Genomic DNA, 55,547 nt, shown 5'->3' with positions numbered 1-55,547 from the left:
GTGGTGATCGGCTGTTTGATGCCGAGGTTGACCACCTCGTAGCCGTTGTTGGACAGGATGATGTCGACGAGGTTCTTGCCGATGTCGTGGACGTCGCCGCGCACGGTGGCCAGCACGATCCGGCCCTTGCCGGCGTCGTCGCCGGTCTCCATGTGCGGTTCGAGGTGGGCGACGGCCGCCTTCATCACCTCGGCGGACTGGAGCACGAACGGCAGCTGCATCTGCCCGGACCCGAACAGCTCGCCGACGGTCTTCATGCCGGACAGCAGCGTGTCGTTGATGATCTGCAGGGCCGGCCGCTGCGCCAGGGCCGCGTCGAGGTCGTCGGTGAGGCCGGTGCGCTCGCCGTCGACGATCCGGCGTTCGAGGCGTTCGAACAGCGGCAAGGCGGCCAGCTCCTCGGCGCGGGATGCCTTGGACGACGCCGCGCTGACCCCTTCGAACCGGGCCATCAGCTCCTGCAGCGGGTCGTACCCGGGTCGGCGGCGGTCGTAGACCAGGTCGAGAGCGACCGCGCGCTGGTCGTCGGGAATGCGCGCCATCGGGACGATCTTCGACGCGTGCACGATCGCGGTGTCGAGCCCGGCCTGGACGCACTCGTGGAGGAACACCGAGTTGAGCACCTGCCGCGCGGCCGGGTTGAGTCCGAAGGAGATGTTCGACAAGCCGAGCGTCGTCTGGACATCGGGGTGGCGGCGCTTGATCTCGCGGATGGCCTCGATCGTCTCGATGCCGTCGCGGCGCGACTCCTCCTGGCCGGTGGCGATGGTGAAGGTCAGCGCGTCGACGATGACGTCGGACGTGCGCAGGCCCCAGTTCCCGGTGATGTCCTCGATCAGCCGGGTCGCGATGTCGGCCTTCTTCTGCGCCGTGCGCGCCTGGCCTTCTTCGTCGATGGTCAGCGCGACGACGGCGGCGCCGTACTCGCTGACCAGGGCCATGACCTGGGCGAACCGGGATTCCGGACCGTCGCCGTCCTCGTAGTTGACGGAGTTGACCGCGCACCGGCCGCCGAGCCGCTGCAGGCCCGCTTCCAGCACGGCGACCTCGGTCGAGTCGAGCATGATCGGCAGCGTCGAGGCGGTGGCGAGGCGCCCGGCCAGCTCCGCCATGTCGGCGGTGCCGTCGCGGCCGACGTAGTCGACGCACAGGTCCAGCAGGTGGGCGCCGTCACGGGTCTGCTCGCGGGCGATCTCGACGCAGTCGTCCCAGCGGCCCTCGAGCATGGCCGTGCGGAACGCCTTCGAGCCGTTGGCGTTGGTCCGCTCGCCGATCATCAGCACGCTGGCGTCCTGCTTGAACGGCACCGCCTGGTAGAGCGACGCCACGCCGGGCTCGGGCCGGGGCCGCCGCGGGACCGGCGGGGTGTCCGCGACGGCGGCGGCGAGCTGCCGGATGTGCTCGTCGGTCGTGCCGCAGCAGCCGCCGACCAGGCCCACGCCGAACTCGCGGACGAACCCGGTCAGCGCCTCGACCAGGGCGTCCGGGCCGAGCGGGTACACCGCGCCGCCGGGGCCGAGCTCCGGCAGGCCGGCGTTGGGCAGCACCGACAGCGGCACCCGGGCGTGCTTGGCCAGCTGCCGCAGGTGCTCGCTCATCTCGGCCGGGCCGGTGGCGCAGTTGAGCCCGATGACGTCGATGCCGAGCGGCTCCAGTGCGGCGAGGGCCGCGCCGACCTCGGTGCCGAGCAGCATGGTGCCCGTCGTTTCGATGGTGAGCGAAACGAGGATCGGGACCCGCCGTCCCTCGACCGCCATCGCGCGCTTCGCCCCGATGACCGAGGCCTTCGTCTGGAGGATGTCCTGGGTGGTCTCGACGATCACCGCGTCCACGCCGCCGGCCAGCAGGCCGCGGACCTCTTCGCGGTAGGCGTCACGCAGCGTGGTGAACGGCGCGTGCCCGAGCGTCGGGAGCTTCGTGCCGGGCCCCACCGAGCCGAGGACGAACCGGGGCCGGTCCGGCGTCGCGAACTCGTCGGCGGTCTCGCGGGCCAGCCGCGCGCCGGCCTCGGCGAGTTCGAAGATCCGCCCGGTGATGTCGTACTCGGCGAAGTTCGCGAAATTCGCCCCGAAAGTGTTGGTCTCGACGGCGTCCGCGCCCGCCTCCAGGTACCCGCGGTGCACCGAGCGGACCACGTCCGGCCGGGTGACGTTGAGGATCTCGTTGCACCCCTCGAGCCCGCCGAAGTCGTCCAGGCTCAGGTCGTGGGCCTGCAGGGCGGTGCCCATCGCCCCGTCGGCCACCAGGACGCGCGCGCGGAGTGCGTCGAGGAACGGCGACGACAGGCGGTCGGACATGCTGAACAGCGTAAGGCCGGTGGTCGTAGGCTGGTCCGGTGAGTGAGCCCGTCGACGAGACCCCGCGGCCGCCCGGCGGCCGCCCCGAACCCACCCGGCCGCTGATGGTCGTCGCCTTCGAAGGCTGGAACGACGCGGGCGACGCGGCCAGCCGGGCGGTCGAGCACCTGCAGCTGAACTGGGACGCCACACCGCTGGCCGAGCTGGAGCCCGACGACTACTACGACTTCCAGGTCAGCCGCCCGACCGTCCGGATGGTGGACGGCGTCACTCGCCGGGTGGACTGGCCGACGACGCGGCTGTCGGTGTGCCGCCCCGACGGCTTCGACCGCGACGTGGTCCTCGTCCAGGGCCCCGAGCCCAACATGCGCTGGCGCGCCTTCTGCGCCGAGCTGCTCGAGCACATCCAGCAGCTCGACGTCGCGACGGTGGTGACGCTGGGGGCGCTGCTCGCCGACACCGCGCACACGCGGCCCGTCCCGGTCACCGGAACGGCGTACGACAAGGACACCGCGTCGCTCTACGGCCTCGACCTGAACAACTACCAGGGCCCGACCGGCATCGTCGGGATCCTGCAGGACTACTGCGTGCAGGCGGGCATCCCGGCCGTTTCGATCTGGGCCGCCGTGCCGCACTACGTCTCGCACCCGCCGTCCCCGAAGGCGACGCTGGCACTGCTGCACAAGCTGGAGGACATCCTCGACGTCGAGATCCCGCTCGGGGCGCTGCCGGAGCAGGCCGAGGAGTGGCAGCGCACGGTCAGCGAGATGGCCGACGAAGACGAGGAGATCAGCGAGTACGTCCGCAGCCTCGAAGAGCGCGGGGACGCCCAGAGCGAGGTCGCCGAGCAGGACGTCAGCGGCGACAAGATCGCCGCGGAGTTCGAGCGCTACCTGCGCCGCCGCGGCCGCGGCGGCGGGCAGGAAGGCTTCGGCCTGCGCTGAGGCACCGCGCTCTTTCCGAGTGTCACCGCCAGCTGGTGGCGAACGCCCGCGCGGGGTTCGCCACCAGCATGGCCGTGACGGCGTCCTCGCCGAGGAGTTTCGCCAGGCGCGGCGCCAGAGTCGTGAGCAGGTAGGACGCACCCGGCTGGGACCGGGCCGCGGCGGTCGTGGTGTCGCCGCCGAGCAGGATGCGGCCGCCGTGCCCGGCCTCGACGAGCGTTTCGAGGCCGTCGAAGAGCCGCCAGTCGGTCGCGTGGTTGGCCCGCGACGGGCCGTCGAAGCCGAGGAACACGCCGGTCTCGGCGATCTCCCGCTGCAGCCGCGGGTCCGGATTCCGGTTGAGGTGCCCCAGGATCACGCTTTCGGGTGGAACGTCCAGCTCGGCGCAGAGCAGGTCCACCGTCTCCAGCGCCGCCGTGCCCAGTTCGAGGTGCACGGCGATCGGCGCGCCGGTCTCCTGGTGGGCGAGCGCGGCGGCGGTCATCGTCAGCCGGGCGTGGGCGTCGATCGTGTGAAAGGCCCCGGCCACCTTGATCAGCCCGGCGCGCGGCGCGGTGTGCCCGGTCAGGTCCTCGACGAAAACGCCGGCCAGGTCGTCGACGACCCGGCTCAGGACGGCGGGCGCGTAGTGCTCGGCGCGGTGCAGGCCGGTGGCGCCCACCAGGTGCACCCCGGTCTCGGCCGAGAGGCGGGCGAGGTCGGGCATCCGGCGGCCGAGCCCGTGCGGCGTCCACTGCACGAGGGCCGCGCCGCCCGCCGCCCGGAACCGGCGCAGTTCGGCCGCCGCGGCGGCCAGGTCGTCGAGTTCCTGGCCCGGAAGCAGGGCGGAGGCGAAGAAGAGGTGGTCGTGGGCGTCGGTCACGCCCAGCTCGGCCGGCTCGATGTCGCCCAGCACCGTCCGCACCACGGGTTCCCCAGTCATGATCGCCAGTGTAACGCTTCACCCGTTACGATGGCGAGGTGTCCGAAGACTTCCGCCTCGACATGGGCGCCCCCTGGCTGAACCTGCTGGCCACCCGCGGCCGCCACTTCGGCGCGCAGCCGGTCGAGCGCCTGCCGACGGCCGAGCGGCTGCGCGAGTGGCTGGCCCGCGCCGAGCTGACCCCCCTCGCGCCGGTCACCGACGCCGACCTGGCACGGACCCGCGAACTCCGCGAGACGCTGCGGCCCCTGGCGCTGGGCGCGGTCGACCGCAGCGCGCCGCGGCCGGAGCAGGTCCAGGCGCTCACGGCGTTCCTCGCACCGGAGCCGGTGAATCTGGCCGCACTCGACCGGCTCCACCGCAGCGCCCCGGCGAGCACTGCCGACGCTCTCGCCCGCCTGGCCCACCAGGCGGCGGACTGGCTCACCGGACCGCTGCGGCACGACCTGCGGGCGTGCCCCGAGCTCGATTGCCGCGGCGTATTCGCCGATCCAGGTGGGCGGCGAAGGTGGTGTCCCTCTCCCGCCTGCGCCAGCCGGGGCCGGGTGCGCGCCCTCAGAGAACGACGGCGTGCAAGCTCATGACGGCCCACCCCGCGCGCCGGAACACGACCCCGCGGCGTGTCCGCCGCCCCAGGCAGCCGACCGACGACGACCACGTGCGCACTCCGCGAGCGGCGGCGCGCGAACTGGCGACAGCCAGAGCACCGGCGCACCGGCACCCAAGGCGCACCGAAATCCAACCGCCGCGACGAGTCCGCCGACCTGCGCCAGCCGCGGCCGGGTGCGCGCCCTCAGGGAACGGCGGCGTGTGGGCTCATGACGGCCAGAGGATCCGGCGCATCGGCACCGCACCCCGCGCGCGCTTGCGCCATTCGCGCGGGTAGCCGAGCGAGACCTCCTCGAAGCGGACGTCGTCGGCCTCGGTGCTGCGCGGGATGTGCAGGTGGCCGTAGACGGCGATTTCCGCGCGGTAGCGCAGGTGCCAGTCCTCGGTCTTCGTCGTGCCGCACCACAGCGCGAACTCCGGCCAGTACAGCGGCGCCGTCGGGTGGCGGTGCAAGGGCCAGTGCGACATCAGGATCGTGCCGTGGTCCTGCGGGATCGCGTCGAGGCGCTCGGTGCTGATCTTCAGCCGGTCCGCGCACCACGCCTGGCGGCTCGGGTAAGGATCCGGGTACAGGAAGTACTCGTCCGTGCAGACTACGCCGGCCTCGCGGGCCTGGCGCAGGGCCTCCTCCAGGGACTTGCCCTCCGCGTCCGGCGTCCGCCAGCTGTAGTCGTAGAGCAGGAACAGCGGCGCGATCGTCAACGGCCGCGCGCCGTGGCGCCAGACGGGGAACTCGTCCTCCGGCGTCAGGACGTCGATCTCGCGGCACTGCTCGACGAGGTACTCGTACCGCGCCTGACCGCGCAGCTGGCACTCGTCGTTCTTCGTCGTCCACAGCTCGTGGTTCCCGGGCACCCAGACGACCTTCGCGAACCGGCTGCGCAGCGTCTTCAGCGTCCCGATGGTGGCTTCGGCCAGCTCGGCGACGTCGCCGGCGACGAGCAGCCAGTCTTCGGGGGTTTCCGGGACGACCGAGTCGAGGATCGGGCCGTTGCCCTCGTGGGTCACGTGGAGGTCGCTGGTGGCGAAGAGGTGCGGCACCCCTCCACCGTAACCACCGCGACGCGGGAAGCTACGCCGAACCTGCGGATCGCTTCGAGCTGGGCCGGGCTCAGCCGGTCCGGTCTCGCGGTGACGGTGACCGTCCCGGCCTCGGCGTCGTGCACGGCGAGGGGGTCGGCGACGGCCGGGCGGCGCCGCAGCGCGTCGAGGGCGGCCGCCGTCCGCTCGGATGGCCAGCCGAGGGCGGCGGCCAGCTCGTCCGCGGTCAGCGGCCGGGCGGCGTGCACCAGCGCGGCGACGACGGTCAAGGCGTCGTAGCCGACGGCCTCCGCCACCGTGCTGCCGCCCATCTGCTCGCTGAGCCGTCCGAAGAACCGGCCCATGCCCGCCAGCCGGGTGCCGGCGGCCGTGTCCGGCCCGAAGAGCTCGATGCCCCGCTGCGCGACCGCCGCGATCCGGCCGTGCGCGCCGGTGTCGGCCTGCCACGCCCGCAGCCAGACGTCGTCGTCGATCGTGTAGCGCTCGCGGCGCCCGCCCGGGTCCGGCCGGCGCCCGACCAGCTCCATCGCCTCCAGCGCGCCGATGGACTTGGACACCGACGCCGGGCTGACCCGCAGCGACCGCACCAGGTCGGCCGCGGTCAGGCCGCCGGCGTCGGCCGTGAGCAGACAGCCGAACACGCGGGCGGTCATCCGGGGCATGCCCGTCGCCGCCAGCAGCTCGGCGAACTCCTCGACGAAGTCGCGCACGACGTCGGCCGGCCGCTCGGGCTGCCGCGGCCGGCGACGGCGGGCGCGGTGGACGGCGACCTCCTGCGCGTGACCGGGCCGGTACTGACCCGACGTGCTGTTGCGCGCCACCTCCCGGCTGATCGTGGAGGTCGGGCGGCCGAGCCGCCGGCCGATCTCGGCGTACCCGAGCCCGTCGGCGAGCCAGCCCGCGATGCGGCGGCGGTCCTCCAGGGTCAGCCTGCCGCCGGGCACCGGACCCCCTCCCCCGGTGCGTTCATCGACAGCGCAGTGCAACGGCCCGTTGCGTTCGCCGGCACCCCGTTGCACCGATTCATCGCTTCACCTGGCGGTTCTCCTCGACTTTCGTTGCCGCGTTCGGAACGCAACGTAGCTTTTCCGCATGGGGAAAGAGAAGACGCACGTGCTCGCCATTTCCGCCGTCTCGGACGAAAGCGGGTTCTGGAACGGCCTGAAGCAGGCCCACGGTCGGCTTCCCGCGGGTGCGGTGTGGAAGCTGGCGGTCGCGAGCAAGGACGGCACCCGGGCGGTCAACGTCATCGCGCACGACTCCGCCGACGGCGTCCGGGAGTTCTTCGAGACCCACGCCGGCGCCCACGCCACGACGGAGTACTTCGAAGCGGACGCGGCGAACGCGGTCGGGCTGGCCCGATGACGATCCAGGACCGGGTGCCGGCGTTGCAGGCCGAGTACGGCATCCCGAGCGCCGCGATCGGCGTGCTCCGCGACGGCGAGATCACCGAGTTCGCGGTCGGCGTCAAGAACGTCGAAACCGGCGAGCCGGCGACGACGGACACGGTCTACCAGATCGGTTCGATGACCAAGACGTGGACCGCGCTGGCCTTCCTGCAGCTGGTCGACGAGGGGAAGGCCGCACTGGACGAGCCGGTGCGGACCTACCTGCCCGAGTTCGCCGTGGCCGATCCGGAGACGACCGCGAAGGTCACGGCCCGGCACCTGCTCGACCACACCAACGGCATCGAGGAATCCTTCGGCGACCCCGGCGAAGACGACGACGTCCACGAGCGGATGGTCGCGAACATCGCGGACGCACCGCAGGTCTTCCCGTTGGGCCGCACCCACGGCTACAGCGCGGCGCTCGGCTACGCGATCCTCGCGCGGATCACGGAGGTCCTCGACGGCAAGGGCTGGGACGACGTCATGCGGGACCGGCTCTTCGTCCCCCTAAGCCTGACCAGCACGAACACCCGCCGCGACCAGGTCGACGAGAGCCGCGCCGCGACCGGGCACCTCCTCCGGTCCCCCGCCGAGGGCCCCGTCGTCACGCCGATGGACTACCTGCCGCGCGCGTTCGGCCCCGGCGGGGGCCTCACCTCCACGGTCCGGGAGGTGCTCACGCTGGCGCAGGTCCTGCTGAACGCCGGGACCGCGCCGGACGGCAGGCGGATCGTCTCGGCCGCGGGCGTCCGGGAGATGCAGCGGTCGCGGGTGCCGGTCCCGGACCCGTACCTGTTCGGACCGGAGTGGGCGCTCGGCCTGATCGTCTGCGACTGGCACGGCGAGACCGTCTACGCCACCGACGGCAGCACGATCGGCCAGAACGCCCGGCTGCGGCTCCTGCCGGACCGGAACACCGCCGTCGTCGTGCTGACCAACGGCGGACCGCGGGAAACCTTCGCGCGCCGGGTGTTCGGCGAACTCCTGGGGAACGTCCCGGAACTGCCGGAGCCGGACCCGGGCCTGAAGCTCGACCTCCGGCGGTACGAGGGTGTGTACGAGCGTCCCGGCACCCGGTACGAGGTGTCCGCCGGGGACGGGGGACTGCACCTGACGCTGGACGTCGACCCGATGCAGGCGGCGTTCCTGGGCAAGCCCGCGCGCCTGACGTACGAGCTGCTTCCGGTGAGCCCGACGCACTTCCTCGTGCCGCCGGCCGATCCCCGGGAGGATCCCCGGACGGTGGCGATCTACGACTTCGCCGACGGCGCGGCCCGGTACCTCCACACGAACTGCCGGGTCCACCCCCGGCGCGGCAGCAGCACCAGCAGCCCGGCGAGGACGTAGCCGCCGGCCTGGACGTTCAGCAGGACCGCGGGGCCCGTCGCCGCCACCAGTGCGCCGGCCAGGAGCGCACCCGCCGTCGTACCGGTGGCCATCGCGGCGAACGCCGTGCTCAGCACGCGTCCGGCCCGCTCGGGGGCGACCACGCTCTGGATCTCCGACAGCGTCCCGGCGCCGACGACCGCGCCCGGGCCACCCGCCAGGGCGAACAGCCCGACGTACACGCCGAGCGCCGTCGTCACCGGCGCCAGGTTCCAGATCACCGCGGACAGCGCGCCGAGCGCGAGGCAGCCCCAGCCGAGCAGCGCCGCGGGCGCGATCCGCCGGGCCACGGTCGCGACGGCGAACCCGGCGGCCAGGCCGCCGAGCGCCTGCACCCCGCGCAACAGGCCCGCGTCGGCTTCGCTGCCGCCGAGCACGTCCAGGACGTACACCACGAACAGCACCAGGAACATGCCCTGGGCCAGGGAGGTGAACGCGAGAGCGAGCCCGGTGCGCGCGAGCCGCCGGTTGCCGGTCAGCTCGCGCAGGCCGTCGAGCCAGGCCCGCACCACCGGCTCCCGGACGGGAGCCGGTGCGGGCGCCGCGCCCCGGCGGAACGGCTTGGCCAGCAACGCCGCCGCGACCACCAGCACGGCCAGGTAGCCGGTGATGACGTCGAAGAGGCCGCCGAAGCCCAGCAGCGCACCGCCCGCCCAGCCGCCGGCCAGCCGGGCGACGCTGCCGTTGACGCTCATCAGCCCGTTCGCGCCGGTCACGTCCGCGACGCCGACCAGTTCGGGGACCAGGGCGTTGCGCGCGGGTTCGAACACCGACGCCAGCGCCGCCTGGGCGGCCATCACCGCGTACACCACGGTGACGCCCGGTTCGGCCAGGAGCGGCAGCGCCACGACGGCGAGGGCGCAGCAGACGCCGAACAGCACCGCGCGGCGGTTCCACCGGTCGGCGACGACGCCGGCCACCGGGCTCAGCAGCACCGCGGGCAGCAGGCCGAGCACGATGCTCAGCGCGGTCGTCGCCGCGGAGCCGGTGCGCTGGAAGACGTAGATCGGCAGCGCGACCTGCAGCATCCATTCGGCCGTCTCGCCGAAGAACGCGGCCACCCACAACCGCGCGAACGCGGGCATCCCCAGCAGCTGCCTCATTCCTCCGCCTTCCCCGAGTGTTCGATGCGCGGGAACGCCCGCAGGCTGACGTGCACCGGGCGCGCGGTCGGCGGCGCGTCCGTGCGGATCGCCCCGACGTAGGGCCGGACCAGCGCGTCGATGGCCTCGGTCAGCCGGGTCAGTTCCTCCGGCGAGACGCGCAGCGTGTAGCTCGAGAGCCCGGACGCCGCCACCCAGGCCGGGTCGAGGTCGTCGAGCGAGTCCAGGTACCGCTGGGTCAGTTCCTGCTCGTGGCCGAGGCTCGCGCCCACGACGCCCAGCTGCGCCGCCCGACGGGCCGGGTCGTCGGCGAACTGCCCGATGTCCAGGCCGACCTGCCGGGCGCGCCACGGCCGTTCACGGCCGTCTTCGCCCTCGGCTCGCTCCACCAGGCCGTACTGAGCGAGCTGCCGCAGGTGCCAGCTGCAGTTGGACGCCGTCGAGCCGACCGCCTCGGCGCACTCGCTCGCGGTGCGCGGGCCGACGGCGGTCAGGTGGTTCAGCAGCGCCGAGCGCAACGGGTGCGCCAGGGCGCGCAGCAGCTCGACGTCTTCGATCCGCTTGCGCGGCGGCAGTCCGGCCATCGGGCGTCCGTTCTGAAAGAAGTGTTTCGAAAGGGTTCTTTCAGAGTCGGGCCCGCCTGCGGGTTTGTCAACGGGCTTCGCTATCGTTCGCGGGGCAGTGACTGCACCGAGCAGTGACTGCGTCGTCACCGACCCTGGGATGCACGTTGCCCGACCAGCGCGAACTCGCCACCGCCGCCGCTCTCGCCCTCCCCCGCTTCGTGGGATCGACCGCGCTCTTCCACGCGGCGGTCGCCGAGCGGATGGGCGTCACCCCGACCGAGCTGCACTGCCTGCACCTGCTGCACGGCGGGGTCAGCGATTCGCCGTCCGAGCTGGCCCGGCTGCTCGGGATGAGCACGGGCGCGTTCACCCGGCTGCTCGACCGGATGGCACGGCACCGGCTCGCCGAGCGCGCCCCCGATCCCGCCGACCGGCGCCGGCTCGTCGTCCGGCCGCTGCCCGACCGGATGGCCGAGCTCGCCGAGCTGTACGCCCCGATGGCCCGGTTCGTCGGCGAGCGCCTCGCCCGGTTCGACCGCCGTCAGCTCACGGCGCTGCTGGAGTTCCTCACCGACGGCACCGCGGCGGCCGAACGGTCGACGGCCGAGCTGCCGGATGTGACCCAGGCCATAACAGGTTGACTAACTCTACGGATGTTGCGTTAACCTGGTTCCACTATGAGGAACTGAACCGCGCCCGTCCCGCTTGAGGCGGCACCCGGTCGAGCCGACGCTCCCGCGTGCCACGACGCCCGGCCGGGATATCCGCTTTCTTCCCCCGGGCTCGGTGATCGCGCATGTCTCCCGTTTTTCCGTTGCAGGCCAAGGACGTCGTCTTCGGCTACGGCACCCGCGTCGTCCTCGACGGCATCACCCTCACCGCGTCGGCCGGGCAGCGGCTCGGCCTGGTCGGCGAGAACGGCAGCGGCAAGTCCACCCTGCTGCGGCTGCTGGCCGGGCTCGAAGAGCCCCGGTCCGGCGAGGTGCTGCGCGGCCCGGACGTCGGGTTCCTGCTGCAGGAACTGCCGTTCGGCCCGGACGCGACCTTCGCCGACGTCCTCGACGACGCGCTCGCCGAGATCCGCGCCGCCGCGGCCCGGCTCGACGAGCTGACCGCGGCCATGGCCGACCGGCCCGACGACCCGGGCGTGCTCGAGGAGTACGGCCGGGTGCTGGAGTGGGCCCAGGCCCACGACCTCTGGGACGCCGACCGCCGCGCCAAGCTCGTCTGCGACGGGCTCGGCCTCGGCGGCGTCGCCCCCGACCGGCGGCTCGGCACGCTGTCGGGCGGCCAGCGGTCGCGGCTCGGCCTGGCCGCACTGCTGATCCGGCAGCCGGAGACGCTCCTGCTCGACGAGCCGACCAACCACCTCGACGACACGGCGATGGCGTTCCTCGAACGCCACCTGACCGAGCTGACCGGGATCGTGGTGCTCTCCTCGCACGACCGGGTGTTCCTCGACGCCGTCTGCACCGACATCGTCGATCTGGACCCGGCCGCGGCCGACCGGCAGGCCGGCGGGGCGGTGCGCTACGGCGGCAGCTACACCGACTACCTCGGCCACAAAAAGGCCGAGCGAACGCGCTGGGAACAGCGCTACGCCGAGGAGCAGGAGGAACTGAAGGAGCTGCGGGAGACCGTCGCGGTCACCGCGCGCAACGTCGCCTACGGCCGCGGCCCGCGCGACAACGACAAGTTCATCCACCACTTCAAGGGCGCCCGCGTCCAGAAGACGATCTCGCGGAGGGTACGCGACGCCGAGCAGCGCCTGGAGAACCTGGAACGCGACCAGGTGCGCAAACCCCCGGCACCGCTGCGGTTCACCGCGCCACTCACCCGGCGCACGACCGGTGACGGGCCGGCGATCTCCGTGCGGTCGCTGGCGGTCCCGGGACGGCTGCGGCTGCCGCGGCTCGACGTCGACGGCTCGGCCCGGCTGCTCGTCACCGGCGGCAACGGCGCCGGGAAGTCGACGCTGCTGTCGGTGCTGGCCGGCCGGCTGGCCCCCGCGGCCGGGACGGTCCACTTCGGACACGGCGTGCGGGTCGGGTTGCTGGAGCAGGACGTCGTGTTCACCGAGCCGGAGCGGACCGCGGCCCGGGTGTACCGGGACACCCTCGGCGAGGACGCTCCCCCGCTGAGCCGGCTCGCTTTGCTGGCGTCCCGGGACCTGCGGCAGCCGGTGGGAGCGTTGTCGGTCGGGCAGCGGCGGCGGCTGGCGCTGGCGATCCTGCTCGCCGACCCGCCGGACGTGCTCCTGCTCGACGAGCCGACGAACCACATTTCGCTCACCCTGGCGGAAGAACTGTTCGCGGCACTGGAGACGGCCCCCGGCGCCGTCGTCATCGCGTCCCACGACCGGTGGCTGCGCCGCGACTGGCGAGGCGACCACCTGGAACTGGCCGACGGCCGGCCGGTCACCGCATAGGGCGTTATACACCCGGCAGGGGCACTTTCCCGTGGAAGTGCCCCTGCGAGGGGTCAGAGGGCGATGCCGAGGAGGGCGTCGACGGCGTCGCGGATCAGGCCCGGGGCCGTCGGGTCGGTGCCGTCGCGGCGGAGGGCCTCGTTGGCCCACGCGTCGAGCGCGGCCAGCGCCTTCGGCGTGTCGAGGTCGTCGGACAGGTGGTCACGCAGCCGCGTCACCGTGCCCTCGGCCGACGGGCCGGTCGAGAGCGAAACGGCTTCGCGCCAGCGGGCGAGCAGGGCTTCGGCGTCGGTCAGCAGCCGATCCGTCCAGGGCCGGTCTTCGCGGTAGTGGCCGGCGAACAGGGCGAGCCGGATCGCGCCCGGGTCGACCCGGTCGGCGCGCAGCCGCGAGACGAACACGAGGTTGCCGCGCGACTTCGACATCTTCTCGCCGTCGAGGCCGATCATCCCGGCGTGCACGTAGTGGCGGGCAAACGGGCCGTCCTTGGCGACGGCTTCGGCGTGCGCCGCGCTGTACTCGTGGTGCGGGAAGATCAGGTCCGAGCCGCCGCCCTGGAGGTCGAACCCGAGGCCCAGCCGGTTGACGGCGATCGCGCTGCACTCGATGTGCCAGCCCGGGCGGCCGGCGCCGAGCTCGGACTCCCACGACGGCTCGCCCTCGCGGGCCACGCGCCACAGCAGCGCGTCCAGCGGGTGGCGCTTGCCGGCGCGGTCGGGGTCGCCGCCGCGCTCGGCGAAGAACTTCCGCATCGTGGGTTCGTCGTAGTTCGACTCGTAGCCGAACTTGCCGGTCGCCGTGTGGTCGAAGTAGACGTCCGGGAACTGCGGGTCGTCGGCGCGGTAGGCGCTGCCGTTGGCCAGCAGCTTCGCGATGACCTCGACGATCTCCGGGATGCTCTCCACCGCGCCGACGAACTGCTTCGGCGGGAGCACGCGCAGCGCGGTCATGTCCTCGCGGAACAGCGCCGTCTCGCGCATGCCGAGCACGACCCAGTCGTCGGAGTCCCGCTCGGCCCGCTCCAGCAGCGGCTCGTCGATGTCCGTGACGTTCTGCACGTAGTGGACGTCGTGCCCGTTGTCCCGCCAGACGCGGTTCACCAGGTCGAAGGCGAGGTAGGTCGCGGCGTGCCCCAGGTGCGTCGCGTCGTAGGGCGTGATGCCGCAGACGTACATCCGGGCGGTGGCGCCGGGCGCGGTCGGGCGGAGCTGCCCGGTGGCCGTGTCGTGGAGCCGCAGCGGGCGGGGGGTGCCGGGGATGCGGGGCACGTCGACCGATGACCAAGTCTGCATACCCCCGACTGTAATTGCCGTGCCGTCAGTCCTTCCCGAGCGGTGGGACGAACCGGACCCGCGCGTAGGCCTCGATGGCCCGCGCGAGCCACGCCGGCAGCTGCGGATCGGCCTGCTCGGCCAGCGCCCGCTGCCGGGGATCGTCGAGGTACAGCCCGCCCATCGCCGCGTACGCGGGGGCGGTCGGCTGCCAGAAGCGGCTGACCGACTCGTAGTGCTCGGCGACGGCGTCGAGCGCGGCGGGGTCCTCCGGCGCCGCCCCCGAGCGCATGACGGCGGCCAGCCGCCGGAACAGCGCGGCGCTGCGGGCGGCGGCGTGCTCGTAGTCGGCGGCGGTGAGCCCCACCTGGGCGGCCTGGGCGACGTCGAAGGCCACCTCGGCCCCCTCGCCGAACGTCTCGCGGTAGGCCTGCCGCATGGCGGCACCGTCCTTGCGCAGCCCGGCGAAGAACCGTTCCGGGTCGCCGATCCGCGCGCGGCCGAGGTCGGCGATCGTCTCCTCGACGGTGGCGATCACCCGGTCGAGGCGGCGCCGCTCCGCCTCCAGCTGGGCCAGGTGCCCGCGCAGCGCGGCGGCCTCGTCGGCCTGCTCGCCCAGTACCGCCCCGATCTCGGCCAGGCCGAGCCCGAGGCGCCGCAGCAGCAGGATGCGCTGCAGGCGCAGCAGCTCGAACCGGCCGTACCAGCGGTAGCCGTTCGCCGCCACGGACGCCGGCGTGAGCAGGCCGATCGCGTCGTAGTGGCGGAGCATCCGGGCCGACACGCCGGACGCCTTCGCGACCTGGCTGATCGAGTACCGCATACCACCAGCTTAGAAGTTGACTTTCACATTGTGTCAACTTTTACCGTGGCGCGGTGACCACGACCATCACCCACGCCCGCGTCTTCGACGGCGAACGCCCGACCGGCCACACCGCCGTCCGCCTCGTGGCCGGCCGCATCGACGCGGTCGGCGACGACACCCTGCTCCGTCCCGGCGACGAGCACGTCGACGCCCGCGGCGGCACCCTGCTGCCCGGGTTGATCGACGCCCACGTGCACCTGCTGCCCGGCGCGCCCCGCCAGGCGCTGACGTTCGGCGTCACCACCCTGCTCGACATGTTCAGCAAGCCGGACACCGTCCGGGAGGCGCTCGCGGCCGCCGCCGGCCCCGGCGCGGCCGACGTGCGCTCCTCCAGCGTCGGCGCCACGGCGCCGGGCGGGCACCCGAGCCTGATGTACGCGCCCTTCCCGTACGTCACCGGTCCGCAGGACGCGCAGCGGTTCGTCGCCGACCGCGTCGCCGAGGGCGCAGCACACCTGAAGGTGCTCTACGACGACGGCAGCGGCGGTGGCCCGATGCCGATGCCGTCGCTGGACGTGCCGACGATCGCCGCGCTGACCGAGGCCGCGCACGCCGCCGGTCTGGTGGTCGCCGCGCACGTGTCGACCGCCCGCGCGGCGGTGGACCTGCTCCCCACCGGGGTGGACGTGCTGGCCCACGTCCCGTTCGACGCCTTGTCCGGGCCCGCGATCGAGGCGATCGCCGCGGCGGGTGTCGCGGTGGTCTCGACCCTGTCGATCGCCGACGGCTTCCCCGGGAACTCGCTCCTGGCCGATCCCGTGCTCGTGGCGCGGCTGGGGCCGGCGTGGTGCGCGGTCCTCGAACGGCAGCGGCAGCGGTGGCTGCCGCCGCAGCTGCCGGACTTCGCGGCCGCACGGGTCAACGCCCGGCTGCTGCACGGGGCCGGCGTGCCGGTGCTGGCCGGGACGGACGCGCCGAACCCGGGCACGGTGCCCGGCGCGAGCCTGCACCGGGAGCTGGGCCACCTGGTGGCAGCGGGGTGCTCGCCGTCCGCGGCGCTCACCGCGGCGACCGCCCGGACCGCCGACGTCTTCGGGCTGGCCGACCGCGGCCGCATCCGTCCGGGCCTGCGGGCGGACCTCGTCCTCGTCCCCGGACGGCCCGACGAGGACATCGCGGCGACCCGGCAGGTCACGGCCGTCTGGAAACAGGGGGTACGGGCGGATTTGGCGAGTTACGTCGGCTCGGCCGACGAGCAGGCCGGGCTGGCCGCCCTGCGGGCCCAGACCGAGAAGGTGATCGCCGCCGTCCGCGACCGGCTGGGGATCGGGATGTGACGCCGAGCGGGCGTGCGGTGCGGGCGCAGGTCCCGGGCGCCAGCCTCGGGCAGGCACCGCTGCCGGGCGGTGCGGGCGCCGGGCGAGCGCGGCGCCGAGCGGGTGCAGGTGTCAGGCGCGTGCGCGCCCCGCGCGGGCACCACCGCTGCCGGGCGGGCACGGATCCCCGACGGGCGCGGCGCCGAGGGGTGCCGAGCGGGCACAAGCGCCGAGCGGGCGCAGGTTCCAGGCGGGTACAAGCCCGAACGGGCACCGCTGCCGGGCAGGCACGGACCCGGCGAGCGCGAATGCCGCGCGGGCGCGAATGCCGCGCGGGCGCGAATGCCGCGCGGGCGCGAATGCCGCGCGAGCGGTGCCGGGCGGCCGCAGGCCAGGCGGCCCTGAGTGCCGGGCGAGCGCGAGCCCCCGGCGGCCCTGAGTCCCGGGCGGCCGCAGGTGCCGCACGAGCGCGAGTGCCGGGCGGGCGCGGGGTGCGCGCCCGCCCGGGATCAGCGTCGCGTGCGCAGGTAGTCGCCCACCACCGCGGCGCCCAGGCCGTCCAGGTCCGGGGCGATCACCCGGCCGCCCGAGCGGCGGGCGATCAGGTCCACGAAGGACGTCAGGCGCGGGTCGTCGCCGAGGCGGAACACCGAGATCGACGCGCCCAGCTTGGCCAGGCGGTCCACTTCGGACAGTGTCTTGTGGAGGGTCCGCGGCTGGGGCGGGTAGTCGAAGACCGCCTCGCCGTCGGGTTCCAGGTGGGCCGTCGGCTCGCCGTCGGTGACCATCAGGACCACCGGCTGGGCGTCCGGGTGCCGCCGCAGGTGCTGCCCGGCGAGCAGCAGCCCGTGGTGGGCGTTGGTGCCCTGCTCCCACGCGCCCTCCAGGCCGACCAGCTCCGGCAGCTCCACCGACTGCGCGTACCGGCCGAAGGTGATCAGCTGCAGGGCGTCGTTGCGGAAGCGGGTGCTGATCAGCTGGTGCAGCGCGAGCGCCGTGCGCTTCATCGGCAGCCAGCGCCCTTCCGACACCATCGACCACGACGTGTCCACCAGCAGCGCCACCGCCGCGCGGGACCGGTGCTCGGTCTCGACCACCTCGACGTCCTCCACGTCGAGGCGCACCTGCGGCTCCCCCACCGACACCGACCGGAGCACGGCGTTGCGGATGGTCCGCGGCACGTCCCAGGGCTGCATGTCCCCGAACCGCCACGGCCGCGACGCGCCGGTGGGCTCGCCGGCCGCGCCCGCCGACTCGGTCTCGCGCTCGCCGGTCTTGCCGCGCAACGCGTTCACGATGTCGGACAGCGCCGTCTCGCCCAGGCGCCGCAACGCCTTCGGCGACAACCGCAGCGAGCCGTCGGCGGCCCGTTCGAACAGGCCCTGGCGACGCAGTTCGCGTTCCAGGTCGGCCAACCGCCGCGCGTCGACACCCGCGTCCTTGCCGAGCTGGCGCTCGAGCGCCTCCAGGTCGATGTCCTCCAGCCGGGCGCCCGGGTACGACTGGCCGAGCTGCTCGGCCAGCGCGTCCAGCTCGGCGAGGTCCTGCATGGCCTGGGCGCCTTCGCCCATGCCGAGCGGGTTCTTGCCGCGGAAGCGCGCCGAGCCGGTCCAGTCCTCGCCCGGCCGGGCCGCCTGCAGCTGACTGTCCAAGCGGGACAGCTGCTGGGCCAGCCGCGGGTCGCCGAAGGCCTGCTGGGTCAGCTCGGCGAGCTCCGCGCGCTGCTCGGCCGACATCGAGTTCAGCATCCGCTGCGCGGCCGCCGACCGTTCCGCGAGCGCGTCGATCAGCTCTTCGACGTTCTGCGGGTTCTCCGGGAAGAACTCGCCGTGCTTGGCCATGAAGTCTTCGAAGCGCTGCTGGATGTCCTCGGCGCCGCCGGCGTGGGCTTCCAGGAGGTCGTTGAGGTCGTTGAGCATCTCGTTGATCCGCTCGACGTCCTCGGGCCCGGCGTTCTGCAGCGCCTGCTTCATGCCCTGGAACCGGGACTCCATCAGCTCCTGGCCGAGCAGGTCCCGGATCTGCTGGTAGTTCTCGCGGCCCTGTTCGGACCGCCAGTCGTAGTTCGCGAGCTCGTTGACGGCCGCCGCCGTGCCCGGCGGGAGCGCGTCGAGCTGGGCCTCCCGGAACCGGGCGTCGTCGTCCGGGTCCGGGAACAGCTCCCGGCGTTCGGCGTCGAGGGCTTCCTGCAGGAGACGCTGGACCTCCTGCAGGGTGCCGTCGAGGTTGTTGCGCCGCTGGATCTGCGACCGGCGCTGCCACAGGCGCCGGGTCAGCTCGTCGAGGCCCGCGGTGCGGTTCGTGCCGCGCCGCAGCATCTCCTCCAGCGCGGCGCGGGGCGAGGCACCGGCCATGACGTCCTGGCCGATCTCGTCGAGCGCGTCACGCAGGTCGGCCGGCGGCGCGAGGGGATCCGGCCCGTCGTGCCACGGGCCGTAGGAGTAGCCGTCGGGGAGCGGGACCGCGGTCATCGGCCGTAGACGGTCGTCGTGTCGTCGGAGTCCTTCGCGAGCCTTCGCGACAGGAACAGCGATTCGAGGGCGAGTTCGACGGCGGCCGCGATCCGGCCGGCGGGCTCGTCGGCGGCGACGCCGGCGCGCCGGGCGACCTCGTGCAGGACCGGCAGTTCGGGCAGGGCTTCCAGGACGTCCTTGCCCGGCACGCGCTCGCCGGTGGACACCAGGTGCCCTTCGCCGACCGCGTCGGCCAGCGGCCGCAGGTCCAGTCCGGCGAACCGGTCGCGGGCGGTCTCGGCGATCGCCAGGCGCAGCAGGTGCACGAGGTGCTCGATCTCGCGGCCCTCTTCGCCGGGCTCGAACTCGATCTTGCCGCGCAGCACCGACGGGACGGCGTCGAGGTCGACCGGACGGGCCACCGCGGGCTCCTCCCCCGTCAGCGCCGAACGCCGCAGGGCCGCGGCCGCCACGGTTTCCGCCGCGGCGACGGCGAACCGGGCCGAAACGCCGGAACGCTGGTCGATCACCGTGGACTCGCGCAGGTTGCGGACGAACCGGGCGAGCACCTCCAGCAGCGGCTCGCCGACTTCGGCGACGAGGTTCGCCTCCTGCCGGACGACGGCGACCTCGGCCTCGACGTCCAGGGGGTAGTGGGTGCGGATTTCCGCGCCGAAGCGGTCCTTCAGCGGGGTGATGATCCGGCCGCGGTTGGTGTAGTCCTCGGGGTTCGCGGTGGCGACGAGCAGGACGTCCAGGGGCAGCCGCAGCGTGTAGCCGCGGACCTGGATGTCGCGCTCCTCCATCACGTTGAGCAGCGCGACCTGGATGCGCTCGGCGAGGTCGGGCAGCTCGTTGATGGCGACGATGCCGCGGTGGGCGCGCGGGACGAGCCCGAAGTGGATGGTTTCCGGGTCGCCGAGGCTGCGGCCTTCGGCCACCTTCACCGGGTCGACGTCACCGATCAGGTCACCGACGGAGGTGTCCGGCGTGGCGAGCTTTTCGGTGTAGCGCTCGGACCGGTGCCGCCAGGCCACCGGCAGGTCGTCGCCGAGTTCGGCGGCGCGCCGGATCGACGCGGGCGTGATCGGCTGCAGCGGGTGTTCGCCCAGCTCGGAACCCTCGATGACGGGCGTCCACTCGTCGAGCAGACCGGCCAGGGTGCGCAGCAGGCGGGTCTTGCCCTGGCCGCGTTCGCCGAGCAGGACGACGTCGTGGCCGGCCAGCAGCGCGCGTTCGAGCTGCGGCAGCACCGTGCGGGAGAACCCGACGATGCCGGGCCAGGCGTCCTCGCCCGTCCTGAGGGCGTGGAGGAGGTTGTCGTGGATCTCTTGCGCGATCGGGCGCGGCTCGTACCCGGCCGCGCGCAGCGCCCCGGCGGTGCGGGGAAGAGCGTCTGGAACAGCGTTCACCCGTTCGACGCTACTGCCGGATCGGCGGTGCGTCGATGTGGAGCGGCTCCAGCGTGGGCGGTTTTACCGGCCCGGCGTGCGGGCCGGTAAAATAGGGCGTCGTGTGCCGACCCAGTGCGACTTTCGCCGTCTGGTCGAGCGCGTGGCTCAACGGGGCCGCCGCGTCCGACGATGTCCTCGATGCCCTGCTCGCGTGGGGTGAGGCCCACGACGTCGTGGCCGCCGACGCGGCCGCGGCCGAGGCGTTCGCGCTCCCGCTGGCGTTCAACCGGGCGGCCACGCCGGTGCAGCTGCTGATGGCGCTGCGTTCGCAAGGAGCGAAATCGCTGCAGCTGGTCCTCCCGGTCCCGGGGGACGTCCGCGGCCTCGGCGGCGGCGGCCCGTTCACCGAAGCGGCGTTGCGCTCCGGCGACGCCCTCGTGCTCGCCGACCTCGGGTTCGGGCTCGTGCCCGAGCCGATCGCCGAAGGGCTCGTCCGCTGGACGGTCTACTCGCTGGCCGCCCCGACGGCGCCGGAGCACGTCGGGCTCGGCGAGGCCGAGCACGGGCTGACCGACGCCATCCGGGCCAGCGCCGGGGCGCTGCAGACCCTGGACGTGGCTTCGGACCGGCCCGGCGTGCGCGCGGAACTGTCGGCGCACCTGCGTTCCCGGCCGGACGTCGACTGGCCCGCGGGGACGCCCGGGCGCGCCCTGCGGGTGCTGCAGCGAGCCGAGGAGATCGCGGCGATCCTGGCGATCGCGTCGTCGGACGACCCGGGCGGAGCGCTGTCGGCGTCGGCTTCGACGCTGCGGGCGCAGGCGTTGCGGCCGTTGTCGGACGCGGTCCGGACGGCTCGCTGCGCCGCGGTCAACGAGGCGGTGCGGGTGTTCGCGGAGCAGACGGCCCGCGAAGGCTGAGCGTCCCGCGATGCCGGACGACACCTGGGCGGCGGTGGCCGACGATTTCGCCGAGGGTGCCTACGCGTCCGTGAAGGGGCGCGTGCGCACGTACGTCATGCACCGGCAACTGCTGGCGCACCTGCCCGCTCCCCCCGCCTCGGTGCTCGACGTCGGCGGCGGTGCCGGTCACCAGTCGCTCCCGCTGGCCCGGGCGGGCTACGACGTCACGCTGCTCGACTCGTCGGCGGCGATGCTGGCCAAAGCCGGGCGGCGGCTCCCGGACGGGGTGACACTCGTCGAAGCCGACGCGGTGAACGCCGAGGAAGCCGTCGGTGGCCGTCGCTTCGACGCCGTCCTGTGCCACGGCGTGCTCGGCTACCTCGAGCGGCCGGAACCCGTGCTCGACCAGCTGTGCTGGTGCGCCGCCCCCGGCGGGCTCGTCTCGGTCATGACCGGCAACGCCGACGCGGCGGCCGTGCGGCCCGCCATGGAGGGCCGCTGGACGGACGCGCTGGCCGCGTTCGACACGCGCACCGAAATCGGGGTCCTCGGCCTGCCGACCCGCGCCGACACCGTGGCGGAGCTCGGCGAGGCTCTTCGGACCCGCGGAGTGGAACCCGTGGCGTGGTACGGAGTCTGGCTGTTCGTCGACTGGCTCGACCTCAGCGGCGCGCCGGTCGACCCGGCCGAAACCGAGCGGGTGGCGGCCGTCGAGTTCGAGGCCGGCCGGCGGGATCCCTACCGGCGGCTCAGCCGCGCCTTCCACCTCGTGGGGCGCCGGACCTAACGGCCCGGGCGCTTCGCCGGTTCGCAGCAGCCGATCGCGCAGGGCGCGCCGTTGACCGTGCAGCCCGCCACCGGGAACGACGACAGCTTCCGCGGCGGCACGCCGTGCGTGTGCTCGCGGATCAGCTCCACCACCAGCTCCGCGAACCGTGGGTCGGACCCCGCGGTCGCCGCGCGGGCGAACGCCATCCCGTGCTCGGCCGCGCGTTCCGCCGCCTCGTTGTCCAGGTCCCAGATCACCTCGAGGTGGTCGGACACGAACCCGATCGGCGACACGACCACGCCACGGACGCCCTCGGCGTGCAGCGCGTCGAGGTGGTCGACGATGTCCGGCTCCAGCCACGGCACCTGCGGCGGGCCGGACCGCGACTGCCAGACGACGTCGTACTCCGCGATGCCGGCCTCGGCCGCCACCAGGCGGGCCGCCTCGGCGATCTGCCGCGAGTAGCGGCGGCCGCCTTCCGACGGCGGGCCCGACGCGCGGTCCGCGCTGTCCGGCACCGAGTGGGCCGTGAAAACCGTGCGGATGCCGGGCCCGTCGCCCAGCGAGGCGTGGGCCGCGCGCACGCCGTCGGCGACCGCCGAGACGAACAGCGGGTGGTCGAAGAAGTGGCGGATCTTCACCAGTTCGGGGGCGTCGGCTCCGACGGACGCGCGGGCGCGCTCGATGTCCTCGTCGTACTGGCGGCACGCCGAGTAGCCGCCGTACGCGCTCGTGGGGAACACCAGGACCCGCTTCGCGCCTTCCGACGTCAGCGCGGCCAGCGTGTCCTCGACCATCGGGTGCCAGTTGCGGTTGCCGAAGTGCACGGGCAGCTCGATGCCGGCCGCCGCGAGCTGCTTTTCCACCGCCGCCATCGCGTCGCGGTTCAGCCGGTTGATCGGCGAGACCCCGCCGAAGTGCCGGTAGTGCTCGGCGACCTCCAGGAGCCGTTCGCGCGGCACCCCGCGGCCCCTGGTCACGTTCTCGAGGAACGGCATGACGTCGTCGGGCCCTTCCGGGCCGCCGAACGAAAGCCACAGCAACGCGTCGTATCCCACCTCCGACATCTTGCCGATGTGGCGGCCCGCACGCCGATCCGGGCCGGTTATGAATCGATCGGTCCAAAACCGTGTTAGAGTCTCCGCATGGCCAGGCCTAGGGAGTTCGACGAGACCGCCGCCGTCGAGAAGGCGATGCACGCGTTCTGGGCACGCGGCTACGAAGCCACCTCGACGCAGGACCTGTGCACGGCCACCGGGCTGGGCCGCAGCAGCGTCTACAACACCTTCACCAGCAAGCGAGCCCTCTTCGAGCGCTCGCTCACGCACTACACCCGCACCCAGCTGGACAAGCGGCAGGCGATCCTCGACGGCCCGGGCACCGCGGCCGAGCGGCTCGCCGCGGTTTTGGACAGCGCAATCCAGGACGACCCGGAAGAGCACCGCCGCGGCTGCCTGGTGGTCAACACCCTGGCCGAACTCGGCCTGCCCGACGACGAAGTGGGCGCCGCGCTGCGGGCCGACACCGCCCGGAACCTCACCATGTTCGCCGAGTGCGTCCGCGAAGGCGTGCTCGACGGCAGCCTCCGCGACGGCCTGGACCCCGCCGAGGTGGCGGAGTTCCTGCTGAGCACCACCTCGGGCCTGCGCGTGATGGCCCGCCGCGGCACGAGCCGCGAGAGCATGCACGCCGTCGCCGACATCGCCCTGTCGGCTCTCACCCGCTGAGCACCCCACGACCGCACCGAAGCCTGCCCTGATTTTGTACTGACCAATACACAACCGGGAGGGACCTCTCATGCCCCTGGCCGTCTTCGTCCTCGGGCTCAGCGTGTTCGCGCTGGGCACGTCCGAGTTCATGATCACCGGCCTGCTCCCCGGCATGGCCGCCGACCTGCACGTGAGCATCCCCGACGCCGGGCTGCTGATCTCGGCGTTCGCCGTCGGCATGGTCGTCGGGGCGCCGCTGCTGGCCATCGGCACCCTGCGGCTCCCCCGCCGCCGCACGCTCCTGGCGATGCTGGCGGTGTTCGTCGTGGCGCACGTCGTCGGCGCCCTCGCCGAGGGGTACGCGCTCCTGTTCGCGACGCGGGTCGTGGCCGCCTTCGCCTGCGCCGGGTTCTGGGCCGTCGCCCTGGCGACGACGATCGCGCTCGTGCCCGTGGCCCGGCGCGGGCGCGCGATGGCGGTGCTGGTCGGCGGGCTGACCGTGGCGAACATCGCCGGGGTGCCCGCCGGCACGTTCCTCGGCCAGCACGCCGGCTGGCGGACGGCGTTCTGGGCGGTGGCGGTGGTGACGCTGGTCGCGGTGGCCGGCGTGGCCCTGCTGGTGCCGGAAACGACCGGAGCGGCGATGCGCGTCCGCCAGGAGCTGCGGCTCTACCGCCGGGGCCGGGTCTGGCTCGCGCTCGGCGTGATCGCCCTCTGCCAGGCCATGATCTTCGCCGCGTTCAGCTACCTGGCGCCGTTGCTGACCGAGACCGACGGCCTGCCCGCGGAGTGGGTGCCGGGGGTGCTCGCGCTGTTCGGCGTCGGCGCGCTGATCGGGATCAGCGCGGGCGGCCGGCTGGCCGACCGGCGGCCGTTCGCGACGCTCTACGGCTGTCTCGCCCTCGCGCTGGCCGCCCTGCTCGTGCTCGCCCTCACGACCGACGCGCTCGCCGCCGTCGCGGCGGTGCTCGCCTTCGGCGTGGCCGGGTTCGGGGCCAACCCGGCGCTGAACCTGCGCGCCTACCAGGCCGCCGGCGACGCGCCCACGCTCGTCGGCGCGAGCACGACCTCGGCGTTCAACGTCGGCAACACCGCCGGCCCGTGGCTCGGTGGCGTCGCGATCGACGCCGGGCTCGGTTTCCCGAGCGTCGCCTGGACCGGCATCGCCCTCGGGGTCGCCACGCTGGCCGCGCTCACGGTCGCCGCCGCCGTCCAGCGCGGCGACGACCGGGAGCTGGTGGCCGTGTGACGCTCAGACGCCGAGGAAGTGGACGCCGCCGTCGACCATGATCATCGAGCCGGTGGTGGCGGGGAGCCAGTCCGAGAGCACCGCGCAGACGCTCTTCGCCACCGGGTCCGGGTCCGTGCTGTCCCAGCCGAGCGGGGCGCGCTCGCCCCAGCCGTCCTCCAGGTCGACGAAGCCCGGGATGGACTTCGCGGCCATCGTCTTCATCGGGCCGGCGCTGACCAGGTTGACGCGGATGCCCTGCGGCCCCAGCTCCTTGGCCAGGTACCGGTTGACCGACTCGAGCCCGGCCTTCGCCACACCCATCCAGTTGTAGACCGGCCACGCGACGCGGGCGTCGAAGTCCATGCCGACGTACGACGCGCCCCGGCTCAGCAACGGCAGGCACGCCTTCGCCAGCGACATGTAGGAGTACGTCGAGATCTCGATCGCGGTCTTGACGTCTTCGGCGGGCGCGTCGAGGAACGGCGCGCCGAGGCAGGTCTGCGGCGCGAAGCCGATCGAGTGCAGCACGCCGTCCAGGCCGTCGACGTGCTCGCGCACGCGGTCGGCCAGCGAGTCCAGGTGCTCCTGGTTGGTGACGTCGAGCTCCAGCACGGGCGCCTCTTCGGGCAGCCGCTTCGCGATGCGCTCGACCAGCGACATGCGGCCGAAGCCGGTGAGCACCACCTTCGCGCCCTCCTGCTGCGCGATCTTGGCCGCGTGGAAGGCGAGCGACGCGTCGGTGATGATGCCGGTGATCAGCAGGCGCTTGCCTTCGAGCAGTCCGGGCACGGGTCCTCCAGGTCTTGTTCGGGTGGTGCGGGGGATGTCAGTGGCCGAGGCCGAGGCCGCCGTCGACGGGCAGCACCGCGCCGTTGACGTAACCGGCTTCGTCGGAGACCAGGTAGCGCACGGCGGCGGCGATCTCCGACGGCTCGGCGTACCGGCCGGAGGGCACCTGCGCGAGGATCTCCTTCTTGCGCGCCTCGGGCAGCTCGTCGGTCATGTCCGTGTGGACGAACCCGGGCGCGACCACGTTCGAGGTGATGTTGCGCGAGCCGAGCTCACGGGCCAGCGACCGCGCGAAGCCGACCAGGCCGGCCTTCGACGCGGCGTAGTTGGCCTGCCCGGCCGAGCCGGAGAGGCCGACGACGGAGGAGATGAAGACGAACCGGCCCCACTTGCCGCGCAGCATGCCCCGGGAGGCCCGCTTGGCGACCCGGAAGGCGCCGGTCAGGTTGGCGTCGACGACGCGCTCGAACTGCTCGTCGCTCATCCGCATCAGCAGCGTGTCGTCGGTCAGGCCGGCGTTGGACACGAGCACCTCGACCGGGCCCTGGTGCTCCTCGACCAGCTTGAACGCGGCGTCGACCTGCTCGGAGTCGGTGACGTCCGCCTGGACCCCGAAGAGCCCTTCGGGCGCGCCCGAACCACGGTGCGTGACGGCGACCCGGTGCCCCTGCTCGGCGAGGTCCCGGGCGATCGCCAGACCGATGCCCCGGTTGCCCCCGGTGACCAGAACCGACCGTCCCACTGTGTTCTCCCTCTTCTTCGCTGTGCGCGGATGCCGCGCACGAGGTTATCGGCAGCGCTCGCGGGTCGTGCACCCGCGCCCGGGCTCGCCGCGACCGTCCTAAGCGGGTGTTAGGAACCGCCTCCCGACCTTGCTGGTTACCCGCTGGTTGGTCACCGTGAGTCGCAACACAGGAGGTCGACGATGACAACCCGGCTCAACGGTGCCACCCCGGACGTCAGCGAAAAGCGCGTGATCGGCAACGTGCTGCGCGGCTCGATCGGGAACCTGATCGAGTGGTACGACTGGTACGCCTACGCGGCGTTCACCACCTACTTCGCCAAGTCCTTCTTCCCGACGTCCGACACCACGGCCGCGTTCCTGGGGACCGCGGCGGTGTTCGCCGTCGGGTTCCTCATGCGCCCGCTGGGCGGCTGGATGCTCGGCCGGTTCGCCGACCGGTTCGGCCGCCGCAGCGCGCTGGTGCTTTCGGTGACGCTGATGGCGGGCGGCTCGCTGCTCATCGCCGTCACCCCGAGCTACCGCACCATCGGGATCGCCGCGCCGATCCTGCTGCTGACCGCCCGGCTGATCCAGGGCCTGTCGGTCGGCGGCGAGTACTCGACCTCGGCGACCTACCTGTCCGAAGTGGCCACGCCCGGCAAGCGCGGCTTCTACTCGAGCTTCCAGTACGTGACGCTCTACGGCGGCCAGCTGCTCGCCCTGGGCCTCCAGCTGGTCCTGCAGGCGCTGCTCACCGAGCAGCAGCTGACCGCGTGGGGCTGGCGGATCGCGTTCGGCGTCGGGACGATCGCCGCCCTCACCGTCATGTGGCTGCGCCGCGGCATGGACGAATCCGAGAGCTACCGGCGCGAAGCGGGCGAAACCAAGGGCGAGCGCGGCACGCTGCGCGCGCTGGCCAAGTACCCCAAGGAGATCGCGCTCGTCGTCGGCCTGACCCTCGGCGGCACGGTCGGCTTCTACACCTTCGCCACCTACAGCCAGAAGTTCCTGGAGAACACCGCGCACATCCCGCGCCGTCAGGTCACCGTCGTGCTGTTCTGCGCGATCCTCGTCGCGGCGACCCTGCAGCCGCTGGCCGGCCGGCTGTCCGACCGGATCGGCCGCCGCCCGCTGCTGCTGTTCTTCGGCATCGGCGGCACGCTGCTCACCGTTCCGCTGATGACGGTGATGGGCTCGACCCGCAACCCCGTCGGCGCGTTCTTCCTCGTGCTGGCCGGGCTCGTCATCGTCGCCGGGTACACCTCGATCAACGCCATCGTGAAGGCCGAGCTGTTCCCGACGAAGATCCGCGCCCTCGGGGTCGGGCTGCCGTACGCGCTCACCGTGGCGATCTTCGGCGGCACCGCCGAACTGATCGCACAGGCGCTGAAGAGCGCCGGGCACGAGCCGGTGTTCTTCTGGTACGTCGCGGGCTGTGTCCTGGTCTCCCTGATCGTCTACGGCACAATGCGGGAAACCTCGAAGAGCTCCGAACTGGAACACCGGCCGGAAGAACTGCCGCAGCAGCGCTGACAAGGGGATGACCGTGCGCGTGCTCCTCGTCGAAGACGACGCGGGTGTCGCCGGCGCGCTCGCCGAGTCGCTGCACGCGCGCGGTCATCCCGTCACCAGCGTCGCCCGCGGGGCCGACGCCCTGCACCACCACCGCGCGGCCGACCTCGTCCTGCTGGACCTCGGCCTGCCCGATCTCGACGGCCTCGACGTGCTGCGCAAAATCCGGGCCGTCTCGCCGGTCCCGGTGATCGTGCTGACCGCCCGCGGCGACGAACGATCGGTCGTCCGCGGCCTGCGGCTCGGGGCGGACGACTACCTCACCAAGCCGGTGCGGCTGGCCGAACTGCTGGCCCGGATGGACGCGGTCGTGCGGCGGGCGGTGGCCCGCGCCACCCCGGCCGGGGACGTCGTGCGCGTCGAAGACGTCGAGATCGACCTCGGCGCCCGCCGGGTCCGGGTCGCCGGGCACGACGTCGGCCTGACCACCAAGGAGTTCGAGATCCTGGCCGTGCTCGCCGTGCGGCCGGGCACCGCGGTGAGCCGCCAGCAGCTCATGGACGAGGTCTGGGGCGACGCCTACCTCGCCGTGTCGCGCTCCCTCGACGTCCACCTGACCGGACTGCGCGCCAAGCTCGACCGGCCGGGCCTGCTCACCACCATCCGCGGCTTCGGCTACCGGCTCGGCCGGGACTGACCCGTGCGCACCCGGCTCCTGGTGGTCCTGGTCGCCCTGGCCCTCGCGGTGGTCGCCGCGTTCGCCGTGCCGCTGCTGGGCTCGACGGCCGACCAGCGCACCCAGCAGCTGGTCATCTCCCGCACCGCCGACGTCGACCGGTTCGTCGTGCTGGCCCAGCAGGCCGTCGACACGCACGACCCCGCGGCACTGGCGGCCGACGCGGAGCGCTACGCCCAGCTGTACGGCGAAGGCGTCGTCATCGTCGACGCCCGGCGCCTCCCGCTGGTGCAGGCGGGCGGGCTGACGGCCGGTGACCCGGCGGTGCGCGGGCTGGTGGAAGCGACCATGCGCAACGAACCGGCGCCGCGGGTGGACCGGGTGGACCCGTGGTCGGCCGAACCGGCCTACTTCGCCCGGCCCGTCGGCACCGGCACCCGGGTGTCGGGGGTGGTCGTGCTGCGCGCGTCGGTGACCGCGGCGGCCGCGGACGTCGCCGCCCGCTGGGGCACCATCGGCGCCGGCGCGGTGCTGGTCGCGATGGTGTTCGTGCTGCTCGCCGTGGTGCTGGCCCGGTGGATGGTGCGCCCGCTGCACGAACTCGAGACCGGTGTGCTGGCCGTGGCGGCCGGGCACCGTGCCCACGTCCCGGAGCGCACCGGGCCGCGCGAGCTGCGGTCACTGGCCGCCGAGGTCAACCGGATGTCCGAAGCCGTGCTCGAAGCGGCCGAGCAGCAGCACCGGCTGGTCGCCGACGCCTCGCACCAGCTGCGCAACCCGATGGCCGCGCTGCGGCTGCGCGTCGATTCCCTGGCCGGGCGCATCGACGGCGACGACACGACCTACCGGGCGACCGTCGCCGAGGTCGAACGCCTGGAACAGCTCCTGGACGGCCTGCTGGCGCTCGCGCTGGCCGAGAGCACCGCGACCCGGGTCGCGGCCGGGGGCGCGGACGAAACGTGCGACCTGGCGTCGGTGCTCGCCGAACGCGTCGACGCGTGGCGTCCGGCCGCCGAGGACGCCGGATCGACGATCGTGCCCCCGCCCGGGCACGACGAGCCGGTGACCGTCCGCTGCCCGGAAGGCGAGCTCGCGCAGATCCTGGACGTGCTGCTGGACAACGCCGTCCACTACGCCGGCGCCGGCGCGAAGATCACCACGGACTGGCAACGCGGCGCCTCGACCGCCACGCTCGTCGTCTCCGACGACGGGCCGGGGCTGTCCACTTCGGACCGGGCGCGGGCGACCGAGCGGTTCTGGCGCGCGGGCGGCGAAGGCGCCCCGCGCGGGACCGGCCTCGGGCTGGCCATCGCGCACCAGCAGGTGCGCACCCGCGGCGGGGTCCTGGACCTGCGGCAGGCGCTCCCCCACGGGCTCGAAGCCCGCGTCACGCTGCCGCTGCAGGAGGAGCCGGGATGACGCCGACCCGCCGCACGGCCCTGCTCGGGGGGCTCGGCTTCGCGCTGGCCGGGTGTTCGGCGTCGGGCTACCGCGGCCCCGAGCGCACGCTCACCATCGCGGCCGGCGAGCGCGGCGGGTTCTACCTGGCCTTCGCCGAGCTCCTGGCCGCCGAGCTGAACCGCGCGGAGCCGCTGCTGCACGCCACCGCCGTGCCGACCGAAGCGAGCGTCGCCAACGTCGGGCTCGTGCAGCGGGGCCGGGCCGATCTCGGGCTGGTGCTCGCCGACGTGGCCCAGACGGCGCTCGGTGGCGGGCCGCCGTTCGCCGGGCCGGTGCCGTTGCGCGCGCTCGGCCGCGTCTACGAGAACTACCTGCAGCTCGTGGTCCGGGCGGACGGGCCGGTGCACGGACTGGCCGGCCTCGCCGGCCGGGCCGTCTCGCTGGGCGCGGGCGGCTCGGGCGCGGCGCAGCTCGGCTCGCGCCTGTTCGCGAAGGCGGGCGTGGCGGTGGACGCCCGGCACCTGCTGTTCGACGACGCGGTCCGCGCGCTGGCCGCCCGCCGGATCGACGCCATGCTGTGGTCGGGCGGAATCCCGACGCCGAAGCTCGCGGAGCTCACCCGCACGACACCGATCGCGCTGCTGCCGCTGGATTCGGTGGTGCCGCCCCTGCGCGCGGCGTACGGCCCGGTGTACGACCAGGTCCAGGTCCCCGAGGGCGCGTACCGCGGAGTGGGCGCGCTGAGCACGATCGGGGTGGCGAACCTCCTGGTGTGCAGCCCGGCGCTGCCGGACGACGTCGCCGCGGCGGTGGTCCGCCTGCTGGTGGAGCGCGCCACGGCGCTGGTGCCGGCGGAGGCGGTGGGGACGCAGTTCCTGGACGTGCGCACGCTGATCGGCACCCAGCCGGTACCCCTGCAACCGGGAGCGGCGGCCGCGTACCGGGCCCTGCACGGCTGAACTACATTGGGCCCGTGACCGCTCCTCGCCGCCCGATCGCCGAGCTGCCGCTGCGTGTGCGCTACCACGAGTGCGACGGCCAGGGCATCGTCTTCAACGCCCACTACCTGGCCTATGTGGACATGTGCTCCTTCGCGGCGGAGAAGGCGCTGTTCGGCTCGCACGACGAGTTCCTGGCGCACGGCACCGACGTCGTCGTCGCGGAGGCGAACCTGAAGTTCCGCGCGCCCGCGCGGTACGACGACGAGCTGGTCGTCACCCAGTACCCGAACCACCTCGGCACGACGTCGCTGATCTTCGACTTCGAGATCCACCGCGGCGAGACCCCGATCGCGGCGGCGACCCTCCGGTACGTCTTCGTCGACCCGGCCACGCTGCGCCCGGCCGCGCCGCCGGACGCGGTCCGCAAGGTCTACGCCGCGCTGCTCGGGGACTGAGGCCGTGTTCCGCGTTCTCTTCTACCGCCCCGAAATCCCGCCCAACACCGGCAACGCGATCCGGCTGGCCGCCAACACCGGCTGCGAACTGCACCTGGTCGAGCCGCTCGGCTTCACCCTGGAGGACAAGCAGCTGCGCCGGGCCGGGCTCGACTACCACGACCTGACCCGCGTCCACGTCCACGCCGACCTCGAAACCGCCTGGGCCGCCCTGCTCCCGGCGAAGGTGTACGCCTTCAGCGCTTCGGCGACGCGGCTGTACACCGACGTCGCCTACACCCCGGGCGACGTCCTGATGTTCGGTCCGGAGTCGGTGGGGCTGCCCGCCGACGTCCAGGAAGCCCCCGAGGTGACCGACCGCGTGCGGCTGCCGATGCGGCCGTCGAACCGGTCGCTCAACCTCGCCAACACCGCGGCGATCACCGTCTACGAAGCCTGGCGCCAGCACGGCTTCCGGTAGGTTCGCGGGTGGCCGAAACGACAATAAATGCGACCGTAACATAACCTTGGTGACGAATATGTGGACGGCAATCGTAGCCGGGACGTTCGCGATCATCGGCGCGATAGCAGGCAACCTCACTTCCGCCTGGCGCGACAGCCTTCGCTGGAAACGAGAGCTTGCCCGCGAAGACATCCGCTGGGAACGCGATCAAATGAAAGAGTCCAGCAGGATCGCACACGAGAACGCCAGCGACTTGAGAGATCGAAGGATCTCCTCCTACAGCGAGCACCTCGCCACAGTCAAGCTTTATGAGTCGGAACTGGATGGCTTGGCCAACGTTCGAGATTTGAGCGAAATCGAAGCTCGCCTCTCAACGCTGAGCCAGGTCGAATCCCAAGTGCGCACATACCGGGAAAAAGTAGAACTGATATGTGGCGACGACATACGATCGTACTTCCACTCCGACGCCTTCACCATTGACTGGCTACTTATTTCACCCCGTAAACCACACTTTATCCGGAACGTCGGCGACGCAGCAGCCACCAACAAGGCCATCGAAGAGGCAGTGCACCATTTTCGCCTCAGCGCCGGCGACGGACGACGCAAAATACGGCGCTATTACGAGAAGATGAGCATGATGATGCGCGAAGAAGTCGGCGTCAGTCCTGCCGTCCAGACCGACAGGTGATGCTCACGTCCACGCCCGCGAGTCCGCCGGAGTTCCGGCCGAATGTCGATGATCGGCCGCGATACGCAGTAGTCCTCGCCGTCGGCACCTTCGCTGGGACGGACCAACGACTGGGGACCATCGTGATCAGCTTCCGGTAGGTTCGCCGGATGCGACAGCAGTTCCTGGGGGCGCTCATCGGCGCCGCGTTCGGCACGGTCTTCGTCCTGGTCAACTCCGGGGCCCCGCTCCCTCCCGTGCTCGGCTGGGTGCTGCGGGCCCTCGCCGTGGTCGCGCTGGGGGCCGTCCTCTTCCTCGGGCTCCGGGCCGGGGGCCGGCCGACGCTCGACGGGCGGCCGGTGTTCGGGCCGGGCTACCGGGTCGTCGTCCTCGGTGAAGTGGTGCTGCTCGTCGCCGGGTTCTTCGTGCTCAGCCTGCTGGACGCCCCGGTGCAGGCGAACGTCGCGTGGATCGCCACAGTCGTCGGGCTGCACTTCGCCGCGCTCGCGTCGGCGTGGCGGACCCGCTCGATCCTCGTGGTCGGCGTGGTCCTGACCGTGCTGGGTGTCGCCGGGCTCGCCCTGCTCGGGACCGCGGCGGCGTGGGTGCCGTTCGTCAGCGGCGTGCTGTCGGGGGTGACCCTGCTCGGCGGCAGCCTCTACGGCGTCCGCCGAGCCTGAGTCACGGCAGTCTCTGCCCGAAGAACAGGCTGGCCGCCGCACCCAGCATGAGGATCAGCGTGCCGACCACGACCCACGGCTTGCTCGCGTCGGCGTCCTTGAGTTCGTAGCCGATCTGCTCGCCGAGGTCGGCGTAGACCTTCTTCAGCTCCTCGGCGCTGGCCGCCTTGTAGAAGTCGCCGCCGGACAGCCGGGCGATCTCGCGCAGCGACTCGTCGTCCACGCTCACGGGCTGGGGCTTGTCGTCGATCGTCACCGAACCGTGCGTGGTACCGAACGAAATCGACGAGATCGGCACGCCGGCCTGCTTCGCCGCCTGCGCCGCGGTGTACCCGCCGCGCGCCGCGTACAGGTCCTCCGGCACCGTCTGCTTGCCGTCGGACATCAGCACGATCCGCGCCGGCGGCGGTCCGTCGGCTCCGCCGACGACGCTCGAAAAGCTCTCCACCGACTGCAGCGCCGCGAAAATGCCTTCCCCGGTCGCCGTCGACTGGGCCAGCTTCAGGTTCTCGATCGCCTTGATCACGCCGTTGCGGTCGGTGGTCGGGTTGACCAGCACCGTCGCCGTGCCCGCGAACGAGATCAGCCCCAGGTTGATCCCCGGCGTCATGTTCCGCGCGAAGCTGGTGGCCGCCTCCTGGGCCGCCTGCAGCCGCGTCGGGAGGACGTCGGTGGCTTCCATCGACAGCGAAACGTCGATCACCAGCATCACGGTCGCCCGGTTGCGGGGCACCTTCTGCTCGGCGGTGGGCCCGGCCAGCGCCACGGTGAGCAGCAGCAGCGACAGCACGATCAGCACCGCCGGCAGGTGCCGGACCCAGCCCTGGCTCTTCGGCGCGACCTTCTCGAGCAGGTCCAGGTTCGCGAACCGCATGGTCCGCTTCCGGCGCGCCCGCTGGGCCAGGACATACCCGACGGCGACCGCGGCGACCGCGATCAGCAGCAGGAACCACCACGGCGACGCGAACCCCGTCAACTTCACGCCACACCCCCCGACCAGCGGCGTTTGCGGGCGACGACGAACCGCACCATGTCGGCGATCCAGTCGGCGTCGGTGCGCAGCGTCAGGTGCGCCGCACCCGCGCGCCGCAGCCCGGCCGCCACCTTCTGCCGGTGGGCGTGGGCCGCGGCCCCGAACTCCTTGCGCAGCAAGGCCGAAGCGTGCACTTCGCGCTGTTTCCCTGTCTCCGGGTCGGCCAGCACGACGGTGCCCACCTCGGGCAGGTCGACGTCGCGCGGGTCGAGGACTTCGATCGCGATCAGTTCGTGGCGCCCGCCCAGCGCCCGCAGCGGCCGCTCCCAGGACTCCTCGCCCAGGAAGTCGGAGATCACCACGGCGAGACCACGCCGGCGCGGCGGACGGCGCAGCTGTTCCAGAGCCGCCGCGAAGTCACCGCGAGTGCCCTCGGCCGCGCGCGGGGTCTCGGCGAGCTTGCGCACCAGCCCGCGCGCGTGCGCCAGGCCGCCGCGGGCCGGGATGCGGACGGTCTCGGCGCCGGTGGAGATCAGCGCGCCGATCCGGTTGCCGCCGCCCCCGGTCAGGTGGGCGACCGCCGCGACGGCGCAGACTACGAGGTCACGCTTCTCGCACAGCGCGGTGCCGAAGTCGAGGCTCGCCGACAGGTCGGCCACGACCCACGTCTCCAGCTCGCGGTCGGCCACGGTCTCCCGGATGTGCGGGGTCGTCGTGCGGGCGGTGACCGCCCAGTCCATCCGGCGCACGTCGTCGCCGGGCTGGTACGGGCGCGCCTCGCCGGGCTCGGACCCCGGCCCCGGCACCAGGCCCAGGTGGTTGCCCTGCAGCAGCCCGTCGAGCCGGCGGCGGACGTCGAGCTCCAGCGTGCGGAGCCCGGCCTCCAGCCGATCGCCGCGCAGGATCGGCGGCGCCCACGAAGGGCGTTCGCCCTTCTCGTTCTTCGCCATCGCCGGGTTACCTGACCGGCGCGCCCGCCGGGACCGGGCCGCCCTGGCCGGCCCCGCCCTGCGGGCGGGCCGAGACCTGCGGCAGCGGCACGGTCTGCAGCACGCGCGTGATGATGTGGTCGATCGGCACGCCGTCGGCCAGCGCGTCGTAGGACAGCACGAGCCGGTGGCGCAGCACGTCCGGCACAACGTCGACTACGTCCTGCGGCAGCACGTAGTCGCGGCCGCGGACCAGCGCCAGCGCGCGGGCGGCGGCGATGATGCCGAGGCTCGCGCGCGGCGAGGCGCCGTAGGAAACCCACCCGGCGACGTCGGCGAGGCCGTGCTCGTTCGGCGTCCGGGTGGTCAGCACCAGCCGCACGACGTAGTCGACGAGCGCGTGGTGCACGAACACCTGGGACGCGACACCCTGCAGCCGGACCAGCTCGCCCGGGCTGAGCACCTCGTGCGGGGTGGGCGGGGTGACGCCCATCCGGTAGATGATCTCGCGCTCTTCTTCGGCGGAGGGGTACTCCACGAGGATCTTGAACAGGAACCGGTCGCGCTGCGCCTCCGGCAGCGGGTAGACGCCCTCGTTCTCGATCGGGTTCTGGGTGGCCAGCACGAGGAACGGGTCGGGCATCGGGAACGTCTGCCCGCCGATCGACACGTGCCGCTCGGCCATCACCTCGAGCATCGCCGACTGGACCTTGGCGGGCGCGCGGTTGATCTCGTCGGCGAGCACGAAGTTCGCCACGACCGGGCCTAGTTCGACGTCGAAGCGCTCGGCGCCCTGGCGGTAGATCCGGGTGCCGAGGATGTCGGCGGGCACCAGGTCCGGGGTGAACTGCACGCGGGAGAACGACCCGCCGACGACCCGCGCGAACGTCTCGACGGCGAGGGTCTTCGCCACGCCGGGCACGCCTTCGAGCAGCAGGTGGCCCTTGGCCAGCAGGCCGACCAGCATCCGCTCGACCAGGCGGTCCTGGCCGACGATGATCCGCTTGACCTCGAACACGGTCCGCTCCAGCAATTGGGCGTCCCGGGCCGGCGTCGCGGGCTGCTGCCCGTTCCCGCCCTCGGCGTAGCCGGGCTCGGTCACTCTGCCTCCTCGAATTCTCGTGCGCCGCCCCCGCGACGGTGATCACGCGGTGCGACCGTACTGCGTCCGGCGGCCGTCCGTCCGCCCGGCACGCGGACGGGCGCACCCGGCCCCACGATCAGCCAACACGGTCACCGGTGTGGCACCTGTGAAGCACCCGCCGCCCGCCGGCGGTCCCACGCCGAGCGCCCCAATGTGGCCTTCGGTGCGTCTGACGCACCCAAGGCGGCCTTCGGTGCGTCAGACGCACCCAAGGCCGCCTTGGGGCGCTCGAGCGAGCGGGTCAGCGGTGGCGCTCGAGGTCCTCGGGGGTGTCGATGTCGTCCGCTTCGCCCCGTTCCGCCGGGACTTCGGCGACCGTGAGGCCGCCCAGCACCCGGCGCAGGGCCGCGTTCTCCGCCTGCTCCGGCAGCGCCGCCCGCAGCGACGGCAGCCGCCAGGCGCCCAGCAGCCACTGCCGCTGGCCCGCGGCGTCGACCAGGACCGCCCCGTCGCCGTCGCCGATCGCGGCGACCAGTCTGTCCACTGTGGATCGTCGGACGCCCGGGAGGTCGGCGGCCAGCACCACCACCGCCTCGACGTCGCCGGGCACGAACACCAGGCCCGCCGCGAGCGCCGCCACCGGCCCGGTGCCGGGCACCGGTTCCCGCGTCCACACGACGTCGAAGCCCGGGCGCCGCGGGCCGACGGCGATCACCCGCTCGGCGCCGTCGAGGGCGTGGATCGCCCGGGCCAGCAACGGTTTCCCGCCCACCGACAACGCCGGCTTGTCCACACCGGACAGCCGGCGGGCCGCACCCCCGGCCACCACGATCCCCGCGTAGCGCACCGAGGCACCCTAGCGGCCCAGCACGAGGTAGGTGAAGCCCAGCTCACCCCGGTAGTCCCGGACGTACTCGCGCAGCCGCCGGTCGAGCCACTCCCGCACCCGCTCCGCCCGCGGGTCGGCCGGGTGCGCCGCGAGCCACTCCTCCCAGCCGGCGCGCGAGGTCGACTCGAAGTCGTCCCATTCCCGCTGGTCGGCGGTGCTCAGGTGCAGCACGCGCCAGCCGGCGCCGCCGGCCGCGTCGAGCAGCTCGGGCAGGGTCAGCACGTCCTGGCCGAAGATTCCGAGGGCCGCCGGGCCCGGCGGTGACGACCAGAAGCCGTCGCCGTAGAGCAGCCTGCCGGACGGCCGCACCACCCGGGCGAGCGCTGCCAGTGCCGCCTTCGTCGAGCCGAAGACGTGGGCGGCACCGATGCAGAACACCCGGTCGGCGGGTTCGTCCCAGGTCGCGGCGTCCGACGAGGTGAACTCCGCCGCCAGGCCCCGCGCCGCGGCCGCCGCCCGGCCGCGCGCCAGTGCCGTCTCGTCGGTGTCGACGCCGGTCGCGCGCAGGCCCGGTGCCCGGGCGGCCGCCCGCAGCAGCAGCTCGCCCCAGCCGCAGCCGAGGTCGACGAGGTGGCCGCCGCCGGAGGCCATCCGGTCGAGCAGCAGCTCCGCGTGCGGTTCGGACAGGGGCGTGTTCCAGCGCATCCGGGTGCGCCGCAGCGCGTTCAGTTCGTCGTCCACCGGGCGATCCTGTGGCCTGCGGCGGGCGCCGTCGAGCGGGTTTTTCAGCCGACCAGGCGCGTGGCGTACGGCATGATCCCGCCGTAGCGCACCGGGGCGACGCGGACCCGCAGACCCGACTGCGGTGCCTCGACCATCTGCCCGCCACCCAGGTACAGCGCCACGTGGTGGATGCCGCCCGGACCGCCCCAGAAGAGCAGGTCGCCGCGGCGCATCTGGGACAGCGGTACCTGGCGCCCCGCCGTGTACTGGTAGCCGCTGTAGTGCGGCAGGCCGGCGACCCCGGCGAAGGCGTAGATCATCAGGCCGGAGCAGTCGAACCCGATCTTGTTGTAGTCGCCGTAGCGGTCGGCGACGCCGCCGTCGCGGATGCCGCGGGTCGGGCCGCTCGCGTTGCCGCCGCCCCACGCGTACGGCATCCCGAGCTTCGACAGCGCCCGGGCGATCACCGCCTCGATCGACGAGCCCGCCGGGCCCGCCGGCGCCGGTCCTCCCGCGGGACGGCCGCCGCCCCCGCTTCCGGCCGCGGCCGCGGCCGCGGCCAGGGCGGCCTGCCGGGCGCGTTCTTCGTCCTCGCGCTGCTTCTGGGCGAGCCAGTCCTCGTAGCGCTGCCGCTGGCCCTGCAGGCCGCTGACCTTGGCCTGGGCGGCGTAGAGCTGCTGCTCGACGTCCGACTTGTTCTGCTCGAGCCGGCCGGTCTGGGTTGCCTGGCTGTCCTGGGCGCGCTCGGCGGCGGTCTGCGCGGCGTCGGCGCTGTTCTTGGCGCGCCGCGCCGCGTCCTGCTTCTGCTGGGCGAGCTCGGCGGCCTTGCGGGCGGCGGCGTCCTTGTTGGATTTCTCGGTCTGGGCCTGCTGGAGCCGGTCGAGGGCGTTGAGGCGGTTGCCGCCGACGGCGTCGAGCAGCTGCGCGCGGGCCAGCATGTCCTTGGGGCTGTCGGAGCTCAGGTACGCCCCGAGCGAGCCGACCGTGCTCCCCTGCTGGAAGCTCGCGGCGGCGAACGTCCTGAGGTCGGCACGGGCCTGCTCGATCGCCGCCGAGGCCGCGTCCGCCTCGGCGCGCGCGGCCTTGGCGTCGTTCTCCGCCTGCGTCGCGGCGTCCTGCGCGGTCTGCAGGTCGACCAGGGCCTTGTTGGCCTGTTCCTGCTTGAGCTCGACGTCGTCCTGCAGCTGCGTGAGCTTCTGCTCGGCCTGGGCCAGCTGGCTGGTCAGGCGGCCGACCTCGCCCGCCTTCGCGTTGGCGTCGGCCTTGCTCGAGTCGATTTCCGAGTCGCTGGGGTTGGGCGGCGGCGGGGGCGCCGCGAGCCCCGTGCCGCCGGCGCCGAACAGGATCACCAGGGTGAGGGTGCTCACGCTGAGTCCCCGGCGGACGCGCGGCCTCCGCACCTGTCCGGACCGTCCCGCCACGACCGCCACCTCCGCTCACCAGCGCACACCGTGCGTCACTGCAGTCACATCACTATCACCCGCACCACGGGGAACTTACACAACGTAGGCACCAATTCCCCTCATTGAGGGACCCCCGCGGTGTCGGTCGACCGGATGGCGCAGCCCACACCGCGTGTCGTCTTGTCCGGTAAACAGGACGCGCGTACTGTTTGAGGCACCGCGAGGTGTGCCATCCCGAATCCGGTCCTACGGTGGGGGTGCGCAAGACTCGCCACCACCGAACCCGACCGAACTGACCCGGGACTCGACCGCCGCACCGGCGCGGAAGTCCACGCCACTGGAGTTAGACGTGACCGCACCTGCCAGCAAGGACAGCTTCGGCGCCAAAGACACGCTGAAGGTCGGCGACGCCTCGTACGAGGTGTTCCGCCTGAACAAGGTCGAGGGCGCCGAGCGACTGCCGTACAGCCTGAAGATCCTGCTCGAGAACCTGCTGCGCACCGAGGACGGCGCGAACATCACCGCCGACCACATCCGCGCGCTCGGCTCGTGGGACCCCGGCGCCGACCCGTCGATCGAAATCCAGTTCACGCCCGCCCGCGTCATCATGCAGGACTTCACCGGCGTGCCGTGCGTCGTCGACCTGGCCACCATGCGCGAGGCGGTCACCGACCTGGGCGGCGACCCGGACAAGGTGAACCCGCTCGCCCCGGCCGAGCTGGTCATCGACCACTCGGTGATCATCGACGTCTTCGGCCGCGCCGACGCCTTCGAGCGCAACGTCGAGATCGAGTACGAGCGCAACCGCGAGCGCTACCAGTTCCTGCGCTGGGGCCAGGGCGCCTTCGACGAGTTCAAGGTCGTCCCGCCGGGTACCGGCATCGTGCACCAGGTCAACATCGAGCACCTCGCGCGCACGGTCATGTCCCGGGGCGGGCAGGCCTACCCCGACTCCTGCGTCGGCACCGACTCGCACACCACGATGGTCAACGGCCTGGGCGTGCTGGGCTGGGGCGTCGGCGGCATCGAGGCCGAGGCGGCCATGCTGGGCCAGCCGGTGTCGATGCTCATCCCGCGCGTCGTCGGCTTCAAGCTGACCGGCGAGATCCCGGCCGGCGTCACCGCCACCGACGTCGTGCTGACCATCACCGAGATGCTGCGCCGCCACGGCGTGGTCGGCAAGTTCGTCGAGTTCTACGGCGAGAGCGTCGCCGAGGTGCCGCTGGCCAACCGCGCCACCATCGGCAACATGAGCCCGGAGTTCGGCTCCACCGCGGCGATCTTCCCGATCGACGAGGAGACCGTCCGCTACCTCAAGCTGACCGGCCGCTCGCCCGAGCAGGTCGCGCTGGTCGAGGCGTACGCCAAGGAGCAGGGCCTCTGGCACGACCCGTCGCGCGAGGCCGCCTACTCCGAGTACCTCGAGCTGGACCTGTCGACGGTCGTCCCGTCGATCGCCGGCCCGAAGCGCCCGCAGGACCGCATCGAGCTGACCGACGCCAAGGCGTCGTTCCGGGTGTCGCTGGCCGACTACGCGACCGACGAGGTCGAGGGCTCCGCCGAGCGCGAGCCGGGCGTCCCGCAGCAGGAGCAGCCGAAGGGCGTCGAGTCCACGGTGGACGAGGCGTCGGCGGAGTCCTTCCCCGCCAGCGACGCGCCGGCGCACTCCGCCTCGGGCAACGGCGGTGGCGAGCCCGCCCCGCACCACACCGGTGCTGCCGCCGAAGGCCGCCCGAGCAAGCCGGTCAAGGTCAGCTCCGCCGACCGCGGCGAGTTCGTCCTCGACCACGGCGCCGTGGTGATCGCGTCGATCACCTCCTGCACCAACACGTCGAACCCGTCGGTCATGCTCGGCGCCGCGCTGCTCGCGCGCAACGCGGTCGAGCGGGGCCTCGCGGTCAAGCCGTGGGTCAAGACGTCGATGGCGCCGGGCTCGCAGGTCGTCACCGACTACTACACGAAGGCCAACCTCTGGCCGTACCTGGAGAAGCTGGGCTACCACCTGGTCGGCTACGGCTGCACCACGTGCATCGGCAACTCCGGCCCGCTCTCGGACGAGATCTCCGCGGCCATCCAGGAGAACGACCTCGCCGCGGTTTCGGTTCTCTCGGGCAACCGGAACTTCGAAGGCCGGATCAACCCCGACGTGAAGATGAACTACCTCGCGTCGCCGCCGCTGGTCATCGCCTACGCGCTGGCCGGCACGATGGACTTCGACTTCGCGAACCAGCCGCTCGGTCAGGACACCGACGGCAACGACGTCTTCCTCAAGGACATCTGGCCGACGGCCAAGGAGATCCAGGAGACCATCGACCACGCGATCACGCAGGAGATGTTCACCAAGGACTACGCGGACGTCTTCGACGGCGGCGAGCGCTGGAAGTCGCTGCCCACCCCGGAGGGCAAGACCTTCGAGTGGGACCTCGAGTCCACCTACGTGCGGAAGCCCCCGTACTTCGAGGGCATGACGCCGGAGCCGGCGCCGGTCACCGACATCACCGGCGCGCGCGTGCTGGCGAAGCTGGGTGACTCGGTCACCACCGACCACATCTCCCCCGCCGGCGCGATCAAGCCGGGCACCCCGGCCGCGCAGTACCTGACCGAGCACGGCGTGGAGAAGAAGGACTTCAACTCCTACGGCTCGCGGCGCGGCAACCACGAGGTGATGATCCGCGGCACGTTCGCGAACATCCGGCTGCGCAACCAGCTGCTGGACGACGTGCAGGGCGGCTACACCCGCGACTTCACGGCCGACGGCGCGCCGCAGGCGTTCATCTACGACGCGGCCCAGAACTACGCGAAGCAGGGCACCCCGCTGGTCGTGCTGGGCGGCAAGGAGTACGGCTCGGGCTCGTCGCGCGACTGGGCGGCCAAGGGCACGTCGCTGCTGGGCGTCCGCGCGGTGATCACCGAGTCGTTCGAGCGCATCCACCGGTCCAACCTGATCGGCATGGGCGTGATCCCGCTGCAGTTCCCGCAGGGCGAGTCGGCCTCGTCGCTGGGCCTCGACGGCACCGAGACGTTCGACATCTCGGGCATCACCAAGCTGAACGACGGCGAGACCCCCCGCACGGTGCACGTCACGGCCACCAAGGCGGACGGCACCAAGGTGGAGTTCGAGGCGGACGTCCGCATCGACACCCCGGGCGAGGCGGACTACTACCGCAACGGCGGCATCCTGCAGTACGTGCTGCGGAAGATGACGCAGGCGTAAGGGTTTCCGGGTTCCGGAGGGCCTCCCCGCTCGGTGCGCGGGGAGGCCCTCCGTTTTCGGTACGGTGGCGGGCATGGGGGAACTGCTGCACCACGACGAACGCGGCCACGGACGCCCACTGGTGTTCCTGCACCCGGGCGGCTTCGGCCGGCAGGTGTGGGAGGAGCAGCTGGACCGGTTCGCCGCGGGCCACCGGGCCGTCCGGTACGACGCCCGCGGTCACGGCGACTCACCGGGACCGGTGCCCGGGTTCTCCCACCACGACGACCTCCGGCAGCTGCTCGACGCGCTCGGGATCGAGCGTGCGGTGCTGGTGGGATCCTCGCTCGGTAGCCGCACGGCGGTCGACTTCGCGCTCGGGCACCCGGACCGGGTCGACGGGCTGGTGCTCACGTCGCCCGGGTTGAGCGGCATGGTCGAGCGCGACCCGTTCACCCTCGAGCAGCGAAGGCAGGCCAGCGAGGCCATCGCGGCCGGCGACCACCCGCGGGCGTTCGAGTGCGTGCTCCGGCTGCTCGTCGACGGCCCGTACCGGACACCTGACCAGGTCGACCCGGCCGTCCGTGCCCTCTTCGGGCGCCTGCTGGCCGACAACGCGCGCAAGGGCCACGGCGGATTTCCCCTGGGCGCGGAGCTGACCGCGGTGACCCGCCTGGCGGAGGTGCGGGCCCGGACGCTGGTGGTCACCGGAACGCTCGACACCGCCGACATCCACGAGATCGCGGACCTGATCGTCCGCGAGGCACCCGACGCCCGCCAGGTCTCCATCGAGGGCGCCGGGCACCAGGTCTTCGCCGAGCAGCCCGCCCGGTTCGGCGAGCTGCTCGACGAATTCCTCCGCACCGGCTAAGCCGGCACCGCGACCCAGCGGACGCTCGACACCGACGGCTCCAGCGAAAGCCGCGACACCGCCGCCTCCATCTGGGCGTCGTCGCGCTGGTCGCCGACCAGCTCGGCGCGGACCTCGACCGTGCGGTTCTCGCGGTCCGTGCTCAGCACCGACAGGAGCCGGAAGTCCGTGCGGGTCAACGCCTGCACGAGCAGCGCCCGCACGTGGGCCTCGGCGTCGTCGCGGGTCACCGCCTGGAATTCGTACCGCGCCGGTGTCTCGTCGCCGGAATCCGGACGGCGGTCGACGACCCGGCCCAGCGGGCGCAGCACCACGTTCACCCCGACCACGACCGCGGTCCCGGCCACCGCGACCGCGTACAGCCCCGCCCCGGCCAGCGCGCCGACCGCGGCCGAGCACCACAGCGTCGCCGCCGTGTTGAGGCCGCGGACGTTGAGGCCGTCGCGCAGGATGACCCCGGCCCCGAGGAATCCGATGCCCGAGACGATCTGCGCCGCCACCCGGGTCGGGTCGGCGTCACCGCTCGAGGCCAGGCCCCCGAAGCCGTGCGCGGACAGCAGCACGAACAGTGTCGCGCCGACCGCGACGAGGGCGTTGGTCCGCAGCCCGGCCATGCGGGCGCGGAACTGGCGCTCGACCCCGATGACGGCACCCAGGCCCACTCCGGCGCCGACGCGCAGCAGCATTTCGAAGATGGTCATTTCCGGCTCTTTTCCGGCGTGCGCGCACTGCCGGACAGGGGGCCGGCCGGACTCAGCCGCGCCGGAAACCTCCGGTGAGCGCGCGCCCGGCCGTCCGCTGACTGTCCGCTGGCATGTGCCGCTCACCTCGCTTCCGTTGCTCGTGGTTGATCAACCCCGCCACTGTAGCGCCGGATCGGCCGGGCCGGACCTGTGATGATCGCTACGCCCAGTGCCGGCGCAGGTGCGGCACGAGGTCTTCCGGCCGCTCGTCGGGGAAGAAGAGCTTGGCCCCGGGCACCTCGACGACCTCGGTGACCGCCGGGACGGCGTCCCGGAACCGGTGGGCCCATTCGACGCCGAAGTTCGGGTCACCGGTCCCCCACACCAGCAGCGTCGGCACCCGGAGCTGCTTGAGCCGCGGCTCGATCGCGTCGAGTTCCTCCCCGCGGACCGACGTCAGCAGGCGTTCGAACTGCCGGGCCGCGTCCAAGGTGCCGAACACCGGCCGGACGAAGGCTTCGAAGACTTCGTCCGGTACCTGCTCCGGGTGCTCGTAGCCGGCGCCGAGCGCGCCGGCCCGCGCCCGCTCCGGATCTGCGGCGCCCTGGACCGCGAGCGGGGCCAGTTCGCCGCGCTCGGCCAGCTCGACGACCGGGCGGAACGCCTCGGGCGGCAGGTTGCCCTGCGTGTCGCAGTTGGTCAGGGTGAGCGTGCGGAGCCGGTCGGGCCGGCGCACCGCGAACACCTGCGCGACCGCGCCGCCGGTGTCGTTGGCGACCAGATCCAACTCCTCCAGGTCCAGGGCCTCGCAGAAGTCTTCGAGCCGGGCGGCCAGCCCGTTCAGGCTGAGGTCCTGCGTGGCCGTCACCGGCGAGTCGCCGTGTCCCGGCAGGTCGGGCGCGATGCAGCGGCGCTCGCCCGCCAACGCGGTCATGACCTTGCGCCACAACAGGTTGTTCGTCCCCACGCCGTGCACGAAGAGCGCCACCGGCCCTTCGCCGACGTCGGTGTAGCTCACGTCGCCGGACGCGGTCGACATGCGTGCGCGGTGGTCGTCCCAGGTTCGCAGGTCCATCGGTAGAGTCCCTCCAGAAGTAAACCGACTGACGGTCTAGTATCAACAGACCGACAGTCGGTTTGTCAACGACGGAGGCTGCCGACCGCATGAACAAGAAGATCGACCGCGGCCAGGCGACCCGCGAGCACCTCGTCGCGGTCGCCACCGGGCTGTTCACCGAGCACGGCTACGACGGCACCTCGATCGAGGCCGTCCTGCGGGCCGCCGACGTGAGCCGGGGCGCGCTCTACCACCACTTCCCCGGGAAGGACGCGTTGTTCGCGGCCGTGCTGGAGGCCGTCTACGAGCGGGTCGAGGCGGACGGCGCACACGCCGTCGAGGGGATCGCCGAACCGGCGGCGGCACTGCGGGCGGCCTGCCAGGCGTGGATCCGGAGCACCGCGGACCCCGTGGTGCGGCGGGTGCTGCTCATCGACGCGCCCGCGGTCCTCGGTTGGCAGCGCTGGCGGGAGCAGGACGAGCGGCGCACCCTCGGCAAGATCAAGGCGGCGCTGCGGCGCGACGGCCGGCTCCCCGCCGCCCGCGTGGACCTCTTCGCCCACGTCCTCCTCGCCGGGATGAACGAGATCGCGATGCTCACCGCCCGCGCCGGCGACCCCGCGAGCGCGGCCGCCGAAGGCGAGGCCGCGGCCGGGGACCTGCTCGACCGGCTGCTGGCGTGAAAACGGGCCGGGACGACAGCGTCACCCGGCCCGTTTTCCTCGTGTTACGGGGTTTCGAACGGCTGGACGTTCGGCTGGAACACCTGCCCGTTCGCCGGCACCTTCAGGTCGGTCAGGTAGTCGGCCACGGCCTGGTCGACACCGAGCGCGTCGCCCAGGATGCAGTGGCCGAACGCGTCGACCGACAGCAGCCGGGTGTTGCCGAGCTCGGCGGCCATCCGCTGCGCGAACCGGTACTGCGTCGCCGGGTCGTAGTAGTTGCCGACCACGACCACCGGGACGTCGGTCTTCGCCCGCCACGGGCCGCGGTAGGCGTCCGGCTTCTTCGCCGGCCACACCGGGCAGGCCGCCGTGTCGGCGAACGCCTGGTAGCGGCCGAAGGTGCGCGACTCGCGCTCCCACTGCGCGGCGATGTCCGGCACCTGTTCCTGCCGGATCCGGAACGGCTTGTCGGCGCAGTTGACGGCGAAGTACGAGTCGTCGCTGGTGTACGGGCTGTCCGGGTTCAGGTCGGCCAGGCCCTGCTTGCCTGCCGTGAGCACCTTGAGCGGCGCGGCCTGCAGCGCCTGCGCGTGCGCGCCCGCCGGGTGGATCGCGGTGTAGAGCGCCTGCAGGTCCTCGGCCAGGCGCGGGAACCTCGCCGGCGAGTACAGGGCACTCGACACCCCGCCGGTGAAGCCGCTGATGTCGAGCGGGTCGGCGCCCGGGAGGGTGATCGGCTGCTTGCGCAGGTACTCCCGCAGTTCGTCGAACTTCGCCCGCGGGTTGCCGTCGCTGAAGGCGCACTTCGCGCCCACCTGGTCACAGCGCTTCAGGAACCCGTCCAGCGAAATCTCGAAGCCCTGCGCCCGTTCACGGTCGTACTCGACGCCGTCGCTGGTCCGCAGCGCCGGGTCGACGTTGCCGTCGATGACGATGGCCCGCGACTGCTTCGGGAACATCGCCGTGTAGGTCGAGCCGATCAGCGTCCCGTACGAGAAGCCGACGTAGGTCAGCTTCCGGTCGCCGACCGCCGCGCGCAGCGTGTCGAGGTCGCGCACCACGTCCTTGGTGGACATGTGGTTCAGCAGCGCACCCGCGTTGTTCTTGCAGAACCGGCCGTAGTCGCGGTAGCTGGCCAGGGTCTTCGAGATTTCGGCACGCGAGAGGGGCACGCCGACCTGGGCGCCGAAGACCTCGTCCGCGTCTTCCTGGGTGGTGAAGCAGCGCAGCGGGTTGCTGTCGCCGACCCCGCGCGGGTCGAAGCCGATGAGGTCGAAGCGGTCGAGGACCTGCGGCCGGAAGTAGTACTGGCCGCCGATCGGCATTGTCAGGCCGGAGCCACCGGGGCCGCCGGGGTTGAGGAACAGCGAGCCGACGCGCTTGTCGGGCGTGCGGGCCGCGCGCTTGAGCAGCGCGATGTCGATGGAGCCCAGCGAAGCGTTGTCGTGGTCGATCGGCACGCGGTAGCGCGCGCAGCTGTAGAGCCCGAGCTGGTCCGCGGGCACGCCGGCGAGGACTTCGCTCCCGCAGGCGCCCCAGGCGACGGCCGGGGTCGCGCCGACGACGGCGGGCTGGACCGCCGCGTCTTCGGCCGCGGCGGCGGTGCCGGCCGGCCCGGCCAGCCCGACGCCGGCCACGAGCGCCCCCACCAGCGCGAACGACCGCACCCGGCTCTGTGTGGATCTCGGCAAGACGTCCCTCCTAGGTCACGCACCTCGCCGCGCGAGCACGTCGTCACGGCGCGTTACCCGGGGAAGACTGGCACAAACCGGTGAATCCCGGCACCGGCCGAACGGATGGTGGGAACTTACCGGGCCACCCGGGTGAGGACGAAAACCGGCAACCGCCGGGCGGCCTCGCGCTGCTCCATTTCGTACCCCGGCCAGAACGCGAGCAGTTCGCGCCACATCGCGTCGTACTCCTCGCCGTGCAGTTCCCGGGCGACGACGTCGACCGGCCGCCCGGCCAGCGCGACCGCGCACTTCGGGTGGGCCCGGAGGTTGAGCGCCCACGCCGGGTCGTGCCGACGGCCCCAGTTGGACGCCGTCAGCACGAAGTCGCCGCCGCGCGGGTAGTAGAGCAGGTTGGTGCCGCGGGGCAGCCCGCTCTTGCGGCCGGTCGTGGTCAGGCGCAGCGACGGCAGCCCGGCGAGCGCCACGAGGCTCACCCGGCCGCCGAACGCCTTGTGCAGTTTCCGATCCGCCCAGACGACGAACCGGGCCGTGCGCATCAGCCACGGTTTCGTGCCGGCGATCCGGGCCAGCGCCCGGAGAGGATTAGCCACGCACGGATTTTGCCAGGCTCACCCCGAACCGCTGCTGGGAGTCGGTCCACCAGTGTTCGAGGGCGAACCCGGCCGCGGCCAGCTCCGCCTGGACGCCGCTCGGGCGGAACTTGGCCGAGATCTCCGTGCGGACGTGCTCGCCCGCGGCGAAGGTCACCGTGAGGTCCGCGCCGGGGATCTCGACGGTCAGCGGGCGCCGGGCCCGCAGGCGCATCTCGATCCACTCGTTTTCGGCGTCCCAGTGCGCGACGTGGTCGAACTCGTCGGGGTCGAAGTCCGCGCCGAGGCGGGCGTTGATCACCCGCAGCACGTTCTTGTCGAACTCCGCGGTGACACCGGCGGCGTCGTCGTAGGCCCGCTCCAGGATTCCGGCGTCCTTGACCAGGTCGGTGCCGAGCAGCAGCCACTCCCCCTCGCCCAGCACCTCGCGCACCGACCGCAAGAAGGCCGCGCGCTCGGCGGGCAGGAAGTTGCCGATCGTGCCGCCGAGGAAGGCCACCACCCGCGGCTGGCCGTCCGGCAGCAGATCCAGGTGCTGGGTGAAGTCGCCGACGACACCCCGGACGGCGAGACCCGGGTAGTCCTTCGAGATCGCCTCGGCGGCTTCGGCCAGCGCGGATTCGGACACGTCGAGGGGGACGAACGCCTCGAGCGTGCCGTGCGCGGTCAGCGCGTCGAGCAGCAGCCGGGTCTTCTCGCTGGACCCCGAGCCGAGCTCGACGAGCGTGTGCGCGCCGGTCAGCGCCGCGACGTCACCGGCGTGCGCGGCCAGCACCTCGCGCTCGCTGCGGGTCGGGTAGTACTCCGGCAGCTGGGTGATCTTCTCGAACAGCTCGCTGCCGTCGGCGTCGTAGAACCACTTGGGCGGCAGCCACTTCTGCGCCGCGGTGAGGCCGGCGACGACGTCCGCGCGCAGTTCCGCGGTGACGGCGTCGCCGGAGCGGTGGTGGTCGAGGTCGACTTCGGTCATGGGAGCTCCTGGGTCAGGGGAAGCAGGTCGACGCCGGCCGCGGTGGCGCGCACGGCGTGGTGGTCGGGGACGGGCCGCCAGCGCGGGTCGCCGTCGAAGGGTTCGGACGCCAGCCACACGCCGGCCGGGGTCTCCAGCACGGACAGCGCGTGCGTCCAGGTGGTGCCGAGCAGCGTGGCGCCGTCGGTGAGCAGGAAGTTGAGCCGGGAGCCGGGCGCGGCCGCTTCGACGGCGGCGCTCAGGGCCGCCACCGCCGTCAGCGGGTCCTCGCCCGTGGCCAGCCGGGCCCGCAGCAACGCCCAGAGCACCACCGAATCCGTCGGCGCCTCCAGGGTCAGCAGGTCCGTGACCGGCAGGGTCTTGGCCAGTTCGGCCAGCGAATCCGGATAGCCGCGGACGACGCCGTTGTGGCTGAACAGCCACGGCCCGGCGGTGAACGGCGCCGCGGCCGCCTCGGTCACCGGCAGGCCGGTGGTGCCGTTGCGGACCGCGGCGACGAACGCGCCCGCGGTGACCGCCGCGGCCAGCGGCGGCAGCGTCTCGTCCGTCCACAGTGGAGTCGAACGCCGGTGGCGCAGCGGCGGCGAGCCCGGGCCGGGGTACCAGCCCAGCCCGAACCCGTCGGCGTTGACCGAGCCGCCGCCGCGCATGTCCGCCGGGGCGTACGACTGCACCAGCAGCGAATGCGGGGCGCGGAAGAGCGCCTCGGCGGGCGAGGCCGGCTCGCCGAGGTAGCCGATGTGGCGGCACATGCGCCTACCCCACCTCGCCGGGGGCCGCGTCGCGAGCCGTGCGGAAACCGGCGAAGATCTGCCGCCGGATCGGGTAGTCCCAGTTGCGGAACGTGCCCCGGATCGCCGCCGAGTCGGTGCCGAACGAGCCGCCGCGCAGCACCTTGTACTCCGGGCCGAAGAACACCTCCGAGTACTCGCGGTACGGGAACGGCGCGAAGCCCGGGTAGCCGTGGAAGTCGGTGCTCGTCCACTCCCAGACGTCGCCGATCAGCTGGTGCACGCCGGTCGGCGACGCGCCGGCCGGGTACGCCCCCGCGGGCGCCGGGCGCAGGTGCCGCTGGCCGAGGTTGGCGTGCTCGGCCGACGGTTCCCCGTCGCCCCAGGGGAACCGGCGCGACCGGCCGGTCGCCGGGTCGAACCGGGCGGCCTTCTCCCACTCCGCCTCGGTCGGCAGCCGCCGCCCGGCCCAGGCCGCGTACGCCTCGGCTTCGTAGTAGGAGACGTGCACGACCGGCTCGTCGGCGGGGATCCGCTCGTGGACGCCGAAGCGGGTGCGCCACCAGCCGTCCTGCTCGCGCTTCCAGAACCGCGGTGCGGTGATGCCGTTGTCCTGCCGGTACGCCCAGCCCGCCGGGCTCCACCAGCGTTCGTCGTCGTAGCCGCCGCCGTCGAGGAATTCGACGTAGGCACCCGCCGTCACCGGAACGGTGTCCAGCCAGAACGCATCGAGGGCGATCTCGTGCGCCGGGCGTTCGTTGTCCAGCGCCCACGGCTCCGCGGAGGTACCCATCGTGAACGCACCCCCCGGCACCAGGACCTCGCGCGGCAGCGCGCCGGAGCGGGCGGGCGGCGGCTCGGGCGCGTGCAGCACCGGGTCGCCCTTGCGGAGCTGGTGGGTGGCCAGCATGGTCTCGTCGTGCTGCTGCTCGTGCTGGGTGATCATGCCGAACGCGAACGCCTGCTCGGTCAGCCGCCGCCCCGCCATCGGCGCGCGCTCCAGCACGTCGAACGCCTTCTCACGCACCTGCTTGACGTACGCGCGCGCCTCGGCCGGGCCGAGCAGCGGCAGCTCCGGCCGGTCGGCGCGGGAGTGCTGGAAGGCGTCGTAGATGTCGTCGATGTCCGGCCGCAGCGGTTCCCGGCCGCCGACGTCGCGGACCAGCCACAGCTCCTCCTGGACGCCGATGTGCGCCAGGTCCCAGACCAGCGGCGACATCAGCTTCGAGTGCTGGCGGACCAGGTCTTCGTCGTCCACGGCGTCGGTCAGCGCGACGCTGCGCGCCCGGGCCCGGGTCAAGGCCTCCGCCGCGCGGGCGCGCAGGTCCTGCGCGCTCAGGTCGTGCAGTGCTTCCGTGCTCATGCTCCACTCCTCGATCGGTACGCGCGCCCCAGCACGCTCTCGCTGATCTCGGTGATCGACTCCGCCGCCAGCCCGGTCGCGCCCAGCTCGGCGCAGCCGAGGTCGGCCAGGGCCGCCGCCGCGGCCGCCAGCTCCTCGTCGGCCAGTCCCCGCCGCGCCGCCTCGGTCCACCGGTCCGCGACCGGGGCGCACACCGCGCGCACCTTGTCGACCGTGGCCGGCCGGGCCAGCAGCGCCGACACGAGGGCCACCGGGGCGAGCCACTCGTCCGGCGGTTGCGCGTCGAGGTACCGGATCTCCAGGTACCCCTGCGGGCGGACCGGCGTGAACATGGTCGTGAGGTGGTAGTCGAGGTCTTCGACGGTGGGCCGCGGCAGCAGCGCCGCCGCGCCCTTGCCGTCGATCCAGTCGGCGAACGTCAGCCCCTCCGGGGCGTCCCACGGCCGGTCGCCGCGGGGCAGCACCATCAGGGGGACGTCCATCATCCGCCCGGCCCACGCGGCGGCCGGGTCGTCGCCCGCCACGGCGGCCGTGCGCGTGCGCACCGCTTCCGTGTCGTGCACCGCCAGCCAGCGGGCGGAGGCGTGTCCGGTGTCCGCTCCGGCGTGGACACGGGAGTTGGCGAAGAGGGCGAGCAGTGGCGGGCCCATCGCGTGCGCGGCCGCCCACCGCGCGGCGTAGTGCTCGGGCTCCCCCGCGTCGACGCAGACCTGCAGGCCCGCGGTACTGCACATCATCGTGAGGCCGCCGGGACCGATCGGCGCGAACCGCCGCTCCATCGCGGCGTACCGCGGGGTGTGCAGGAGCCTGCGCGGCGCCCGGTGGGCGTCGATGCCCGATTCGCCCAGGACGAGGTCGTGGGCGGCGAGGCGGTCGCGCAGGTGGCGGAGGTCGGCCGTGACGACTGCGTCGAGTTCACGCAGGGAGGCCTGGGGAAGGGCGGAAATCTCGACCTGGCACCCGGGTTCGAGGCTCACGGGTGAGCCGGCCGGGAGCGGTGTGGCGGGGCTGCCGGGGCGGAGCGTCCGCGGGGTGTGCGGACCCAGCGCCGCGGCGAGGACGTCGGGATCGAGTGGTCTGGCCGGGTCGTCGGCGTGGTGCACGGTGAACTCCAGCTCCACGCCGGTCAGGCGGGGCGGCCCGTGCTTGAAACACACCGATGCGACGTACGCCTCCCCGGCCGCGCGGTCCGCCAGGACCCGCGCGGTGCGGTTCGACGCACTACCCGACTTCTCGGGGAAATCGTGCACCGTCTGCATGTCCGTTCCTGTTCCGTGTGATGGAACTTCTTGACTTCGGACGCTACACGCGGGGTACGACAAAATCAGGGCGGATCTTGCGGTGCAGGACGGGATCACCACTTCGTAAGACGTCCCGGATCAGGGCAAAGCGGACTCCGTGCCCAGGCCCAGCTCGGCCGCCGACGCGCGCACGGCGTCGATGACCAGGTGCAGCGCGGGACGCCGGAACGCGGTGCGCCGGTAGGCGATCGAGACCGTCCGCAGCAGCGGTGTGGTCAGGGTGACGACGTCGATCCCGGGCGGCCGCAGCAGGCGCAGGCCCAGGTCCGACACGAGGGTGATGCCGAGCCCGGCGCCCACCATCGCCATCGCCGTCGACTGCTCTTCGACCTCGTGGTTGATCTTCGGCGCGAACCCGTGCCGCCGGCAGGCGGTGCGCATCGCCCGGCCGAAGTGCGACTTGGCGCCGGCCAGGATCCACGGGTGCTCGGCGAGGTCGTCCAGTGCCGCGGCCCCGGACGGCACGGCGCCCCGCGGCACCGCCGCGTGCAGCCGCTCCACGGCGACGACCGCGCGCTCCAGCCCGGTGTCCCAGTGGGTCGGCGCGTCGGAGTAGTCGATGACGAACGACAGGTCCAGGCTGCCGTCGCGGACCGCCTCGGCGGTGTCTTCGGGAGCCAGCTCACGGGTGCGGACCTCGATGCCGGGGTGCTCGCCGGCCAGGGCCGTCAGCGCGGTCGGCAGCAGCCCGGAGGCCACCGACGCCCACACCCCGGCGGTCAGCCGGACCGTGCGGGCTTCCTGGGCCTCCTCCAGCGCGAGCGTCGCGCGCTCCACCGAGCCGAGGATCTCCTCCGCGTGCTCGGTGAGCAGGGTGCCCAGCTCGGTCAGCTGAACGCGCCGGCCGAGCCGTTCGAACAGCTTCGCGCCCACGTCCCGCTCGAGTTGGGCGAGCTGCTGCGACACCGCCGAAGCGGTGTAGTGCAGCGCCGCGGCCGCCGCCGTCACGGTGCCCCGGCGGTGCAGCTCGCGCAGCATCCGCAAGCGGTGCAACGAAAGCTCCATACACAAAACCTAAACGAGATCGTGCAGGTTCGTTAAATGGACGGGTGGCCGGGCGGGGCGCACGCTCGTGAGAGCGGTCACGAGGCCGTCCCGGACTTCCCTGGAGGTGGGTGGCCGAATGACCCCGCGCAACGCCGAGCCGCTGATGCGGCTCACGTGGACCGACCCCGGCACCGGCGCCCACGGCTACCTCGTCGTGCACAGCCTGGTCTCCGGGGTCGCCACCGGCGGCACCCGGATGCGGGCCGGCTGCACGATGTCCGAGGTCGAGGACCTCGCGCGGGGCATGGCCGACAAGACCGCCACCTTCAACCTGCCGGTCGGCGGGGCCAAGGGCGGCATCGACTTCGACCCCAAGGACCCGCGGGCGTTCGACGTGCTGAAGCGCTTCTGCGCGTTCCTGCGGCCGTGGCTCGACGCGCACTGGGTGACGGCCGAGGACCTCGGTGTGCCGCAGCACCTGATCGACTCCGTGTTCGCCGAGCTCGGGCTGGAGCAGTCGTACCACGCCGCGATCGGCCGTTCGGCGGAGCCGGCGCGCACCCTGCGCCGGGTGCAGGCCGGCCTGAACGCGCCGGTGCCGGGCGGCCTGCTGCTCGGCGACGTCGTCGGCGGCTACGGCGTGGCGCAGGCGTGCCTGGGTGTCGCGGCGGCGTGGGACTGGACCGTGCGCGAGACGACGGTGGCGATCCAGGGCATCGGCACCATGGGCGGCGGCGCGGCCTGGTACCTGCACGAAGCGGGAGCGAAGGTGGTGGCGGTGGCCGACGCGGCGGGCACGCTGCACGACCCCGCCGGCCTCGACGTCCCGGCCCTGCTGGACCTGCGCGACCGCTTCGGCGAGATCGACCGCTCCCGGCTGCCCGCCGGGGTCCGTTCGCTGCCGCGCGAGACGATCCTCGGGATCGACGCGGACATCTTCGTGCCCGCCGCGATCTCCTACGCGCTGCGGGCGGACAACGAAACCGTGGTCAAGGCCAAGGTGGTCGTCGAAGCGGCCAACGCGGCGACGACCCCGGAAGCGGAGGCGGCGCTGTCGGCCCGGGGCATCGCGGTGGTACCCGACTTCGTCGCCAACGCGGGCGCGGCGGCCTGGGCGTGGTGGCTGCTGCTGGGCGAGGTCGGCGCGGACCCGGCCGACTCGTTCCTGCGGCTGCGCACGGAAATGCAGGCGAAGATCGCGCTGCTGCTGGCGGAGTGGAACCTGGACCGGCTTCCCCTGCGCGTCACCGGGCTGCGGCTCGCCGAGGCCAACCGCGCCCGGCGCGCCGAAGCCGCGCTCACCCCGGACGGCGAGCCGGCACTGCTCATCCCCTGAGCGCGAACCGGTCGGTCGCGCCGACCAGGACGTCCTGCATCGACGCGGCCGACACGGTGTGCCCGACGTCTTCGAGCAGCACCAGTTCGCTGCCCGGCCAGGCGTGGTGCAGCAGCCAGGGCGTCCCGACGAGGTTGCTCGTGTCGAGCACGCCCTGCGCCAGCACGGCCGGGATGCCCGCGAGCTCGCCGGCCCGGCGCAGGATTTCGCCGTCCTCGAGGAACGCGCGGTTGCTGAAGTAGTGCGTGACGAGCCGGGCGAAGCAGAGCTTGTACACCGGGTCCGCGAAGACGTCGGGCGGCGGCACGCCCGGCAGCATCGCGTCTTCCCAGGCGCACCAGCCGTCCGCTGCTTTGTGGTGCACCGCGGGATCCGGGTCCATCAGGAGGCGGTGGTAGGCCGCGGAAAGGTCACCGTCGCGCTCGCCTTCCGGCACACCTTCGCGGAACGCGGCGAAACCGTCCGGGAAGTAGGCGCCGAGGCCGCGGATGAGCATCTCGATCTCGAGGTGGCGGTCGGTGGCCAGGCCCATCAGGACCAGTTCGCTGACGCGCCCGGGGTGGCGCAGGGCGTAGGTCAGGCTGAGCACCGAGCCCCAGGAACCGCCGAACAGCAGCCACTTCTCGATCCCGAGGTGGCCGCGGAGGCGCTCGAAGTCCGCCACCAGGTGGTCGGTCGTGTTGGCGGACAGGTCGGCGACCGGGGCCCCGGCGTGCGGGGTGCTGCGGCCGCAGCCGCGCTGGTCGGCCAGGACGATCCGGTAGCGCGCGGGGTCGAAGAAGCGGCGGACGTTCGCCGAGCAGCCGGAGCCGGGGCCGCCGTGCACGACCAGTGCGGGTTTGCCTTCCGGGTTCCCGCAGGTCTCCCAGTAGATCTCGTGGCCGTCGCCGACGTCGAGCATGCCGTGCTCGTAGGGTTCGATCTCGGGGTACAGCATCAGCGCGTCCTTCCGCCCGGGAGATGCAACAGCGCTGTCACATTAGTACCGGGTACCACCCTCGCGCACGGGGTTTTCGGTCAGGCGAGGGTGCCGGCCAGTTCGGCGAGCGTGTCGGCCAGCTCCTGCGGGCCGGCCGGCCCGATGTGGATGACGGCGTCGTCGCCCGAGCCCGAGGTGTAGCTGAGGTAGCGGCCCCAGTCGGTGTCGGCGTAGTGGAGCGGCTGCTGCAGGCAGGTGTGGCGGCCGACGTCGTCGCGACGGCCGACGTAGAGCTCCCCGCTGCCCGAAACCGGCCGCTGCACGAGGCTGACGACGTCGGCGACGGCCGGGTCGAGCGGGTAGGCGGCCTGCCCCCGGCGGGCGGCCTCGGTGAGGTCCGCGACCCGCACGGTGCGCGGGTGCCCGCC

The 55,547-nt window shown here is 73.0% G+C and carries 53 protein-coding genes (2 of these 53 cut by a window edge); 23 read left to right on the top strand and 30 right to left on the bottom strand.

The genetic code is table 11. The features are described from left to right. Nucleotides 1–2,297, bottom strand: partial view of a methionine synthase gene (metH, locus tag ACLJOU_RS41140; protein WP_410574696.1) — the 5' portion only. 1,255 nt of this gene lie to the left of the window's left edge; the window shows 2,297 of its 3,552 coding nt (coding positions 1–2,297); its start codon is at nucleotides 2,295–2,297; its stop codon lies beyond the left edge, outside the window. Between the two features lie 38 nt (nucleotides 2,298–2,335). Here metH and ACLJOU_RS41135 point away from each other — a divergent pair, with 38 nt between their 5' ends. Further along, complete coding sequence (locus ACLJOU_RS41135) at nucleotides 2,336–3,241, top strand: PAC2 family protein (RefSeq protein ID WP_410574695.1); 906 nt, start codon at nucleotides 2,336–2,338, stop codon at nucleotides 3,239–3,241. 22 nt (nucleotides 3,242–3,263) lie between these two features. Here ACLJOU_RS41135 and ACLJOU_RS41130 read toward each other — a convergent pair whose 3' ends face one another. Then, nucleotides 3,264–4,163: a phosphotriesterase gene (locus tag ACLJOU_RS41130; protein ID WP_410574694.1), complete on the bottom strand. Its 900-nt coding sequence runs from the start codon at nucleotides 4,161–4,163 to the stop codon at nucleotides 3,264–3,266. Between the two features lie 38 nt (nucleotides 4,164–4,201). Here ACLJOU_RS41130 and ACLJOU_RS41125 point away from each other — a divergent pair, with 38 nt between their 5' ends. After that, entirely contained in the window at nucleotides 4,202–4,747 is a 546-nt protein-coding gene (locus ACLJOU_RS41125; protein WP_410574693.1) for a CGNR zinc finger domain-containing protein, read from the top strand. 232 nt (nucleotides 4,748–4,979) lie between these two features. Here ACLJOU_RS41125 and ACLJOU_RS41120 read toward each other — a convergent pair whose 3' ends face one another. Both ACLJOU_RS41120 and ACLJOU_RS41115 read right to left on the bottom strand, forming a co-directional pair. Beyond that, nucleotides 4,980–5,813, bottom strand: a complete 834-nt coding sequence (locus tag ACLJOU_RS41120) for a metallophosphoesterase (RefSeq protein WP_410574692.1) — start codon at nucleotides 5,811–5,813, stop codon at nucleotides 4,980–4,982. Beyond that, nucleotides 5,777–6,757 (bottom strand): helix-turn-helix domain-containing protein, encoded by a 981-nt coding sequence (locus ACLJOU_RS41115; protein ID WP_410574691.1) that lies wholly within the window; start codon nucleotides 6,755–6,757, stop codon nucleotides 5,777–5,779. Before ACLJOU_RS41115 ends, ACLJOU_RS41120 begins: the two co-directional genes overlap by 37 nt. A 148-nt stretch (nucleotides 6,758–6,905) precedes the next feature. Here ACLJOU_RS41115 and ACLJOU_RS41110 point away from each other — a divergent pair, with 148 nt between their 5' ends. Both ACLJOU_RS41110 and ACLJOU_RS41105 read left to right on the top strand, forming a co-directional pair. Then, entirely contained in the window at nucleotides 6,906–7,178 is a 273-nt protein-coding gene (locus ACLJOU_RS41110; RefSeq protein WP_410574690.1) for a hypothetical protein, read from the top strand. Further along, a complete protein-coding gene (locus ACLJOU_RS41105; protein WP_410574689.1) occupies nucleotides 7,175–8,548 on the top strand; it encodes a serine hydrolase domain-containing protein in 1,374 nt (457 codons plus the stop codon). Before ACLJOU_RS41110 ends, ACLJOU_RS41105 begins: the two co-directional genes overlap by 4 nt. On the opposite strand, the gene ACLJOU_RS41100 is transcribed toward ACLJOU_RS41105, so the two are convergent. Both ACLJOU_RS41100 and ACLJOU_RS41095 read right to left on the bottom strand, forming a co-directional pair. After that, nucleotides 8,452–9,690 (bottom strand): MFS transporter, encoded by a 1,239-nt coding sequence (locus ACLJOU_RS41100; RefSeq protein WP_410574688.1) that lies wholly within the window; start codon nucleotides 9,688–9,690, stop codon nucleotides 8,452–8,454. The genes ACLJOU_RS41105 and ACLJOU_RS41100 overlap by 97 nt on opposite strands. After that, on the bottom strand, nucleotides 9,687–10,274 hold the full coding sequence (locus ACLJOU_RS41095; protein ID WP_410574687.1) for an ArsR/SmtB family transcription factor: 588 nt from the start codon (nucleotides 10,272–10,274) through the stop codon (nucleotides 9,687–9,689). Before ACLJOU_RS41095 ends, ACLJOU_RS41100 begins: the two co-directional genes overlap by 4 nt. A 146-nt stretch (nucleotides 10,275–10,420) precedes the next feature. Between ACLJOU_RS41095 and ACLJOU_RS41090 the strand changes: the two genes are divergently transcribed. Further along, the gene (locus ACLJOU_RS41090) at nucleotides 10,421–10,897 is read left to right on the top strand and encodes a MarR family winged helix-turn-helix transcriptional regulator (RefSeq protein WP_410574686.1); all 477 of its coding nucleotides are present in this window, start codon (nucleotides 10,421–10,423) and stop codon (nucleotides 10,895–10,897) included. A 155-nt stretch (nucleotides 10,898–11,052) separates the two neighbouring features. After that, entirely contained in the window at nucleotides 11,053–12,684 is a 1,632-nt protein-coding gene (locus ACLJOU_RS41085) for an ABC-F family ATP-binding cassette domain-containing protein (RefSeq protein ID WP_410574685.1), read from the top strand. 53 nt (nucleotides 12,685–12,737) lie between these two features. Here ACLJOU_RS41085 and mshC read toward each other — a convergent pair whose 3' ends face one another. Next, complete coding sequence (gene mshC, locus ACLJOU_RS41080; protein ID WP_410574684.1) at nucleotides 12,738–13,976, bottom strand: cysteine--1-D-myo-inosityl 2-amino-2-deoxy-alpha-D-glucopyranoside ligase; 1,239 nt, start codon at nucleotides 13,974–13,976, stop codon at nucleotides 12,738–12,740. Between the two features lie 25 nt (nucleotides 13,977–14,001). Further along, nucleotides 14,002–14,778 carry a MerR family transcriptional regulator gene (locus ACLJOU_RS41075; protein ID WP_410574683.1) on the bottom strand — a complete coding sequence of 259 codons (777 nt, stop codon included), beginning with the start codon at nucleotides 14,776–14,778 and terminating at the stop codon, nucleotides 14,002–14,004. A gap of 53 nt (nucleotides 14,779–14,831) precedes the next feature. On the opposite strand from ACLJOU_RS41075, the gene ACLJOU_RS41070 reads away from it, so the two are divergent. Continuing rightward, entirely contained in the window at nucleotides 14,832–16,097 is a 1,266-nt protein-coding gene (locus ACLJOU_RS41070) for an amidohydrolase family protein (protein ID WP_410574682.1), read from the top strand. A gap of 488 nt (nucleotides 16,098–16,585) precedes the next feature. On the opposite strand, the gene ACLJOU_RS41065 is transcribed toward ACLJOU_RS41070, so the two are convergent. Then, nucleotides 16,586–18,547: a hypothetical protein gene (locus ACLJOU_RS41065; protein ID WP_410574681.1), complete on the bottom strand. Its 1,962-nt coding sequence runs from the start codon at nucleotides 18,545–18,547 to the stop codon at nucleotides 16,586–16,588. After that, nucleotides 18,544–19,941, bottom strand: a complete 1,398-nt coding sequence (locus ACLJOU_RS41060; RefSeq protein WP_410574680.1) for an ATP-binding protein — start codon at nucleotides 19,939–19,941, stop codon at nucleotides 18,544–18,546. Before ACLJOU_RS41060 ends, ACLJOU_RS41065 begins: the two co-directional genes overlap by 4 nt. A gap of 101 nt (nucleotides 19,942–20,042) precedes the next feature. Between ACLJOU_RS41060 and ACLJOU_RS41055 the strand changes: the two genes are divergently transcribed. After that, a complete protein-coding gene (locus ACLJOU_RS41055; RefSeq protein ID WP_410574679.1) occupies nucleotides 20,043–20,840 on the top strand; it encodes a hypothetical protein in 798 nt (265 codons plus the stop codon). 10 nt (nucleotides 20,841–20,850) lie between these two features. Beyond that, the gene (locus tag ACLJOU_RS41050; protein WP_410574678.1) at nucleotides 20,851–21,609 is read left to right on the top strand and encodes a class I SAM-dependent methyltransferase; all 759 of its coding nucleotides are present in this window, start codon (nucleotides 20,851–20,853) and stop codon (nucleotides 21,607–21,609) included. Here ACLJOU_RS41050 and ACLJOU_RS41045 read toward each other — a convergent pair. After that, nucleotides 21,606–22,649, bottom strand: coding sequence for a ferrochelatase (locus ACLJOU_RS41045; protein WP_410574708.1), 1,044 nt, complete (start codon nucleotides 22,647–22,649; stop codon nucleotides 21,606–21,608). The genes ACLJOU_RS41050 and ACLJOU_RS41045 overlap by 4 nt on opposite strands. Before the next feature lie 87 nt (nucleotides 22,650–22,736). Between ACLJOU_RS41045 and ACLJOU_RS41040 the strand changes: the two genes are divergently transcribed. Continuing rightward, the gene (locus tag ACLJOU_RS41040) at nucleotides 22,737–23,318 is read left to right on the top strand and encodes a TetR/AcrR family transcriptional regulator (protein WP_410574677.1); all 582 of its coding nucleotides are present in this window, start codon (nucleotides 22,737–22,739) and stop codon (nucleotides 23,316–23,318) included. Nucleotides 23,319–23,388: 70 nt separating this feature from the next. Next, entirely contained in the window at nucleotides 23,389–24,549 is a 1,161-nt protein-coding gene (locus ACLJOU_RS41035; protein ID WP_410574676.1) for a Cmx/CmrA family chloramphenicol efflux MFS transporter, read from the top strand. Between the two features lie 3 nt (nucleotides 24,550–24,552). Here the strand turns inward: ACLJOU_RS41035 and fabI are convergent, their stop codons facing one another. Together fabI and fabG are read right to left on the bottom strand one after the other, a co-directional pair. Continuing rightward, a complete protein-coding gene (fabI, locus tag ACLJOU_RS41030; RefSeq protein WP_410574675.1) occupies nucleotides 24,553–25,320 on the bottom strand; it encodes an enoyl-ACP reductase FabI in 768 nt (255 codons plus the stop codon). Between the two features lie 37 nt (nucleotides 25,321–25,357). After that, nucleotides 25,358–26,062, bottom strand: a complete 705-nt coding sequence (gene fabG, locus ACLJOU_RS41025) for a 3-oxoacyl-ACP reductase FabG (protein WP_410574674.1) — start codon at nucleotides 26,060–26,062, stop codon at nucleotides 25,358–25,360. 183 nt (nucleotides 26,063–26,245) lie between these two features. On the opposite strand from fabG, the gene ACLJOU_RS41020 reads away from it, so the two are divergent. From ACLJOU_RS41020 to ACLJOU_RS40985, 8 genes are all read left to right on the top strand, one after another. Continuing rightward, nucleotides 26,246–27,577, top strand: coding sequence for an MFS transporter (locus ACLJOU_RS41020; RefSeq protein WP_410574673.1), 1,332 nt, complete (start codon nucleotides 26,246–26,248; stop codon nucleotides 27,575–27,577). Between the two features lie 7 nt (nucleotides 27,578–27,584). Beyond that, a complete protein-coding gene (locus tag ACLJOU_RS41015; RefSeq protein ID WP_410574672.1) occupies nucleotides 27,585–28,253 on the top strand; it encodes a response regulator transcription factor in 669 nt (222 codons plus the stop codon). A 3-nt stretch (nucleotides 28,254–28,256) separates the two neighbouring features. Further along, the gene (locus ACLJOU_RS41010; protein ID WP_410574671.1) at nucleotides 28,257–29,651 is read left to right on the top strand and encodes a sensor histidine kinase; all 1,395 of its coding nucleotides are present in this window, start codon (nucleotides 28,257–28,259) and stop codon (nucleotides 29,649–29,651) included. Further along, nucleotides 29,648–30,592: a TAXI family TRAP transporter solute-binding subunit gene (locus tag ACLJOU_RS41005; protein WP_410574670.1), complete on the top strand. Its 945-nt coding sequence runs from the start codon at nucleotides 29,648–29,650 to the stop codon at nucleotides 30,590–30,592. The genes ACLJOU_RS41010 and ACLJOU_RS41005 overlap by 4 nt, the downstream gene beginning before the upstream one ends. Before the next feature lie 14 nt (nucleotides 30,593–30,606). Further along, the gene (locus ACLJOU_RS41000; RefSeq protein WP_410574669.1) at nucleotides 30,607–31,029 is read left to right on the top strand and encodes an acyl-CoA thioesterase; all 423 of its coding nucleotides are present in this window, start codon (nucleotides 30,607–30,609) and stop codon (nucleotides 31,027–31,029) included. A gap of 4 nt (nucleotides 31,030–31,033) precedes the next feature. Beyond that, nucleotides 31,034–31,489 carry a tRNA (cytidine(34)-2'-O)-methyltransferase gene (locus ACLJOU_RS40995; protein WP_410574668.1) on the top strand — a complete coding sequence of 152 codons (456 nt, stop codon included), beginning with the start codon at nucleotides 31,034–31,036 and terminating at the stop codon, nucleotides 31,487–31,489. A 49-nt stretch (nucleotides 31,490–31,538) separates the two neighbouring features. Then, on the top strand, nucleotides 31,539–32,159 hold the full coding sequence (locus ACLJOU_RS40990) for a hypothetical protein (RefSeq protein ID WP_410574667.1): 621 nt from the start codon (nucleotides 31,539–31,541) through the stop codon (nucleotides 32,157–32,159). Nucleotides 32,160–32,308: 149 nt separating this feature from the next. Beyond that, nucleotides 32,309–32,818 (top strand): hypothetical protein, encoded by a 510-nt coding sequence (locus ACLJOU_RS40985; RefSeq protein ID WP_410574666.1) that lies wholly within the window; start codon nucleotides 32,309–32,311, stop codon nucleotides 32,816–32,818. A 1-nt stretch (nucleotide 32,819) separates the two neighbouring features. Here the strand turns inward: ACLJOU_RS40985 and ACLJOU_RS40980 are convergent, their stop codons facing one another. The 6 genes from ACLJOU_RS40980 to ACLJOU_RS40955 all read right to left on the bottom strand — a co-directional run bounded on the left by ACLJOU_RS40980 (nucleotide 32,820) and on the right by ACLJOU_RS40955 (nucleotide 38,786). Then, on the bottom strand, nucleotides 32,820–33,800 hold the full coding sequence (locus ACLJOU_RS40980) for a VWA domain-containing protein (RefSeq protein ID WP_410574665.1): 981 nt from the start codon (nucleotides 33,798–33,800) through the stop codon (nucleotides 32,820–32,822). Beyond that, nucleotides 33,797–34,741 (bottom strand): DUF58 domain-containing protein, encoded by a 945-nt coding sequence (locus ACLJOU_RS40975; RefSeq protein WP_410574664.1) that lies wholly within the window; start codon nucleotides 34,739–34,741, stop codon nucleotides 33,797–33,799. Before ACLJOU_RS40975 ends, ACLJOU_RS40980 begins: the two co-directional genes overlap by 4 nt. A 7-nt stretch (nucleotides 34,742–34,748) precedes the next feature. Further along, entirely contained in the window at nucleotides 34,749–35,822 is a 1,074-nt protein-coding gene (locus ACLJOU_RS40970) for an AAA family ATPase (protein ID WP_103342634.1), read from the bottom strand. 283 nt (nucleotides 35,823–36,105) lie between these two features. Continuing rightward, nucleotides 36,106–36,651, bottom strand: coding sequence for a molybdenum cofactor guanylyltransferase (locus ACLJOU_RS40965; RefSeq protein WP_410574663.1), 546 nt, complete (start codon nucleotides 36,649–36,651; stop codon nucleotides 36,106–36,108). Nucleotides 36,652–36,660: 9 nt separating this feature from the next. Next, nucleotides 36,661–37,374 carry an SAM-dependent methyltransferase gene (locus ACLJOU_RS40960; protein WP_410574662.1) on the bottom strand — a complete coding sequence of 238 codons (714 nt, stop codon included), beginning with the start codon at nucleotides 37,372–37,374 and terminating at the stop codon, nucleotides 36,661–36,663. A 44-nt stretch (nucleotides 37,375–37,418) separates the two neighbouring features. Next, nucleotides 37,419–38,786, bottom strand: coding sequence for an NlpC/P60 family protein (locus ACLJOU_RS40955; protein ID WP_410574661.1), 1,368 nt, complete (start codon nucleotides 38,784–38,786; stop codon nucleotides 37,419–37,421). 322 nt (nucleotides 38,787–39,108) lie between these two features. Here ACLJOU_RS40955 and ACLJOU_RS40950 point away from each other — a divergent pair, with 322 nt between their 5' ends. After that, nucleotides 39,109–41,973: an aconitate hydratase gene (locus tag ACLJOU_RS40950; protein WP_410574660.1), complete on the top strand. Its 2,865-nt coding sequence runs from the start codon at nucleotides 39,109–39,111 to the stop codon at nucleotides 41,971–41,973. A gap of 73 nt (nucleotides 41,974–42,046) precedes the next feature. Continuing rightward, entirely contained in the window at nucleotides 42,047–42,823 is a 777-nt protein-coding gene (locus ACLJOU_RS40945) for an alpha/beta fold hydrolase (protein ID WP_410574659.1), read from the top strand. On the opposite strand, the gene ACLJOU_RS40940 is transcribed toward ACLJOU_RS40945, so the two are convergent. Next, entirely contained in the window at nucleotides 42,820–43,524 is a 705-nt protein-coding gene (locus tag ACLJOU_RS40940) for an MgtC/SapB family protein (protein WP_410574658.1), read from the bottom strand. The two genes, ACLJOU_RS40945 and ACLJOU_RS40940, sit on opposite strands and share 4 nt — an antisense overlap. Before the next feature lie 202 nt (nucleotides 43,525–43,726). After that, on the bottom strand, nucleotides 43,727–44,581 hold the full coding sequence (locus ACLJOU_RS40935) for an alpha/beta fold hydrolase (RefSeq protein WP_410574657.1): 855 nt from the start codon (nucleotides 44,579–44,581) through the stop codon (nucleotides 43,727–43,729). An 89-nt stretch (nucleotides 44,582–44,670) separates the two neighbouring features. Between ACLJOU_RS40935 and ACLJOU_RS40930 the strand changes: the two genes are divergently transcribed. Next, complete coding sequence (locus ACLJOU_RS40930) at nucleotides 44,671–45,246, top strand: TetR/AcrR family transcriptional regulator (RefSeq protein WP_410574656.1); 576 nt, start codon at nucleotides 44,671–44,673, stop codon at nucleotides 45,244–45,246. Nucleotides 45,247–45,290: 44 nt separating this feature from the next. On the opposite strand, the gene ACLJOU_RS40925 is transcribed toward ACLJOU_RS40930, so the two are convergent. The 7 genes from ACLJOU_RS40925 to ACLJOU_RS40895 form a co-directional block, all read right to left on the bottom strand. Continuing rightward, on the bottom strand, nucleotides 45,291–46,895 hold the full coding sequence (locus ACLJOU_RS40925) for an alpha/beta hydrolase (protein WP_410574707.1): 1,605 nt from the start codon (nucleotides 46,893–46,895) through the stop codon (nucleotides 45,291–45,293). Nucleotides 46,896–47,035: 140 nt separating this feature from the next. Continuing rightward, a complete protein-coding gene (locus ACLJOU_RS40920; RefSeq protein ID WP_410574706.1) occupies nucleotides 47,036–47,458 on the bottom strand; it encodes a nitroreductase family deazaflavin-dependent oxidoreductase in 423 nt (140 codons plus the stop codon). Between the two features lie 46 nt (nucleotides 47,459–47,504). Further along, a complete protein-coding gene (gene egtD / locus ACLJOU_RS40915; RefSeq protein WP_410574655.1) occupies nucleotides 47,505–48,482 on the bottom strand; it encodes an L-histidine N(alpha)-methyltransferase in 978 nt (325 codons plus the stop codon). Next, a complete protein-coding gene (egtC, locus tag ACLJOU_RS40910) occupies nucleotides 48,479–49,234 on the bottom strand; it encodes an ergothioneine biosynthesis protein EgtC (protein ID WP_410574654.1) in 756 nt (251 codons plus the stop codon). Before egtC ends, egtD begins: the two co-directional genes overlap by 4 nt. 4 nt (nucleotides 49,235–49,238) lie before the next feature. Next, entirely contained in the window at nucleotides 49,239–50,576 is a 1,338-nt protein-coding gene (egtB, locus tag ACLJOU_RS40905) for an ergothioneine biosynthesis protein EgtB (protein WP_410574653.1), read from the bottom strand. Next, the gene (locus ACLJOU_RS40900; protein ID WP_410574652.1) at nucleotides 50,573–51,835 is read right to left on the bottom strand and encodes a glutamate-cysteine ligase family protein; all 1,263 of its coding nucleotides are present in this window, start codon (nucleotides 51,833–51,835) and stop codon (nucleotides 50,573–50,575) included. The genes egtB and ACLJOU_RS40900 overlap by 4 nt, the downstream gene beginning before the upstream one ends. A 120-nt stretch (nucleotides 51,836–51,955) precedes the next feature. Continuing rightward, nucleotides 51,956–52,882, bottom strand: coding sequence for a LysR substrate-binding domain-containing protein (locus ACLJOU_RS40895; protein ID WP_410574651.1), 927 nt, complete (start codon nucleotides 52,880–52,882; stop codon nucleotides 51,956–51,958). 118 nt (nucleotides 52,883–53,000) lie between these two features. Between ACLJOU_RS40895 and ACLJOU_RS40890 the strand changes: the two genes are divergently transcribed. Further along, complete coding sequence (locus ACLJOU_RS40890; protein ID WP_410574650.1) at nucleotides 53,001–54,200, top strand: Glu/Leu/Phe/Val dehydrogenase dimerization domain-containing protein; 1,200 nt, start codon at nucleotides 53,001–53,003, stop codon at nucleotides 54,198–54,200. Here ACLJOU_RS40890 and pip read toward each other — a convergent pair. Then, entirely contained in the window at nucleotides 54,190–55,137 is a 948-nt protein-coding gene (gene pip, locus ACLJOU_RS40885) for a prolyl aminopeptidase (RefSeq protein WP_410574649.1), read from the bottom strand. The genes ACLJOU_RS40890 and pip overlap by 11 nt on opposite strands. 80 nt (nucleotides 55,138–55,217) lie before the next feature. Beyond that, nucleotides 55,218–55,547, bottom strand: the end of a protein-coding gene (locus tag ACLJOU_RS40880; protein ID WP_410574705.1) for an ESX secretion-associated protein EspG. Its footprint extends 399 nt past the window's final position; only the last 330 of its 729 coding nucleotides appear in the window; its start codon lies off the right edge, out of view — the gene reads right to left on this strand; the stop codon is at nucleotides 55,218–55,220.

This window comes from Amycolatopsis sp. cmx-4-61 (assembly GCF_046548775.1).
In the GTDB taxonomy this organism is placed as follows: Bacteria; Actinomycetota; Actinomycetes; order Mycobacteriales; family Pseudonocardiaceae; genus Amycolatopsis.
Note: the sequence above shows the minus strand (reverse complement) of the source record. Positions and strands in the feature narration are given on the sequence as shown.

Bases quoted from the DNA above. Each gene is read 5' to 3' on its own strand.
- ACLJOU_RS41130 (WP_410574694.1), bottom strand. From the start codon at position 4,163: ATGACTGGGGAACCCGTGGTGCGGACGGTGCTGGGCGACATCGAGCCG.
- ACLJOU_RS41110 (WP_410574690.1), top strand. From the start codon at position 6,906: ATGGGGAAAGAGAAGACGCACGTGCTCGCCATTTCCGCCGTCTCGGAC.
- ACLJOU_RS41105 (WP_410574689.1), top strand. From the start codon at position 7,175: ATGACGATCCAGGACCGGGTGCCGGCGTTGCAGGCCGAGTACGGCATC.
- ACLJOU_RS41100 (WP_410574688.1), bottom strand. From the start codon at position 9,690: ATGAGGCAGCTGCTGGGGATGCCCGCGTTCGCGCGGTTGTGGGTGGCC.
- ACLJOU_RS41095 (WP_410574687.1), bottom strand. From the start codon at position 10,274: ATGGCCGGACTGCCGCCGCGCAAGCGGATCGAAGACGTCGAGCTGCTG.
- ACLJOU_RS41085 (WP_410574685.1), top strand. From the start codon at position 11,053: ATGTCTCCCGTTTTTCCGTTGCAGGCCAAGGACGTCGTCTTCGGCTAC.
- mshC (WP_410574684.1), bottom strand. From the start codon at position 13,976: ATGCAGACTTGGTCATCGGTCGACGTGCCCCGCATCCCCGGCACCCCC.
- ACLJOU_RS41075 (WP_410574683.1), bottom strand. From the start codon at position 14,778: ATGCGGTACTCGATCAGCCAGGTCGCGAAGGCGTCCGGCGTGTCGGCC.
- ACLJOU_RS41065 (WP_410574681.1), bottom strand. From the start codon at position 18,547: ATGACCGCGGTCCCGCTCCCCGACGGCTACTCCTACGGCCCGTGGCAC.
- ACLJOU_RS41050 (WP_410574678.1), top strand. From the start codon at position 20,851: ATGCCGGACGACACCTGGGCGGCGGTGGCCGACGATTTCGCCGAGGGT.
- ACLJOU_RS41040 (WP_410574677.1), top strand. From the start codon at position 22,737: ATGGCCAGGCCTAGGGAGTTCGACGAGACCGCCGCCGTCGAGAAGGCG.
- ACLJOU_RS41035 (WP_410574676.1), top strand. From the start codon at position 23,389: ATGCCCCTGGCCGTCTTCGTCCTCGGGCTCAGCGTGTTCGCGCTGGGC.
- ACLJOU_RS41020 (WP_410574673.1), top strand. From the start codon at position 26,246: ATGACAACCCGGCTCAACGGTGCCACCCCGGACGTCAGCGAAAAGCGC.
- ACLJOU_RS41015 (WP_410574672.1), top strand. From the start codon at position 27,585: ATGACCGTGCGCGTGCTCCTCGTCGAAGACGACGCGGGTGTCGCCGGC.
- ACLJOU_RS41005 (WP_410574670.1), top strand. From the start codon at position 29,648: ATGACGCCGACCCGCCGCACGGCCCTGCTCGGGGGGCTCGGCTTCGCG.
- ACLJOU_RS40985 (WP_410574666.1), top strand. From the start codon at position 32,309: ATGCGACAGCAGTTCCTGGGGGCGCTCATCGGCGCCGCGTTCGGCACG.
- ACLJOU_RS40975 (WP_410574664.1), bottom strand. From the start codon at position 34,741: ATGGCGAAGAACGAGAAGGGCGAACGCCCTTCGTGGGCGCCGCCGATC.
- ACLJOU_RS40945 (WP_410574659.1), top strand. From the start codon at position 42,047: ATGGGGGAACTGCTGCACCACGACGAACGCGGCCACGGACGCCCACTG.
- ACLJOU_RS40940 (WP_410574658.1), bottom strand. From the start codon at position 43,524: ATGACCATCTTCGAAATGCTGCTGCGCGTCGGCGCCGGAGTGGGCCTG.
- ACLJOU_RS40935 (WP_410574657.1), bottom strand. From the start codon at position 44,581: ATGGACCTGCGAACCTGGGACGACCACCGCGCACGCATGTCGACCGCG.
- ACLJOU_RS40930 (WP_410574656.1), top strand. From the start codon at position 44,671: ATGAACAAGAAGATCGACCGCGGCCAGGCGACCCGCGAGCACCTCGTC.
- ACLJOU_RS40920 (WP_410574706.1), bottom strand. From the start codon at position 47,458: ATGCGCACGGCCCGGTTCGTCGTCTGGGCGGATCGGAAACTGCACAAG.
- egtD (WP_410574655.1), bottom strand. From the start codon at position 48,482: ATGACCGAAGTCGACCTCGACCACCACCGCTCCGGCGACGCCGTCACC.
- egtC (WP_410574654.1), bottom strand. From the start codon at position 49,234: ATGTGCCGCCACATCGGCTACCTCGGCGAGCCGGCCTCGCCCGCCGAG.
- egtB (WP_410574653.1), bottom strand. From the start codon at position 50,576: ATGAGCACGGAAGCACTGCACGACCTGAGCGCGCAGGACCTGCGCGCC.
- ACLJOU_RS40900 (WP_410574652.1), bottom strand. From the start codon at position 51,835: ATGCAGACGGTGCACGATTTCCCCGAGAAGTCGGGTAGTGCGTCGAAC.
- ACLJOU_RS40895 (WP_410574651.1), bottom strand. From the start codon at position 52,882: ATGGAGCTTTCGTTGCACCGCTTGCGGATGCTGCGCGAGCTGCACCGC.
- ACLJOU_RS40890 (WP_410574650.1), top strand. From the start codon at position 53,001: ATGACCCCGCGCAACGCCGAGCCGCTGATGCGGCTCACGTGGACCGAC.
- pip (WP_410574649.1), bottom strand. From the start codon at position 55,137: ATGCTGTACCCCGAGATCGAACCCTACGAGCACGGCATGCTCGACGTC.